48 protein-coding genes, 4 tRNA genes, 2 rRNA genes and 2 pseudogenes are annotated in these 52,605 nt (G+C 62.8%); 26 read left to right on the forward strand and 30 right to left on the reverse strand.

What is annotated here, in order from left to right; translation table 11 throughout:
- The 6 genes from C0456_RS14855 to C0456_RS14880 all read right to left on the reverse strand — a co-directional run.
- Window positions 1–1,526, reverse strand: a 23S ribosomal RNA gene (locus C0456_RS14855); the annotation flags it as partial.
- A gap of 262 nt (window positions 1,527–1,788) precedes the next feature.
- A tRNA-Ala gene (locus C0456_RS14860) sits at window positions 1,789–1,864 on the reverse strand.
- 53 nt (window positions 1,865–1,917) lie between these two features.
- Window positions 1,918–1,994, reverse strand: a tRNA-Ile gene (locus tag C0456_RS14865).
- A 222-nt stretch (window positions 1,995–2,216) separates the two neighbouring features.
- Window positions 2,217–3,671 (reverse strand): 16S ribosomal RNA (locus C0456_RS14870).
- Window positions 3,672–4,574: 903 nt separating this feature from the next.
- Window positions 4,575–5,009 (reverse strand): CBS domain-containing protein, encoded by a 435-nt coding sequence (locus tag C0456_RS14875; protein WP_291053711.1) that lies wholly within the window; start codon window positions 5,007–5,009, stop codon window positions 4,575–4,577.
- Window positions 5,010–5,123: 114 nt separating this feature from the next.
- On the reverse strand, window positions 5,124–5,837 hold the full coding sequence (locus C0456_RS14880; protein ID WP_291053713.1) for a rhomboid family intramembrane serine protease: 714 nt from the start codon (window positions 5,835–5,837) through the stop codon (window positions 5,124–5,126).
- 113 nt (window positions 5,838–5,950) lie between these two features.
- Here C0456_RS14880 and C0456_RS14885 point away from each other — a divergent pair, with 113 nt between their 5' ends.
- Complete coding sequence (locus C0456_RS14885) at window positions 5,951–6,325, forward strand: DUF4345 family protein (RefSeq protein WP_291053714.1); 375 nt, start codon at window positions 5,951–5,953, stop codon at window positions 6,323–6,325.
- A 63-nt stretch (window positions 6,326–6,388) separates the two neighbouring features.
- Here the strand turns inward: C0456_RS14885 and C0456_RS14890 are convergent, their stop codons facing one another.
- Window positions 6,389–9,007 (reverse strand): TonB-dependent receptor, encoded by a 2,619-nt coding sequence (locus C0456_RS14890; protein ID WP_291053716.1) that lies wholly within the window; start codon window positions 9,005–9,007, stop codon window positions 6,389–6,391.
- A gap of 412 nt (window positions 9,008–9,419) precedes the next feature.
- Between C0456_RS14890 and C0456_RS14895 the strand changes: the two genes are divergently transcribed.
- Window positions 9,420–9,968 (forward strand): PAS domain-containing protein, encoded by a 549-nt coding sequence (locus C0456_RS14895; RefSeq protein ID WP_291053718.1) that lies wholly within the window; start codon window positions 9,420–9,422, stop codon window positions 9,966–9,968.
- 152 nt (window positions 9,969–10,120) lie between these two features.
- On the opposite strand, the gene C0456_RS14900 is transcribed toward C0456_RS14895, so the two are convergent.
- From C0456_RS14900 to C0456_RS14910, 3 genes are read right to left on the reverse strand one after another with little or no spacing between them, the layout of a single operon-like run.
- Window positions 10,121–10,411 (reverse strand): HigA family addiction module antitoxin, encoded by a 291-nt coding sequence (locus C0456_RS14900; protein ID WP_291053720.1) that lies wholly within the window; start codon window positions 10,409–10,411, stop codon window positions 10,121–10,123.
- A 13-nt stretch (window positions 10,412–10,424) separates the two neighbouring features.
- Window positions 10,425–10,706 carry a type II toxin-antitoxin system RelE/ParE family toxin gene (locus C0456_RS14905; protein WP_291053722.1) on the reverse strand — a complete coding sequence of 94 codons (282 nt, stop codon included), beginning with the start codon at window positions 10,704–10,706 and terminating at the stop codon, window positions 10,425–10,427.
- A 49-nt stretch (window positions 10,707–10,755) separates the two neighbouring features.
- The gene (locus C0456_RS14910; protein WP_291053724.1) at window positions 10,756–12,393 is read right to left on the reverse strand and encodes a choline dehydrogenase; all 1,638 of its coding nucleotides are present in this window, start codon (window positions 12,391–12,393) and stop codon (window positions 10,756–10,758) included.
- Window positions 12,394–12,559: 166 nt separating this feature from the next.
- Between C0456_RS14910 and C0456_RS14915 the strand changes: the two genes are divergently transcribed.
- Entirely contained in the window at window positions 12,560–13,171 is a 612-nt protein-coding gene (locus tag C0456_RS14915) for a PilZ domain-containing protein (RefSeq protein WP_291053726.1), read from the forward strand.
- Window positions 13,171–13,764 (forward strand): hypothetical protein, encoded by a 594-nt coding sequence (locus tag C0456_RS14920; RefSeq protein ID WP_291053728.1) that lies wholly within the window; start codon window positions 13,171–13,173, stop codon window positions 13,762–13,764. Before C0456_RS14915 ends, C0456_RS14920 begins: the two co-directional genes overlap by 1 nt.
- Window positions 13,765–13,837: 73 nt before the next feature.
- Here the strand turns inward: C0456_RS14920 and C0456_RS14925 are convergent, their stop codons facing one another.
- Entirely contained in the window at window positions 13,838–14,368 is a 531-nt protein-coding gene (locus C0456_RS14925) for a gamma carbonic anhydrase family protein (RefSeq protein WP_291053730.1), read from the reverse strand.
- Window positions 14,369–14,631: 263 nt separating this feature from the next.
- Between C0456_RS14925 and C0456_RS14930 the strand changes: the two genes are divergently transcribed.
- Together C0456_RS14930 and C0456_RS14935 are read left to right on the forward strand one after the other, a co-directional pair.
- Window positions 14,632–15,441, forward strand: coding sequence for a PhoH family protein (locus tag C0456_RS14930; protein ID WP_291053732.1), 810 nt, complete (start codon window positions 14,632–14,634; stop codon window positions 15,439–15,441).
- A 119-nt stretch (window positions 15,442–15,560) separates the two neighbouring features.
- Window positions 15,561–16,637 carry a hypothetical protein gene (locus C0456_RS14935; RefSeq protein ID WP_291053734.1) on the forward strand — a complete coding sequence of 359 codons (1,077 nt, stop codon included), beginning with the start codon at window positions 15,561–15,563 and terminating at the stop codon, window positions 16,635–16,637.
- Window positions 16,638–16,658: 21 nt separating this feature from the next.
- Here the strand turns inward: C0456_RS14935 and apaG are convergent, their stop codons facing one another.
- Window positions 16,659–17,075 carry a Co2+/Mg2+ efflux protein ApaG gene (gene apaG / locus C0456_RS14940; RefSeq protein ID WP_291053736.1) on the reverse strand — a complete coding sequence of 139 codons (417 nt, stop codon included), beginning with the start codon at window positions 17,073–17,075 and terminating at the stop codon, window positions 16,659–16,661.
- Window positions 17,076–17,100: 25 nt separating this feature from the next.
- On the reverse strand, window positions 17,101–18,300 hold the full coding sequence (metZ, locus tag C0456_RS14945; RefSeq protein ID WP_291053738.1) for an O-succinylhomoserine sulfhydrylase: 1,200 nt from the start codon (window positions 18,298–18,300) through the stop codon (window positions 17,101–17,103).
- A gap of 61 nt (window positions 18,301–18,361) precedes the next feature.
- Here metZ and C0456_RS14950 point away from each other — a divergent pair, with 61 nt between their 5' ends.
- The 3 genes from C0456_RS14950 to C0456_RS14960 all read left to right on the forward strand — a co-directional run bounded on the left by C0456_RS14950 (window position 18,362) and on the right by C0456_RS14960 (window position 20,582).
- Window positions 18,362–19,378 (forward strand): 2'-deoxycytidine 5'-triphosphate deaminase, encoded by a 1,017-nt coding sequence (locus tag C0456_RS14950; protein WP_291053740.1) that lies wholly within the window; start codon window positions 18,362–18,364, stop codon window positions 19,376–19,378.
- A gap of 184 nt (window positions 19,379–19,562) precedes the next feature.
- Window positions 19,563–19,880 carry a hypothetical protein gene (locus C0456_RS14955; RefSeq protein WP_291053742.1) on the forward strand — a complete coding sequence of 106 codons (318 nt, stop codon included), beginning with the start codon at window positions 19,563–19,565 and terminating at the stop codon, window positions 19,878–19,880.
- A 27-nt stretch (window positions 19,881–19,907) separates the two neighbouring features.
- On the forward strand, window positions 19,908–20,582 hold the full coding sequence (locus tag C0456_RS14960; protein ID WP_291053744.1) for a C39 family peptidase: 675 nt from the start codon (window positions 19,908–19,910) through the stop codon (window positions 20,580–20,582).
- Here C0456_RS14960 and C0456_RS14965 read toward each other — a convergent pair.
- The 6 genes and pseudogenes from C0456_RS14965 to C0456_RS14990 form a co-directional block, all read right to left on the reverse strand.
- Window positions 20,579–21,322 (reverse strand): DUF481 domain-containing protein, encoded by a 744-nt coding sequence (locus C0456_RS14965; RefSeq protein ID WP_291053746.1) that lies wholly within the window; start codon window positions 21,320–21,322, stop codon window positions 20,579–20,581. The genes C0456_RS14960 and C0456_RS14965 overlap by 4 nt on opposite strands.
- A 64-nt stretch (window positions 21,323–21,386) precedes the next feature.
- Window positions 21,387–22,118 (reverse strand): peptidase, encoded by a 732-nt coding sequence (locus tag C0456_RS14970; RefSeq protein WP_367179286.1) that lies wholly within the window; start codon window positions 22,116–22,118, stop codon window positions 21,387–21,389.
- Between the two features lie 24 nt (window positions 22,119–22,142).
- A complete protein-coding gene (locus tag C0456_RS14975; RefSeq protein WP_291053750.1) occupies window positions 22,143–22,946 on the reverse strand; it encodes a transglutaminase family protein in 804 nt (267 codons plus the stop codon).
- 11 nt (window positions 22,947–22,957) lie between these two features.
- A complete protein-coding gene (locus tag C0456_RS14980) occupies window positions 22,958–23,899 on the reverse strand; it encodes an alpha-E domain-containing protein (protein WP_291053752.1) in 942 nt (313 codons plus the stop codon).
- 4 nt (window positions 23,900–23,903) lie between these two features.
- Window positions 23,904–25,331 carry a circularly permuted type 2 ATP-grasp protein gene (locus tag C0456_RS14985; protein WP_291053754.1) on the reverse strand — a complete coding sequence of 476 codons (1,428 nt, stop codon included), beginning with the start codon at window positions 25,329–25,331 and terminating at the stop codon, window positions 23,904–23,906.
- A gap of 119 nt (window positions 25,332–25,450) precedes the next feature.
- Window positions 25,451–27,286 (reverse strand): annotated as a pseudogene (locus C0456_RS14990) (SLC13 family permease); the annotation flags it as partial.
- A 461-nt stretch (window positions 27,287–27,747) separates the two neighbouring features.
- Between C0456_RS14990 and C0456_RS14995 the strand changes: the two are divergent.
- Window positions 27,748–28,191 carry a GNAT family N-acetyltransferase gene (locus tag C0456_RS14995; RefSeq protein ID WP_291053756.1) on the forward strand — a complete coding sequence of 148 codons (444 nt, stop codon included), beginning with the start codon at window positions 27,748–27,750 and terminating at the stop codon, window positions 28,189–28,191.
- 102 nt (window positions 28,192–28,293) lie between these two features.
- Here the strand turns inward: C0456_RS14995 and C0456_RS20955 are convergent.
- From C0456_RS20955 to C0456_RS15005, 3 genes and pseudogenes are all read right to left on the reverse strand, one after another.
- Window positions 28,294–28,434, reverse strand: a pseudogene (locus C0456_RS20955) (integrase); the annotation flags it as partial.
- A gap of 7 nt (window positions 28,435–28,441) precedes the next feature.
- A tRNA-Gly gene (locus tag C0456_RS15000) sits at window positions 28,442–28,515 on the reverse strand.
- Window positions 28,516–28,555: 40 nt separating this feature from the next.
- Window positions 28,556–28,640 (reverse strand) — tRNA-Tyr (locus C0456_RS15005).
- A 147-nt stretch (window positions 28,641–28,787) separates the two neighbouring features.
- Here C0456_RS15005 and C0456_RS15010 point away from each other — a divergent pair.
- Entirely contained in the window at window positions 28,788–29,558 is a 771-nt protein-coding gene (locus C0456_RS15010; RefSeq protein ID WP_291053758.1) for an RNA methyltransferase, read from the forward strand.
- Between the two features lie 42 nt (window positions 29,559–29,600).
- Window positions 29,601–30,512 carry a hypothetical protein gene (locus C0456_RS15015; RefSeq protein WP_291053760.1) on the forward strand — a complete coding sequence of 304 codons (912 nt, stop codon included), beginning with the start codon at window positions 29,601–29,603 and terminating at the stop codon, window positions 30,510–30,512.
- An 8-nt stretch (window positions 30,513–30,520) separates the two neighbouring features.
- Here C0456_RS15015 and C0456_RS15020 read toward each other — a convergent pair whose 3' ends face one another.
- Genes C0456_RS15020 through C0456_RS15035 form a run of 4 tightly spaced genes read right to left on the reverse strand, consistent with a single transcriptional unit; the run spans window position 30,521 to window position 33,907 of the window.
- On the reverse strand, window positions 30,521–31,225 hold the full coding sequence (locus C0456_RS15020; RefSeq protein WP_291053762.1) for a hypothetical protein: 705 nt from the start codon (window positions 31,223–31,225) through the stop codon (window positions 30,521–30,523).
- On the reverse strand, window positions 31,225–32,397 hold the full coding sequence (locus tag C0456_RS15025; RefSeq protein WP_291053764.1) for an acyl-CoA dehydrogenase family protein: 1,173 nt from the start codon (window positions 32,395–32,397) through the stop codon (window positions 31,225–31,227). Before C0456_RS15025 ends, C0456_RS15020 begins: the two co-directional genes overlap by 1 nt.
- Window positions 32,398–32,453: 56 nt before the next feature.
- On the reverse strand, window positions 32,454–33,620 hold the full coding sequence (locus C0456_RS15030) for an FAD-dependent oxidoreductase (RefSeq protein WP_291053766.1): 1,167 nt from the start codon (window positions 33,618–33,620) through the stop codon (window positions 32,454–32,456).
- A 23-nt stretch (window positions 33,621–33,643) separates the two neighbouring features.
- Window positions 33,644–33,907 carry a hypothetical protein gene (locus C0456_RS15035; protein WP_291053768.1) on the reverse strand — a complete coding sequence of 88 codons (264 nt, stop codon included), beginning with the start codon at window positions 33,905–33,907 and terminating at the stop codon, window positions 33,644–33,646.
- A 231-nt stretch (window positions 33,908–34,138) separates the two neighbouring features.
- On the opposite strand from C0456_RS15035, the gene C0456_RS15040 reads away from it, so the two are divergent.
- From C0456_RS15040 to C0456_RS15060, 5 genes are all read left to right on the forward strand, one after another.
- Window positions 34,139–35,218, forward strand: a complete 1,080-nt coding sequence (locus C0456_RS15040) for an extracellular solute-binding protein (protein ID WP_291053770.1) — start codon at window positions 34,139–34,141, stop codon at window positions 35,216–35,218.
- 32 nt (window positions 35,219–35,250) lie between these two features.
- Window positions 35,251–36,816 carry an iron ABC transporter permease gene (locus C0456_RS15045; RefSeq protein WP_291053772.1) on the forward strand — a complete coding sequence of 522 codons (1,566 nt, stop codon included), beginning with the start codon at window positions 35,251–35,253 and terminating at the stop codon, window positions 36,814–36,816.
- Complete coding sequence (locus tag C0456_RS15050; protein WP_291053774.1) at window positions 36,813–37,820, forward strand: ABC transporter ATP-binding protein; 1,008 nt, start codon at window positions 36,813–36,815, stop codon at window positions 37,818–37,820. Before C0456_RS15045 ends, C0456_RS15050 begins: the two co-directional genes overlap by 4 nt.
- Before the next feature lie 91 nt (window positions 37,821–37,911).
- Window positions 37,912–39,345: a M48 family metalloprotease gene (locus C0456_RS15055; protein ID WP_291053776.1), complete on the forward strand. Its 1,434-nt coding sequence runs from the start codon at window positions 37,912–37,914 to the stop codon at window positions 39,343–39,345.
- Between the two features lie 89 nt (window positions 39,346–39,434).
- Complete coding sequence (locus C0456_RS15060; RefSeq protein WP_291053778.1) at window positions 39,435–40,184, forward strand: DsbA family protein; 750 nt, start codon at window positions 39,435–39,437, stop codon at window positions 40,182–40,184.
- Here the strand turns inward: C0456_RS15060 and C0456_RS15065 are convergent, their stop codons facing one another.
- Window positions 40,185–41,147 (reverse strand): SDR family oxidoreductase, encoded by a 963-nt coding sequence (locus C0456_RS15065; RefSeq protein WP_291053779.1) that lies wholly within the window; start codon window positions 41,145–41,147, stop codon window positions 40,185–40,187.
- A gap of 77 nt (window positions 41,148–41,224) precedes the next feature.
- On the reverse strand, window positions 41,225–41,659 hold the full coding sequence (gene arfB, locus C0456_RS15070; RefSeq protein ID WP_291053781.1) for an alternative ribosome rescue aminoacyl-tRNA hydrolase ArfB: 435 nt from the start codon (window positions 41,657–41,659) through the stop codon (window positions 41,225–41,227).
- 140 nt (window positions 41,660–41,799) lie between these two features.
- Between arfB and C0456_RS15075 the strand changes: the two genes are divergently transcribed.
- Both C0456_RS15075 and C0456_RS15080 read left to right on the forward strand, forming a co-directional pair.
- Window positions 41,800–42,309, forward strand: coding sequence for an RcnB family protein (locus C0456_RS15075; protein WP_291053783.1), 510 nt, complete (start codon window positions 41,800–41,802; stop codon window positions 42,307–42,309).
- Between the two features lie 140 nt (window positions 42,310–42,449).
- A complete protein-coding gene (locus tag C0456_RS15080; protein ID WP_291053785.1) occupies window positions 42,450–42,860 on the forward strand; it encodes an NUDIX domain-containing protein in 411 nt (136 codons plus the stop codon).
- Between the two features lie 3 nt (window positions 42,861–42,863).
- Here C0456_RS15080 and C0456_RS15085 read toward each other — a convergent pair whose 3' ends face one another.
- Window positions 42,864–44,030 (reverse strand): aminotransferase, encoded by a 1,167-nt coding sequence (locus tag C0456_RS15085; protein WP_291053787.1) that lies wholly within the window; start codon window positions 44,028–44,030, stop codon window positions 42,864–42,866.
- Between the two features lie 433 nt (window positions 44,031–44,463).
- Between C0456_RS15085 and C0456_RS15090 the strand changes: the two genes are divergently transcribed.
- From C0456_RS15090 to C0456_RS15110, 5 genes are all read left to right on the forward strand, one after another.
- Window positions 44,464–46,056 (forward strand): phosphoenolpyruvate carboxykinase, encoded by a 1,593-nt coding sequence (locus tag C0456_RS15090; RefSeq protein WP_291053789.1) that lies wholly within the window; start codon window positions 44,464–44,466, stop codon window positions 46,054–46,056.
- Window positions 46,057–46,215: 159 nt separating this feature from the next.
- On the forward strand, window positions 46,216–47,424 hold the full coding sequence (locus C0456_RS15095) for an acetyl-CoA C-acyltransferase (RefSeq protein WP_291053791.1): 1,209 nt from the start codon (window positions 46,216–46,218) through the stop codon (window positions 47,422–47,424).
- 135 nt (window positions 47,425–47,559) lie between these two features.
- Window positions 47,560–48,297 carry a TlpA disulfide reductase family protein gene (locus tag C0456_RS15100; protein ID WP_291053793.1) on the forward strand — a complete coding sequence of 246 codons (738 nt, stop codon included), beginning with the start codon at window positions 47,560–47,562 and terminating at the stop codon, window positions 48,295–48,297.
- A 4-nt stretch (window positions 48,298–48,301) separates the two neighbouring features.
- Complete coding sequence (locus tag C0456_RS15105; RefSeq protein ID WP_291053795.1) at window positions 48,302–48,811, forward strand: hypothetical protein; 510 nt, start codon at window positions 48,302–48,304, stop codon at window positions 48,809–48,811.
- Window positions 48,812–48,965: 154 nt separating this feature from the next.
- Window positions 48,966–50,024 (forward strand): hypothetical protein, encoded by a 1,059-nt coding sequence (locus tag C0456_RS15110; RefSeq protein ID WP_291053797.1) that lies wholly within the window; start codon window positions 48,966–48,968, stop codon window positions 50,022–50,024.
- On the opposite strand, the gene C0456_RS15115 is transcribed toward C0456_RS15110, so the two are convergent.
- Entirely contained in the window at window positions 50,008–50,955 is a 948-nt protein-coding gene (locus tag C0456_RS15115; protein ID WP_291053799.1) for a rhodanese-related sulfurtransferase, read from the reverse strand. The two genes, C0456_RS15110 and C0456_RS15115, sit on opposite strands and share 17 nt — an antisense overlap.
- 328 nt (window positions 50,956–51,283) lie before the next feature.
- Between C0456_RS15115 and C0456_RS15120 the strand changes: the two genes are divergently transcribed.
- Both C0456_RS15120 and C0456_RS15125 read left to right on the forward strand, forming a co-directional pair.
- Window positions 51,284–51,787, forward strand: coding sequence for a flavodoxin family protein (locus tag C0456_RS15120; RefSeq protein ID WP_291053801.1), 504 nt, complete (start codon window positions 51,284–51,286; stop codon window positions 51,785–51,787).
- Window positions 51,788–52,028: 241 nt separating this feature from the next.
- Window positions 52,029–52,605, forward strand: a 577-nt coding sequence (locus tag C0456_RS15125) for a hypothetical protein (protein ID WP_291053803.1), incomplete at its 3' end; no start/stop codon positions are given.

Here is a 52,605-nt window from a genome sequence, read left to right on the forward strand (position 1 = left end):
TTTAGGGTACGGTCTAATAGGGAGGCTATTTCCAGGGACCCCCAGGCTGCACTCACAATCCAGTAAGTTTGTACAGCTTTCGGAATCCGTCACTCATCCCTCGGCCCACGAATATTAACGTGGTTCCCATCGGCTACGCCTTTCGGCCTGACCTTAGGGGCCGGCTAACCCTGCGCAGATTAGCTTTACGCAGGAACCCTTGGACTTTCGGCGAGAGGGTCTCTCACCCTCTTTGTCGCTACTCATGTCAACATTCTCACTTCCGATACCTCCAGCAAACCTCACGGTTCACCTTCATCGGCTTACGGAACGCTCCGCTACCGCTCTTACGAGCCCGCGATTTCGGCGCATAACTTTAGTCCCGATACATTTTCCGCGCAGGATCGCTTGATCAGTGAGCTGTTACGCTTTCTTTAAAGGATGGCTGCTTCTAAGCCAACCTCCTGATTGTCTCAGCAATCCCACATCGTTTCGCACTTAGCTATGACTTGGGGGCCTTAATCGGCGGTCTGGGTTGTTTCCCTTTTCACGACGGACGTTAGCACCCGCCGTGTGTCTGCCACGTATAACTTCCAGGTATTCGGAGTTTGATAAGGTTTGGTAATCCGGTAAGGACCCCTAGCCCATTCAGTGCTCTACCCCCTGGAGTCTCAACCGTGACGCTCTACCTAAATAGATTTCGCGGAGAACCAGCTATCAGCAAGTTTGATTGGCCTTTCACCCCTAGGCACAGGTCATCCGAGAATTTTTCAACATTCAACGGTTCGGCCCTCCAGTGCGTGTTACCGCACCTTCAGCCTGCCCATACCTAGATCACTTGCCTTCGGGTCTAATGCTACGTACTCAGTCGCCCTATTCAGACTCGCTTTCGCTGTGCCTACACCTAACGGCTTAAGCTTGCACGCAACACTAAGTCGTTGACCCATTATACAAAAGGTACGAGGTCACTCCGAAGAGCTCCCTCAGCTTGTAGGCATCCGGTTTCAGGATCTGTTTCACTCCCCTCATCGGGGTTCTTTTCATCATTCCCTCACGGTACTTGTTCACTATCGGTCGGTAAGGAGTACTTAGGCTTGGAGGGTGGTCCCCCCATTTTCAGACAGGATTTCACGTGTCCCGCCCTACTCTAAAAGGTCTTCATTTTACGGATACGGGGCTATCACCCACTATGGCGCACCTTCCCAGATGCTTCTCCTTGTTTCAGACCAGGCCTGGTCCGCGTTCGCTCGCCACTACTAACGGAGTCTCAATTGATGTCCTTTCCTCCGGGTACTCAGATGTTTCAATTCCCCGGGTTCGCTTTTTAAACCTATGTATTCAGTTTAAAATACCTCACTATTGAAATGTCAGACATGTCGAGCGCCGAAGCGCTCGAATTATCCAACATCTCGGAGGTGGGTTTCCCCATTCAGAAATCACCGGATCAAAGGGTGCTCTCGCCTCCCCGGTGCTTATCGCAGAGTGCCACGTCTTTCATCGCCTCTTACCGCCAAGACATCCCCCGGATGCCCTTTTGACGCTTGATCTCATAAAACCCATGTGCAGTGGAAAGCGCAGAACGCTTCACTTGCACAGAGTTTCAGTCAGACATTGTTGGTTTCTTGCAGACTGACCCTTTGAAGCACGCCTGTTGCCAAGCACGCTCTATCGGCTGAAGCAGCAACGCCAAAACCCTGTGGGGGTTTATGAGGCGCGCGGCCGGATCAGTCTTTCCCTTACGATAACAAACATCCCGGAACCCCAATGGGCTCCGGAAACCAGATAACTTCTTTCGTTCGTGAGACAGGATGGTGGAGCCAGACGGAGTCGAACCGACGGCCTCCTGAATGCAAATCAGGCGCTCTCCCAACTGAGCTATGGCCCCGTGGTTCCTGTCGCTGGCTCTCGGCCAGTCTCGCTTACCCCTTGTAACTTCGATGGTGGGCCGAGGAAGAGTTGAACTTCCGACCTCACGCTTATCAGGCGTGCGCTCTAACCACCTGAGCTACCGGCCCTTCAGCCAGGCAGACCAGGCGGCCGCCGCAGCCAAAGTCGAAGACAGGCGCTAGCGCCCGCGGGGCTCGCTTATACCCAGGCAGCCAGATGCCGCCAGGCATTACGAACGAAGGAAGAGAAACGGAGACGGCGCGACAGCCGCATATGTTTGCCTTCATAAGAAGGCTTTGAATAAGGGCAGCAGAGCTTCACGTGAGTAAAGCAATCTGTTGCATCCTTAGAAAGGAGGTGATCCAGCCGCAGGTTCCCCTACGGCTACCTTGTTACGACTTCATCCCAGTTACTGATCCTACCGTGGCCGGCTGCCTCCGAAGTTAGCTCACCGTCTTCGGGTAGAACCAATTCCCATGATGTGACGGGCGGTGTGTACAAGGCCCGGGAACGTATTCACCGTGGCATGCTGATCCACGATTACTAGCGATTCCACCTTCATGCCGTCGAGTTGCAGACGACAATCCGAACTGAGACAGCTTTTTGGGATTATCCCATTGTCACTGCCATTGTAGCACGTGTGTAGCCCTACCCGTAAGGGCCATGAGGACTTGACGTCATCCCCACCTTCCTCCGGCTTGCCACCGGCAGTTTCCTTAGAGTGCCCACCCAAACGTGATGGCAACTAAGGATGAGGGTTGCGCTCGTTGCGGGACTTAACCCAACATCTCACGACACGAGCTGACGACAGCCATGCAGCACCTGTGTTCCAGCCAGCCGAACTGAAGGAATCCATCTCTGGAAACCATACTGGACATGTCAAGGGTAGGTAAGGTTCTGCGCGTTGCTTCGAATTAAACCACATGCTCCACCGCTTGTGCGGGCCCCCGTCAATTTCTTTGAGTTTTAACCTTGCGGCCGTACTCCCCAGGCGGAGAGCTTAATGTGTTAACTGCGTCACCGACAGGCATGCCTGCCAACAACTAGCTCTCATCGTTTACGGTGTGGACTACCAGGGTATCTAATCCTGTTTGCTCCCCACACTTTCGCACCTCAGCGTCAGTATCAGTCCAGTTAGCCGCCTTCGCCACTGGTGTTCCACCGAATATCTACGAATTTCACCTCTACACTCGGTATTCCGCTAACCTCTCCTGATCTCCAGACTTCCAGTTTCAAATGCAGTTCCGAGGTTGAGCCCCGGGATTTCACACCTGACTTAAAAGTCCGCCTACGTGCGCTTTACGCCCAGTAATTCCGAACAACGCTAGCCCCCTTCGTATTACCGCGGCTGCTGGCACGAAGTTAGCCGGGGCTTCTTCTTCAGGTACGGTCATTATCATCCCTGACGAAAGAATTTTACAACCCTAAGGCCTTCATCATTCACGCGGCATGGCTGCATCAGGCTTTCGCCCATTGTGCAAGATTCCCCACTGCTGCCTCCCGTAGGAGTCTGGGCCGTGTCTCAGTCCCAGTGTGGCTGATCATCCTCTCAGACCAGCTATGGATCGTCGCCTTTGTGAGCCATTACCTCACCAACTAGCTAATCCAACGCGGGCCGATCTTTCACCGATAAATCTTTCCCCCTAAGGGCGTATACGGTATTACCACCAGTTTCCCAGAGCTATTCCGTAGTGAAAGGTACGTTCCCACGCGTTACTCACCCGTCTGCCACTATATCGTTCGACTTGCATGTGTTAGGCCTGCCGCCAGCGTTCGTTCTGAGCCAGAATCAAACTCTCAAGTTGAGTTTTGATCTGACGAACCATCCATTGGAATATGGACGGTTACTTTGCTGTATAAGCATAAGTATTGCGTTCTTTGACGAGAACCCTTTTAAACAAAAGGAAGACCGAAGCCTTCCCGATGGAAAAAAGAATTCTCAAGAAACACATCGTCGTGATCGTTTGGACATCTTGCGATGTCCGCAAGCCATCACGCCGCCTGCGTTTCTCTTCCTATCTCTTACGATGTCAAACAGCGTGAGCCGAAGCTCGAATTTGGTGCCCGTTGGAAGCCTGCGGCCCCGTCCGGAAGTGGCGGCTTATACAGCCGCCTAATTTCCCGTCAACCACCTTTTTTCGCTCTTCTGCAGTTCGTCAGAACCACCAGATTTTAGCGAACACAACTCCCTGGCCGATCAAGTCTCGGCCCGTTTGTTGGGGCGTCCGGGAAGCGGCGGCTTGTATAACCACCGCATTTCCCGTCAACCTCTTTTTTCGCTTTTCCACAGCCTGTTAGAGCCACCGGATTTTAGCGAACTGAACTTCCTGGCCGATCATCTCGGCCCATCCATTCGGGCGTTCGGGAAGCGGCGGCTTTTAGGGCCACCGTTTCTCCCGTCAACCCTTTTCTCACCCCTCTTTCAGAATTCCACACCTTGGCGTGAAGCCTGATTTTCAGAGCGAACAGAACTCCTGTGCCGATTGTCTCGGCCCATTTGCTCGGGCGTTCGGGAGAACCGCACATATAGCCGCTGTTCGGTGTAAAGGGCAACCCCTTTTCTTCCGTTCGGCGACCGCAGGGCGGTCATCGCTGGGCCGTTTGTTGCCGCCCGGCTCAGCGAAGGCCGCGATGTATCGGTGCCGCCTGAGAACCACAAGCCCTCATTCTGCGAAATTCACAGATTCACTGCTGTTTGTGGAAAAGGCTCAGAACTGGGCGGAGAGGTAAGACTTCATCGCCTGGGCCTCAGCCTCTGTCTCGGCGATCTTCCATTTCACCAGATCCCCGATGGAGACAAAGCCGGTCAGCCGGTTGTTGCGCACAACGGGAAGATGCCGGATGCGCCGGTCGGTCATCAGCTGCAGCGCCTGGTCGATGGGGGCTTCCGCCGTGATGGTGATCACGGCCCGCGTCATGGCGTTGCCAACATTCATCTCGAGGGCCGCCGCCCCCTCCCTGGCGAACTGCCGCACGATATCGCGTTCCGACAGCACACCGACGATCTCGCCGTCAGCGTCCAGCGTCACGACCGCGCCGATCCGCCGTTCATCCAGCAGCCGCGCCGCTTCGCGCAGCGTATCATCGGCCCGCAGCGTGATGACTTCACGGCCCTTGTCGTTGAGAATCTGTTCAATGATCATTCCGGTCCTCCATCGCAGCGGCGGCCTTCAGGCCGTCTCACCATGATGGAAGATACCATAACCGGGAACGCGAAGCGACTCCCATGAATTCGGCGTTAAACGCCCTGTTTCCGCTTATATATCAAGTTTGCGCAGAGCGTTCCAAATCAGCACACGGGCAAAAAGCGCCCCGGCGACATAGCCGCCGGCATGCACTTCCCAGGCGATGGATGCCCCCAGAAGCGCCGGACCGACAAAGGCAAACAGCAGGTTTGCCACCATGAAGATGCTCGTCACGGTGAGGAAATTGCGCGAGAGAACCCGCGCCCCCGCTCCTTCCCGCATGAGGAAAAACGCCCCCATCAGGCCACTGATCCCGCCCGAGGCGCCCACCGCGATGGGCCCGCTGGGATTGTTGAGCAGCAGGTAAACCAGTCCGCCCCCGGCCTGGGAAAGGAAAATCAGTACAAAGAACATGGCGACGGCGCCAACGCCATATCCGCCGCGCAAAGCCGAGAGCATTTCCAGCACCGGCTTGCCGATGGCGATCATGAAAACGGCGTTCAGGATAACGTGAAACCAGTCTCCGTGCAGCAGCGTGCTGAGCACAAAGGGTGCCATCGCGCTCAGCCATCCGGCATAGGGCGGCGCCACGCCTGGCAGCAGAACCGGGCCGCCAATCCACCCCCAGAAGCGTTCCGGAAACAGCGCTCCATGATACAGCGCCGCGATTTCCAGCTCCTGCGGAGCGAAGACGCGGGCCCCATGCAACGCAATCAGCAGCAGCGCAAAAGCGGTCAGCGGCAGCGGCGCATTGATGATCGGCGGGCGCTTTTGAGCAGATTGCATCCCAAATTCCTCACTACTCGCGGCCAGAATCGGTCTGCCACACGCTCTTTCATGTAGGCGTGAATGTTAAATTTGCCTCGCCGCGCGCTGAAACTAGTTCCTCTCTTATGTACGTGAAGCTGTTTCTCGGGCTCGTCGCGGCCCTTTTCGCCCTCTTCGGGGCCGTCTCGCTGGCCAATCCCATCGGCATGGCCGAAAACCTCGGCGTCGCCGTCGGCGGCCCCAATGGCGCTTACGAGCTGCGGGGCATCTATGGCGGGGTCAGCCTGGCCGCCGCCCTGCTCTGCGCAGCCGGGGCGCTGCAGTCCGCCTTCCGGCTGCCGGCGATCTGGTTTCTCATTGTATATATGGGGGGCTATGTGTTCGCGCGCGGCTTTGCCCTGCTCCTCGGCCCGGCGCCCACCAGCGTGTATATCGGCTTTGTCGCCTTTGAAGTGGCCGTGCTGGCCGGGGCGATATTCGCCCTGAGAGCCACCCGGCAGCGCTGATCCCAAAAGAAAAGCCCCGCCAGCGAGGCGGGGCTTCCTGAAGAATCACTGGCCAGGGCCGTCTCAGAACGTCTTGCGCAGCGTCACGCCATAGGAACGGGGCGCGACGGGATAGCCCATATAGGAGCCAGACTGCGCCACGGCCGGGAATGCGGTCGTGATATATTCGTCGTTGAACACGTTGCGCACCCACAGCGTCACGCCGAGGCCGTCATCATTGCTGAAGCCGGTCGAGGCATTGAAGGTATTGACCTTCTTCTGCTCGCCAAAGGCGGCCTGCTCGATGTCGCTGTCGAAATGGTCAACGGCGCTTTCATACTGCCAGTCGCCGCGGACATAGGCGTCCCAGCCGGCCACATCGAAGAAGTAGGTCGCCGCCGTGGAGGTAGCCACTTCCGGAATGCCATAGGGCTTCTGGCCGGAAAGGTCGCCGCTCGCCGAATTCGGGAAGCTGTCATACTTCGGATCCTGAAGCGTACCGGCCACCATCAGCTGCAGATTATTGACCGGGTTCCAGGTCACGTCGAATTCCAGACCCTTGTTGGACTGCTTGCCGGCATTGGCCAGCGCGAAGCCCGTGCCCGTGAACACGTTCGACTGGAAGCCTTCGATCGTCTGGTCGAAATAGGCGAGATTGAAAGCCACGGTCGAATAGACGCCCTTCAGGCCCACCTCGAACACGGCCGCATCCTCCGGCCCGGCATAGCGGGTGCCGGTCGTCAGGTTCGGCAGGGCGAGGCCGGCATTGCGAATCGGCGATCCTGCCGGGCTCGTCACCGGCGAACCGGGGATGAAGTCCCGCGCGAAGGGGCGCGAGTCGCGCGACAGGTTCCAGGACGTCGCCTTGAAGCCGGTGGCATACGACACATAAGTATTGAGGTTGTCGTTGAGGTCATAGGCAAGGCGCAGCGTGTAGGTCGTTGCCGAATCCTTCGTCTGGCCGCTTTCGACCGAGTTGGGGAAGTTCAGGAACGGCGGCAGGAACTGCAGCGGCTGAAGGGCCAGGAACGGGTTGACCGCCGGGTTCGTCGCATTGGCTGTCGCAAATTGCTGCATGCCGGCAAAGATCGCCGGGTTGGCCTGCGCAAAAGCGCCCACGGCAGCCGGATTGGTCGGATCAACACCTGCGTTGATCAGGGCCTGGCCGAGGATCACCTGCTGGCCAGCCGCCACGAAGTCGACCGCCGAAAGGGCGTCCGTCGCGTTCACGCGGCCATACGCATCCTTCTTGTCTTCGGTATAGTTGAGGCCGACGGTTGCCGTCAGGCGCTCAGTGACATGAAAGTCCAGTGTCCCGAAGAGAGACCAGGCGGTGTTGTCCTGGCCATAGGATTCGGCAAGCCCCTGCCCTGCCTGGGCAAAGGTGGTGCCCACCGGCAGGCCCAGCACGCTTTCGACGCCTGCCAGAATGTCGGTGATCGTGCCGGTATTGGGGTTCAGCCCCCCTGCCAGGGCGTTGGCATAGTTGCGATAGTCGTTGCCATAGAAGAGGCCGTTCTCGATATCGACCTTTTCATCGAAATAGAACGCGCCCAGCATCCAGTCGAACCGCTCGCCCGCCGTCGAGGTCAGGCGGATTTCCTGGGTGAAGGTGTCGATGTCGGTCTTGTTGGAGTTTTCTGCCAGCAGGTTCGCGCCGGTGAAATCGGAATCCTGGTTGGTGTCGAGCTTCGACATCCGGTACGCCGTGATCGAGGTCAGGCGCACGGTCTCCAGATCGAAGTCAGCCTGGAACGATGCCCCGCCATTGTCGATCTTGTTCGTGGACGGAAGGTTATACGCCACGCGGTAGCTGTGGGGATCTTCCGCAACGATCTGCCCGCCCAGAGCCTGCACGATGGCGCCCGTCGGCCCGTTGACGACGTTGGCCGCAGCGCAGCACAGCTCGTCGATCTGGTCATAGTCCGCCATCAGACGGAAAGACGTGTTCACATTCGGTTCGAACAGCAGGTCGCCGCGGATGCCCCAGCGGTTGCGTTCGTTGGTTTTCGTTCCCGTGCCGATATCTTCGACATAGCCGTCGCGCTTGTTGTAGGTCACGCCCACGGCGCCGGCGAGGTTTTCCGCCAGCGGCCCGGTGACATAGCCATTCACCCGGTAGCCATTCTCGTTGCTGATCGTGCCATCAACCACGCCGCCAAACTCATATTGCGGCTTCTTGGTAACGACCGAGATCACGCCGGCTGACGCGTTCTTGCCAAACAGGGTCGATTGCGGCCCGCGCAGCACTTCCACCCGCTCGATGTTCGGCAGGTCGGAAATCTGCGAGGCAGAGCGCGACCGGTAGACGCCATCAATGAAGACACCCACCGACGGCTCGATCCCGGCATTGTTGGCCCCGTTGCCGAAGCCGCGGATCACGAAGTTGGTGTTGGCCGAAGACTGCAGCTGGCCCACGCGCAGCGACGGAATGATCGACTGCAGGTCGTTGAGGTCAACAATCGCCGCCCGCTCGATGGTGGCATCGTCCACCACGGACACCGCGATCGGCACATCCTGCAGCGTCTGTTCGCGCTTGGTGGCCGTGATCGTCACGGTCTGCATGGTACGGGTTTCTTCGGCGGCTTCCTGTTCCTGGGCCAGCGCCGGGGCGGCAGCCGTCAGGGCGCTGAGACCAACGCCAAGGCAAAGCATGGCGCTCAGAGCCTTGCGGCCCGATGGCGTCATTTCAGATTTTGACACGTGGAGTTTCCTTCCTGGGAGATTCTGCTGATGGAGGTTGGCCATCGCCCTGCCCGGTGGGGACCGCAGGCGCCGGCAGAGTTTCTTATTAGTATGAAGAGATTGTAATCGGCAGATTCGCGGCGAGGCAAGTCTCACCCTCAGGCAACCCGGCGGCGCAATGGCCGTAACCCTGGCGCAGCTGTTCCGGGCTGAAACGCCCCCGCTTCCAGCCTGAGGCACAGCTTCGCCTTCCCGGCGTCCTGCTGCGCCAATTCTTCCCCCTGAAGCGTAGGAAACAGCGGCGGCGCGCACGTTTATTCCCTCATGGCGTGAATTCAGCCGCTGCCGGCGAACTGGAACAATTATTGCGATTGAGGAGCCGGAGAGGGCCTCCCCTTGGCCCGATGGAACATCAGGAGCAATCCAGAACATGGTCGAGCACTCGATCCACCCGAATACCCGTGTCCTGCTGGACGCCTGGCGCCGCATGCAATCGGAGCCGGACATGCACGCCGCTGCCGGCCCCAATGTGGCCGAGCATGAAGACCTGATCGACCGCATTTTCGTGCTCGAACTGATGGACGACCGCACCTGGCTGGTGCGCACCGCAGGCGACGCCGTCACCTCCCTGGTGGGCCGCCGCCTCTCGAATCACAATTTCCTCGATCTCTGGACCGGCCCGGACCGCGTGATGGTCGATGCCTGCCTTGAGGCGATCCGCCTGGATGGTGGCCCCGGCGTGATCCGCGGGCGCGGCGAAACCCTTTCGGGCGCCCGCGCGGAGCTGGAAGTCACCCTGATGCCGCTCTCGGCCGGTACGGCCGGCGCCACGCGCAACCGGATGCTGGGCCTCTACCAGACCCTCAGCAGCGAAGGCGCGCTCAACGGCCAGCCGGTCTTCCGCCACCGCGTCTCGATGATCGTGCCGCCAGATACCCGCCGCGTCGGCCCGAAGCTGCGCCTGGTGGCCTCGAACTGAAACAACAGGCTCTGCCCGCAAGGGCAGCCTGCGTGAAGCCTGGCCTCGCCGGTGATCAGGGGGCTGAGCGCGCCAGAATGGCGCGTATCACCGGGCGGAGCGCGAGATCCCCATAATCTCCGCGCCCCGCGCCAGGTTTCACGCTCTCTGTTTCAAGCGGCCGCGAGCGGCTCGATATCCGAAACATCAATATCCGCCTCGGCCTTGAGCAGATCATAGCTCATCTGCAGGTTCATCCAGAACTCGACACTCGTGCCGAAGGCCCGCGCAAGACGCTTGGCCGTGTCGATGGTCATGGATGTTTCTTCCTTGATCAGTCGCTCGATCCGCGTGCGCGGCACGCGGATGTGCCTGGCCAGCCGGATCGGGCTGAGGCCCATCGGCTCAAGAAACTCATAGCGGAGAATTTCGCCGGGATGGACTGGCACTTTAAGGGTCGTCATCACCTGTCTCCTTTCAATGATAATCCACGATCTCAACGTCTTCAGGGCCATTTTCGCCCCAGATGAAACAGATGCGCCACTGATCATTGATCCGGATCGAATGCTGCCCCGCACGGTCGCCCCTCAGGGCCTCCAGCCTGTTGGCGGGCGGCACACGAAGGTCTTCCAGCGTGTGCGCAGCCTGAAGCATCGCGACCTTCCGGACGGCAACCCTGAACAGGTTTGAGGGAAAGCCCTTGCCCGGCTTTCCCGCAATAACCTGCCCGATCAGGTCACCTTTGGTGCTCTGTATCACCTGAAGATGCGTATCATTTCATGATACATCCGTCAAGAGCGCTGCGTTTTCATGCCCCCGCCAGCGCCGGCTCCTCGCGTGCCATGGCGGGCTTGCCCAGGATCATGTCGGCGGCTTTCTCCGCCACCATGATGGTCGGCGCGTTGGTATTGCCGCCCACAAGCGTCGGCATCACCGAGGCATCAACCACGCGCAGGCCGTCCACGCCGCGCACGCGCAGCTCGCCGTCCACCGGGCTTGCCTCGGTCGGACCCATCGAAACCGTGCCAACCGGGTGATAGATCGTCTCGCCCTTCTGCCGGATGAAGGCGTCAATCTCCGCATCGGTCTTCACCGAAGCGCCCGGCAGGATTTCCCCGCCCGTATAGGCTTTCAGCGCATTCTGGCGGCACACCTCGCGCACCATCTTCACCGCTTCGCGCATCACGCGGCGATCTTCCTCCGTGGCCAGATAGTTCGGGTCAATCGCCGGATGGGCAAACGGATCATTGGATGCCAGCAGCACGCTGCCCCGGCTTTCCGGGCGCAGCTGGCAGGCGTGAACCGTATAGCCGTCCTTCTCCGGCCCGGCATTGCCATGGTCCATCATGATGGCATTGACGAGGTGCAGCTGAATGTCCGGCATGGCCAGGCCCGGCCGTGAGGAGAGGAACGCGCCCGCCTGCAGGAAATTATCCGCCCCCGGACCAGTCTGGTTATAGAGGTATTGCAGGCCCACGCCGAGCTTCTTGATGCCCTTCTGCAACGAATAGGCCGATAGCGGCACCGGCATGTCATGGATCACCGTTACATCGAGATGGTCCTGAAGATTGCGGCCCACGCCGGTGGACTTGACCTTCGTCTCGATGCCATGGCGCTTCAGAACGTCCGGATCACCCACGCCGGAGAGTTGCAGGATCTGCGGAGACTGCACCGCGCCCGCTGAGAGGATCACTTCGCGGTCAGCGCGGATCTGCCGGGCAATGCGCCCCTTGCCTTCGGCCACTTCCACGCCCACGGCCCTGCCCTTCTCGATCACCACGCGCGTTACCACGCCGGTGGAGATGATCTTGAGGTTGGGCCGCTGGTTCTCGATCGGGCGCAGATAGGCAAAGGACGCGCTCCAGCGCCCGCCCTTGAAGATCGTGCGCTGATAGCGGCCAAAGCCTTCCTGGCTGGCGCCGTTGAAATCTTCCGTAACCGGATAGCCCGCTTCCCGGCCGGCATCGATGAAGGCCTGGTAGACCGGCCCGGAAAGCGGGCTCTCGGTCACGTTCAGCGGGCCGCTGCCGCCATGAAACGCATTGGCGCCGCCCTCATAGCTTTCCGACTTGCGGAAATAGGGCAGCACATCGGCAAAGCTCCAGCCCTTCAGGCCCATCTGGCCCCAGAGGTCATAGTCGCCCGCATGGCCCCGGATATACACCATGCCATTGATCGAGGAGGAGCCGCCCCAGCCCTTGCCGCGCGGCCAGTAGAGGCGGCGGTTTTCCATATGCTGCTGCGGCTCGGTGAAGAAGCCCCAGTTGTGGTCGTTCGCCTGCTTGATCAACCCGCCGACCCCGGCAGGCATCTTAACCATAAGCGAGGTGTCCTTCTTGCCCGCCTCGATCAGGCATACCCTTACGGAAGGGTCTGCCGAGAGGCGGTTTGCCAGCACGCATCCCGCGCTGCCGGCACCGACGATAATATAGTCGAAGCTGTCCATCTTGTTTTCCTCCCGGCGGCCGGCCGCTTTGATTGTTAGCCGTAAACTATCTTGTTCACCCGTGCGCGCAAGAAATTGTCAACGATCATGAACTATCTGTCAGACGTGACATATTGCCTGCATTGCGTTGGGTTGAGCGCAATCGGCCAAGCAGGAAGTAGCCTTAATGACGCGACCGCTCGCCCAATCCCAAGACGCTGAGTCTGGACGGCTTTCCGCCCGTGACCGCCGCGGGTTCAAACGCGTTGAACTGAAACTGACCGGACGCTTCCTGATCGGCGATCATGAAGACCATGTGCTCAGCACCGCCGACATCTCCTGCGACGGCGCGTTCATCGTCTCATCCGAGCGCCCTGGCCTTGATGAGCAGGTCGTGTGCTATTTCGATGAAGTCGGCCGGGTTGTCGCCAATGTGGTGCGCGTCTCCCCCGAAGGCTTTGCCGTCCGCTTCCACACCTCCACCCACAAGCGCGACAAGCTCGCCGACCGGCTCACCTGGCTGCTCAACCGCGACAAGCTCGGCCTTGAGGAAGAGCGCGGCGAAATACGCTACAGCGCCAGCGGCGAAGCCATCGTCAATCTGGCCGATGGCCGCCAGCTCCAGTGTAGCGTGACCGACATCTCCCTCACCGGCGCCGCCTTTGAAACCGCCGGCAAGCCGCCTTTCGTGGGGGAACGCGTCACCGTCGGCAATCTCGTCGGCGAAGTTGTCCGCGTTGCCGGCAACAAGTTCGCCGTCCGCTATGTCCACGGGCAGAAACCGGCCCCCTCCAACTGATGGCAGAGGGTCTTGGCCGCCGGGTGAAACAGGTTACCGGCCAGCCGCCGGGCCCGGATTCTGCGCCGGTCGACCTTTCCCGCATAGACCCCGCCATCTGGCGTGTGCTCGCTGGCGGCGAGGCCCACGGGCCCTACACGCTCGGCCAGATCCAGCAATTCGTCATCGAGGGCCGGCTCCATGCCGCCTCGCAGATCTCTGGCGGCGATCAGCAGCCCTTCCTGCCGATCCGTGACACGCCCCGGCTGGCCGAAGCGCTCGCCCCCGCCTTTGCCGAGCGGGCCCGGCGCCGGGCCGAAGCGGCCAACTACCTGATCACCGCCCGTGCGCCTGCCCCGGCCGAAGCCGCGCTCTGGCGCGACCTGCCCGCCTGCCTCGACGCGCTCGGCAAGCATATGCAGCCCATCCCCGGCACCTTCCTGCTGCGCTCGGCCCGCTCCCTCTCGCAGGTGCGTGCCGCCCTCGCCGAGGCCCTGCCGAAGACGGCGCAGGTCTTCGTCCTGCAGACCCGCGAGGCCCGCCTCGGCTGGGTCGGCTTTGAGGAAGACATGGCAGAGGCGGTGCGTCCCGTCTGGAACGCGCCCCTTACCTGACCTGACCTGTCCGGAAATGTCCGAAAGTGTCCGGATCTGTCCGGATTTGTCCTGATAGTGTCCGCGAAAAGGCTCAGCCGATACGCTTGATGCCCCTGGAATGGCGCTGCCAGTTCTCGACATAGTGGATCGCAGACATCCGGATCACCTGAAGCTGGACCTCTGATACATCTTTGACCACTTTTCCCGGCGCGCCCATCACCAGCGAGTTGTCAGGGATCTCTTTTCCTTCCGGAATCAGGGCATTAGCCCCGATGATGCAATTCCGCCCAATCTTGACCCGGTTGAGGATCGTCGATCCCATCCCGATCAGCGTGTCGTCGCCAATCTCGCAGCCATGCAGGATCACCCGGTGCCCGACGGTGACGTTCTTCCCGATCGTCACCGGCGCGCCAATGTCAGTGTGGATCACCGTCAGATCCTGGATGTTGGAATTTTCTCCAATGATAATAGGGTCATTATCCCCCCGCAGGACGCAGCCATACCAGACCGAGGCGTTCTCCTTCAGCACCACATTGCCCATCACTTCCGCGCTCGGAGCAATCCAGAACCTGCCCTCGCCCGGCAATTGCGGCGCCACCCCGTCAATCTCGTAAATCGCCATATCAATCTCCTGCTGCCCGCCAATTCGTTACGCTCACGGAATGTCACTTAACCGTCCGATAATCCTGCTATTCTATAAGCAACGTAGATTCGGAGAGGCAATGGCTCGATTCGTGCCCATTCATACCTCACCACCGGGGGTGTTCCTCCCGGATACGGGCTCGCCGCCTTCAAGATCGGCGCCTTGCCCTTCCTACGTTCCACCGGGCCGCTGCGCATTCCTGCCAGCGGCTTTTTTCATGCCTGCAAGCAAGGAGGCCTCCCATGGGTAAACGTAATCCTGCCAAACGCCTGAAAGCCGCTTCAGAAGTGCGCTCTTCAGCCTGGTTCGACGAGCCGGCACGCGGCAGCAAGGGACCCCATCTCCACGCCATAGAAGGCGGGCGCGGCTGGCACCCGGACGATGCCCATCCGGTTACAAACGTGACGGCCCCGCAGGAGCGCACCCAGCGCTATCAGAAAACGGTGAAGCCCCGCTCCGAAAACCAGGCCCAGCTGATGGCCGCCATGGACAGCCATGCGCTCGTCTGCGCCCTCGGCCCGGCAGGCACCGGCAAGACCTATCTGGCCATCTGCAAGGCGGTTGAAGCCCTGCAGAAAGGCCGCGTCTCCAAGATCGTGCTCTCCCGCCCGGCGGTTGAGGCGGGCGAGCAGCTTGGCTTCCTGCCCGGCGGCATGGAAGACAAGCTCGCCCCCTACCTCCGCCCGCTTTACGACGCTTTGTCAGACCGCCTCTCTCCGGCGCAGCTGAAACACATGCTGACCGAAGGCGTCATCGAGATCGCCCCCATCGGCTTCATGCGCGGGCGCACGCTCAACAACGCCTTCATCGTCATCGACGAGGCCCAGAACTGCACCTACACCCAGCTGAAAATGCTGCTCACCCGGCTTGGCTGGCACTCCACCATGGTCATCACCGGTGACCCGAACCAGTCAGACCTGCTGCCGGAATTCTCCGGCCTCGCCAAAGCGGCTGACAAGCTGGAAGCCCTTTCCGGGGCCTCGGTCATCCGGCTGGAAGCAGCCGATGTAGTCCGCCACCCCCTCGTTGCGGAGATGCTTGACGTTCTCTGAATCCGGCCGCTTCCCCGCGCCCGATTAACCTTGAAGCCGGGTCTCTCGCGGGGCCCGGCTTCTTAATTGGCCTGTTTCTTGCCTGCGGACGGGAAGATACCTGTCCCCAGGAGGGAAACATGCTGAAATCAGGCTTCAAACTTGCTGCCGCGCTGTCGGTTCTGGCCGTTACGGCCTGCGCGCAGACCGGATTCGACACAAAATCGGCAACAGCCGCCCCCCCGACGCCGGCAGAGATCGCTGCGGCTGCCGAAGCGCCCGCAGGCTGGCGCCCCTTCTCCGCGGAAAGCCCCTGGAACACAAAGATCCCCGCGGACGCGATGATTGACCCGCTGTCCGAAATCCTGATCGAGGATTTTGCCAGCCACAGCCCGCTGGCCATCAACATGCCGGTCTATTCGGTGGCAACCTACTACATCGACGCCGCCAAGACGCCGAAGAAGAAGGTCTTCCCTTACTTCCAAGGCCATTACGGACGCGGCTTCGCGCCGGGCACGCGTATTCCGGCGCCCGTCTTCGCCGTGCCGCCCGGCCCGGAAGGCAGCACCGCCTATCTCGCCATGATCGACCCCTTCGCCGGCCGGGCCTGGGAGATGAAACAGGGCGCCCAGGACCCGGAAACAGGGTATTGGGGCACCTCCTTCGGCGCCGAAGTCGACCTCAAGGGAACAGGCGTTGCCGCCCCCTGGATGACGGCGCCCGACACCAACCTGTCGGCCTCTCCCCGCCCCTCGGGCGTTCCGCTGATTGCGGGCCTGATCCGCCTCGACGAGATCAAGGCGGGCCGCATCGACCATGCCCTCGCCATCGCCTATCCTGCGCCGCGCACCGGCAGCTTCGTTTCGCCTGCCAGCATGGCGCTGGAAGCCCCCGAAGGCACCGCGCCCAATCTTGTCGGCCTGCCGATGGGGGCCCGCATCCAGCTCGACCCGGCCTATGACATCGAGAACACGAACCTTTCCCCGGCCGCCAAGGTGATCGCCCGCGCGCTGCAGGAGTATGGCGCCATTGTTGTGGACCAGACCGGCTCAACCGTTCTCTTCGCCGAATCCGCCCCGGCCCAGCTTGAAGCCTGGCAGGGCCTGCTTGGTCCGTCCGATCTCAGCCAGCTGTTCACAGAGGATATGATGGGCCGCAATTTCAGGGTTCTGAAACTCGGCGAGCAGATGCCTGGCCGCCCGGAAGCCTGGCGCTAGACCAGGCTGCGCGCCCGCGCCTCAGCTGGGGCGCGAGGTGTCGTATGGGCTGTCGAGCGAGAAGGCGGGAATCCGCGCCACCATCTCTTCGCCCTCTTCGTCCACAAGGTCATAGGTGCCGGTCATCATGCCCGATGGCGTGGCCAGCGGGGCGCCGGAGGTATAGCTGAAACGCTGACCCGGCCCGACCGTTGGCATCTGTCCGATCACGCCCTCGCCATCGACCGCCTGAAGCCGGCCCGCCGAGTCCACGATTTTCCAGTGCCGGCGCACGATGGTCCAGGTCCGGTTGCTCTCATTCTCCACTTCCACCGTATACTGCCACATGAATTTCGCCCGTGCGGGCTCGGATTCATCATGCAGGAATTTCGGCCGCACACGGATGCGGACGCCATCTGTGATGGCCTCATACTGCGGAGGAGCGGGGCGTCTTGCCATGGTCCAAGCCTTCCCCGGCATAGGTTCACAAGCTGTTAAGGGCGGCAAGCAGATCGGCTTCCAGATCGTCGCCATCCTCCAGCCCGACCGACAATCTGATCCAGCTCCGGTCAAGCCCCATCGCCGCCTGCTCGGCATCGGAGAGCGCCCGGTGGGTCGTGGTCGAGGGGTGGCAGGCCAGCGATTTGGTGTCGCCCAGATTGTTGCAGATATCGACCAGCTGCAGCCCGTTGAGGAAGCGGAACGCGGCGTCCTGCCCCCCTTTGAGCGAAAGCGCGAGCAGTGTGCCGCCCATCTTCATCTGGCGCTTGTGGACCTCGTAATGCGGGTGATCCTTGCGGTGAGGATAGCGCACGGCATTGACCGCCGGATGCGCAGCCAGCGCGTCAGCAAGGCGCGCCGCCGTCCGGCTCTGCGCCTCGACGCGCAGCTGCATCGTCTCAAGGCCCTTCAGCACCACCCAGGCATTAAACGGCGACGCCGCCGGCCCCATATGGCGCAGCCACGGATCGTAGACATCGCTCATGCGCTTGGCGTCTGTCAGGATCGCGCCGAGCAGAACGCGGCCCTGCCCGTCCATATGTTTGGTGGCCGAATAGGCGACCACATCGGCGCCCATTTCCAGCGGGCGCTGAAGCACGGGCGTGGCAAACACATTGTCCACCACCAGCAGCGCGCCCGCCGCCTTGGCGAGCTTGGCGACCGCTTCAATGTCCACCCCGTCGAGCAGCGGATTGGCCGGGCTTTCGATCAGCACCAGCTGGCAGCCCTTGCCGATCTCGCGCTTCCAGGCGTCTAGGTCTGCCCCGTCCACGAACACCGCCTCGATGCCAAACTTCGGCATCTGGTTGGCGATGATCCAGCGGCAGGAGCCAAACAGCGCCGTGGCCGCCACCACCCGGTCGCCCGCTTTCAGCGGCGCCAGGATGGCAGACGAAATCGCGCCCATGCCCGAGCCGGTCACCCGGCACGCTTCAGCCCCTTCGATCAGGCAGAGGCGCTGTTGCAGCATCTCATTGGTCGGGCTGCCATAGCGGGAATAGACAAAGCCTTCCTCTTCCCCGGCCATACGGCGCATGGCCTGTTCGGCCGAGTCGTAGGCATAGCCCGACGTCAGATAAAGGGCTTCGGAGATCTCGCCATGCTGGGATCGCATCAGGCCGCCGCGCACCGCCTGGGTCGCGGGCTTCCAGCCCTTCTTTCCGCTGCCGGGTGCATCCGCCATGGCTCTGATCCTTGTGTTTCCAGCAGCGGGTCTTATGCCTGAGCCCAACAGGGTGCAAGTGATGGCTGATATTAGCGGGGTTATCCCCGACTTCGAGATTGAAGACCTGCTGAAAAGCGGGGCAATCCGGTGCGAGGAAGCCCCGGAACCGGGCCAGATTCAGCCTGCCAGCCTCGATCTGCGCCTGGCCGTGGATGCCTACCGCCTGCGCGCCAGCTTCCTGCCCGGCAAGGACCGCACCGTCGCAGAGATGCTGCAGGAGCCGGGCATCCATCTTCACCGGATCGACCTCACCCAGGAAGGCGCCGTTCTGGAAACCGGCTGCGTCTATCTCGTACCCCTGCAGGAATCCCTGCGCCTGCCCGCTGGCCTCTCGGCGCGGGCCAATCCGAAAAGCTCAACAGGGCGGATCGACGTGTTCACACGCCTCGTCACCAATCGCAGCCGGGCCTTCGATGAAGTGCCCACCGGCTATTCCGGGCCCCTTTATCTGGAGGTCAGCCCGCGCACCTTCCCGATCAAGGTCCGCCCGGGAGACCGTCTCGCCCAGCTGCGCTTCAAAAAAAAGAAGCCTGAAACCCTGCGCGAGAAGATCGTCTCGATTGACCTTGAGCCCCCCGCGGGCCAGCCCGCCGGCTACCGGGCGAAAGCCCATTCCGGCGTCGTCGATCTGCGCGGCCTTGGCGCTCATGAGATCAGCCAGTTCTGGGAACCGGTCTATCCGAAGAACGGCCGCATCGTCCTCAATCCCGAAGAATTCTACATCCTCGTCAGCCGCGAGACCGTGAAGGTCCCCGCCAATGAGGCCGCCGAGATGGCTCCCATCGCGCCGGAACTGGGCGAGTTCCGCGCCCATTATGCCGGCTTCTTCGATCCGGGCTTCGGCACCAACAAGGGCGGCAGCCGCGCCGTGCTGGAAGTGCGCTCGCGCGACGTGCCCTTCATCCTTGAGCATGGCCAGCCGGTCGCCAAGCTGATCTATGAGCCGATGACGGAAAAGCCCCGGCACCTCTATGGCGGCCAGGGCTCCAACTATCAGGGTCAGGGGCTGAAGCTCTCCAAACATTTCGCGGTTTGACCCGATCGTCTGCCCCCGAAAAATTCGAAAAAATCCAGACCGGAGGGAACAAGCGCGCGTCCCCTGCGTTAGTGGGTGACCCGGATTGTTTCGGGCTCGCACCTGCCGGTGACAAATTGCCTCCCAAGCCGGAGGCAGTCGCGTCATTGGGATGTTGCTCAATTAAAACACAAGAGGATTGCCCATGAAACTCCGCGTCCCTACCGCTATTGCCCTCAGCCTGGCCCTGTCGGTCGCCACCCCGGCCGCCGCTTTTGCCCAGGAAGCCCCGTCGCCGTTCCGTAGCGTGGAAGCCCAGACCTTCAGCGCCAACGATCTTCAGCGCTACGGCCTGTCCGACGAGCAGATCGCAACCGTCCAGTCCTACCAGCAGCAGGGCTATGAAGTTCAGGTGATGTCGCCGGAAGAAGCAGCCGACTATACGGGCGGTATGTCGACCAACAATGTTCTGGCCATTATCGGCCTTGTTGCCCTCGTAGTTGTCGTGGCATCCGTTCTGTAAATGAAAGCGCAGGCGCTGTTTGCGGCCATGTCGCTGACCCTCAGCGCCTGCGCCACCCACCCCAGTACAGATCCGGCAAGCTTTGCCAGCCGGACCTCGACCAATAGTTTCGAAATGTTCGGCGCCGCCGTTTCCCCACCCGAAACGCTTCTGCTGCCGGTTCAGCATGACCAGCAGATAGACGGCGCGGCCTGCGGGGCGCACGCCCTTGCCAGCGCAGTGAACTACTGGCGCGGCCCCGGCACGGCCGCCGGCAACGACATCTTCCTCACCCATCCGCCCGCCGACACGAAGGCGGGCTATTCGATGGCTGAGCTGCAGGCGCTCGCCCAATCCCTTGGCCTCGTCAGCAGCGCCGTGCGCCTGCCGGCCGCAGGGCTTAAGACTGAACTGGAAGCAGGCCGGCCCGTGCTGGTTCCGGTACAGGTGCCGTCCATCTATGTTCAGACATGGCAGCTGCCCGGCGCCAATGTGCCGGTGATTGGCTTTCCGGCGAGTTTCATAACCTCCCGCGCCGCCTGGCTGTCAGAGAAGACCGGCAGCAATCTCCTCAATCACTACGTTCTGGTCGCCGGTTATGACGGAGACACTTTCATCGTGATGGAGCCGGTCATGGGTCTGCGGACGATCAGCGCCGACAGGCTGGCGCGTTACCGCGAGCCCTTCGGCAATGCGGCCATCGTGCTGAGCGCCGCGGACTAGCCCCCGAAAGCGTACACGATCGAAAAGCGGGTCGCCGTATCGGTCGATTCAAAGCGGGGTTGCGGGCTGGTGTCGTGACGCACCTCAAACGAAAAGCGGGCCGACAGGCTCTTGGTGAGCAGCGCCGTCAGCGTGGTCTTGTTGCCGATCTGTGTGGATGTGTCGGCATAGATCAGGTTGGTGTTGTTCCCGAACTTCACGGCGTCATTGAATGTGTATCCGAACTTCGACGCGGCGATGAATGAGAAGGACTCTTCCCAGCCTGCCGGAACCGTCTGGGGCGGCACGCCGGTTGTGGAGGCCTTCAAACGGTCGAACTTGAGACCCGGACCGCCCTCAAGCGACCAGATGGCCGGCCCGCCCTCCAACACCTGCCAGCCCAGACCGCCGCCAACAAATGAGCGGCTATCGAAGGCGGAAAACTCGTCAATCTCGTGCGACAGGCGGGCAAAACCAAAAAGGCGATCATTCAGTGTGCGGTCCGATTGGCCTGCAAAAAACAGCCGGTTCTTGGTCTGGCTGCCATTCTTCGTGCCATAATCGGCGATGAATTCCACCCCGTTGCGCCAGGCTTGCGTCTCGTGGCTCATCTTGAGGCCGATGCCGAGATCGCTCGTCTCCGTATTGCCGGTGTTCAGCCCGGCACTGAATGAGCCTTCGCCCTTCCATGTCCCTTCCCCGGCAATTGCCGGCAGGGCGAGCCCGCTCACACTGGCGATTATGGCGAGAATGACCTTCATGCAGGCAGCTCCCTGTTCTCAACTTTGACTGAGGCGGCCGCCGGATCTGCGACCGCGCCTGTTGTCAAAACTTGAATGGGGGCAAGGAGTCGAACGCTTTTTTCAGTGCGTCGCCCCAACCGCTGGAGATTTGCGCGAAATAGGGGTCGTCCGCCTCGATCCGCTTGGAGGCTCCAAGCCGAATCGCATCCTTTTCGATGATCTGCAGGTCCAGCGGCAGGCCCACCGAGAGGTTCGCCTTCACGGTGGAATCGAACGACACCATGAGCAGCTTCACCGCCTCTTCCACACTCATCCCCGGATCATAGGCGCGCACCAGAATCGGCCGGCCATACTTGGTCTCGCCGATCTGGAAGAAGGGCGTGTCATCGCTCGCCTCGATGAAATTGCCTTCCGGATAGATCAGGAAAAGCCGCGGCTCGATGCCCTTGATCTGGCCGCCGAGGATCATGGTGGAGTTGAAGGTGGAATCTGCCTTCTGCCCCGTGGCCGCGTTCGCCTGGATCACTTCCCGCAACGTTTCGCCCACAAGCCGTGCAATCTGGAACATGGTCGGCAGTTCGAGAATGGAGGGGCGCCGCTCCGAAGGCGCCTTGGTGCGCTCCTCCAGAATGCTGACCACCGACTGGGTCGTCGCCAGGTTGCCAGCGGTCATCAGCACCAGGGCCCGCTCGCCGGGCACAGACCAGGTAAACAGCTTGCGGAACTTGGACACATTGTCGACGCCCGCATTGGTGCGGGTGTCCGACATGAAGACCAGTCCGCGATCGAGCTTCATTCCGACACAATACGTCATGGGTGAGCCGCTTTGGGCGCCTTCTTATTGTTGTTGCACCTGGATCAGGACATTCATCGATTCGGTGGCCTCACCGAAGCGCATACCTGAAACAGGAGCGGTCTCGGCATAGTCAAGACCTGTCGCCACGCGAACATAGCGGTCATCGGGCGAGATGGCATTGGAAACATCAAACCCCACCCAGCCAAGCCCCTCGACATGAACCTCTGCCCAGGCATGGCCTGCCTCCTGCTCCACCCGGTCGTTCATCATCAGATAGCCGCCCGCATAGCGCGCCGGATAGCCTAGCAGGCGCGCAGCCGAAATGAAGATGTGCGCATGATCCTGGCAGACGCCATGGCCAGCCTCGACCGCCTCTTCCGCCTTCGTGTCCGCGTCCGTGTGGCCGGTTTCATAGCGCACCGCGCCGCGCACGATCTCGGCCAGCGCATGCAGGCGCGGCACGTCGCCGCCGCTGGCATCGGGAACAGCCTTGGCGAGGCGGCGGATATGCGGCCCAGGGCGGGTCAGCGGGGTGGCGCGCCGGAACAGCCAGAGCGGCGCAAAGCCCGTATGCGGCCCAACCACCCCGGCCGTATCGCGCACATCCACTTCGCCTTCGCAGGTGATCGTCAGTTCCGAATGCCCCGACTCCATACTGACGAGATGCACATGGTTTGCATGCTGATCATCAAACTCTGCCTCCACCTTTCCGCCGTCGATGACGGTTCGCCAGCTCAGAACCTGCTGACTTGGGCGCGGCTTGGGCGTCATGCGGAGTTGCAACAGGCCGTAACCGACCGGGTTGTCGTAGACCGAACGCGTCTTGTGCAGGATCCTGAGAAGCATGTTTCCTGTCCTCAGTTATAGAAACGGAAGTCCTGCTCGACCTGATGGGCGAGCGCGTTGTTGTTCTGGATGAAGGCCAGCAGAAATTCGTGCAGGCCGCTATCCATGATGCGTTCGATGCTGCGATCTTCCAGATCATCCCGCATCGAGAGCGCCATACCCAGGCTCGGCGCGCGGGTGCTGTAGTCTGCACACAGATGACCAAGGTTTCCAGCAATCTTGCGCAGGCAATACAGCAGCGATCGCGGCATCCGCCGGTCAAGGATCAGGAAGTCGGCAATCGTGCTGGCGCGCGCCTCTCCGCCATAAAGCCATCGGAACGCCCGCTCCGCCGAGGCCGACCGCAGGATGGATTCCCATTGCACATTGTCCAGCGTGGAGCCCACCAGCGTCACCGATGGCAACAGCACATAGTATTTCACGTCCAGAATACGGGCGATGTTGTCCGCCCGCTCCACAAAGGTGCCAATGCGCGCAAAGTTGTAGATGTCATTGCGCAGCATGGTGCCGACCGTTGCGCCGCGCACCAGTGAGCTCTGCTTGCGGATGATCCCCAGAACCTCCGGCAACTCCGTTTCCTTGATCGGGCGCGCCAGGACATCCTTGAGCACGATCCAGGATTCGTTGACGGCCTCCCACACTTCTCGTGTCAGCGCCGTGCGCACCAGGCGGGCATTGTTGCGCGCCGCCTCGGTCACGGAAATGACCGAGGACGGATTGCCCGCATCGCGCAGCAGGAAATTGACCACGCTCGGGCCATCGAATTTGCCGCCCGAAGCGAGGAAATCATGGCGGGCAGAGGCGGTATCAATGATGGAGGCCCATTCATCCTCGGCATGGTCGGACCGGGTGAGCGCCATGCGGAACCCCGCATCGACGAGGCGCGCCGTATTCTCGCTCCGCTCCAGATAACGGAACATCCAGAAGAGGCCGCCTGCGGTTTTGCCCAGCATCGCCCTATTCCTCCAGAACCCAGGTGTCTTTCGTCCCGCCGCCCTGGCTGGAGTTCACCACCAGAGACCCTTTCTTCAACGCCACGCGCGTCAGGCCGCCGGGAGTTATATTTATGCCGTCAGGCGACACCAGCACGAAGGGGCGAAGGTCCACATGGCGCGGCGCAAGGCCCGCGCGGGTGAGGATCGGCACGGTGGAGAGCGCCAGCGTCGGCTGGGCAATATAGGCGGCCGGGCGCGCCTGAAGCTTGGCGCGGAAAGCTTCAATCTCTTTCTTGGAAGCAGCCGGCCCCACCAGCATTCCGTACCCGCCCGATCCGTGGACTTCCTTCACCACCAGTTCGTGCAGATGCTCGAGCACATAGGCAAGCGATGAGGGCTCAGAGCAGCGCCAGGTGGGCACATTCTTCAGGATGGGTTTTTCGCCGGTATAGAACTGAACAATGTCGGGCATATAGGAATAGATTGCCTTGTCATCGGCAATCCCGGTGCCCGGCGCATTGGCGATGGTGATGCCTCCGGCGCGGTAGATATCCAGAATGCCGGGCACGCCCAGCATCGAGTCCGGGCGGAAGTTCAGCGGGTCGAGATATTCGTCATCCACCCGGCGATAGAGCACATCGATGGGTGTATAGCCGAGCGTCGTGCGCATCGCGATCCGCCCGTTCACCACGCGCAGGTCATGCCCCTCCACCAGTTCGGCGCCCATCTGGTCGGCCAGGAAGGCGTGTTCATAATAGGCAGAGTTGTGGATGCCGGGCGTAAGCACCGCCACCACAGGGCGGCCGGTACACGCCGCCGGCGCGCAGGCCGCCAGAGAGCGGCGCAGGGATTTGGGATAATCGCTGACCGGCCGTACACGGATTTTCGTGAACAGTTCCGGAAACATGTGGAGCATCGTTTCCCGGTTCTCCAGCATGTAGGAGACCCCGGACGGCGTGCGGGCATTGTCCTCCAGAACGAAGAACTCGTTCTCGCTGGTGCGCACCAGATCAACGCCGACGATATGGGTGTAAACCTTTGCCGGGGGCACCACGCCGATCATCTTCGGCAGGAAGGCGTCATTGTTCTGGATCAGCTCGACCGGGATACGCCCCGCCCGCAGGATTTCCTGGCGATGATAGATGTCGTGCAGGAACGCGTTGATCGCGCGCACCCGCTGCTCGATGCCTTTGGTGAGCTTGGCCCATTCCTTGCCGGAGATGATCCGGGGCACGATGTCGAACGGGATCAGCCGCTCATCGGCATCAGCGGCGCCATAGACGTTGAAGGTAATGCCCGTCCGGCGGAAGAAAGTCTCCGCTTCACGGGCCTTCCGGCGCAGCCGCTCGGGCGGCTCGTCGGCAAACCAATCGCAATAACGGGAATAAGGGGCGCGGGGTTTTTCACCGCTGCCGTCCATCTCGTTGAAAAACCGTGGAGTTTCAGCCATCGGCGTATCCTTACGCCGTATTTTGCAGCACTCAACGCCCTTCTCTTAGGCGCCCCCTTGCGGCCAAACCCGCCTGCAAATCATGCAAACAGGTGCTTTTACTGCACAAATGGCCAGCATCACCCCTGCGGGGCGAGCGGCACAAGCGGCCAGAAAATCGGGATCACGATCGCGGCAACCACCACAAAGATCATGTTCAGCGGCAGGCCAAACCTTACAAAGTCCATGAAGGCATAGCCGCCCGCGCGGTAAACCAGCGTGTTGGTCTGGTATCCGATGGGCGTGGCAAAGCTGGCGCTCGCGGCAAACATCACCGCCACGATGAAGGGTCGCGGGTCAACGCCCATCCCGTTGGCAAGGCCAATCGCCAGCGGCGTGATCAGGATCGCCGCCGCATTGTTGCTCATGACCTCCGTGATGAAGGACGTGAAGGCATAGACGATGATCAACAGGATAAGCGGCCCGGCCCCTCCCGCGATCTGCGAGAGCAGGCCGACCACCACTGCCGCCGCGCCCGTCTTATCCATCGCCGTGCCGAGCGCCAGCATGCCGAAGATCAGCATCAGAATATCCCACTGGATCGAGCGGTAGGCCTCCTGATGATCGAGGCAGCCGAAGGCGACCACAGCCGTGGCCGCGATCAGGGCAAGGCCGGCAATCGGCATCAGCTCGATGGCCGCAAGCCCCATTACCATCAGCACGGCGGCAATCGCCACCGGCGCCTTGTCCCGCCGGATCGCGCGATCAGAGCTTTCGGTGAGGTTGTTCAGAAGGCCCTCGTCAAACATCTCGCGCATGCCGCGCGGCGGGCCTTCCAGCAGAACGGTATCACCCACTTCAAAGCGCAGCTCGTTGATCTGGGAGGCCATGTTCTCGCCGCGCCGGTGGATGGCGAGCACGTAGACGCCGTAAAGGCGCGCCAGGCCAAGACCGGCGAGGCGCCGCCCGATGAGCCGCGAATGCGGGCCGATGACGCCTTCCATGATCACGGTCTCGGTGGTCTGCACCGGCTCGAAGGAGGCCTGTTTCCCGCCCTGCGTTCCGATGGCAATGCTGCCGGCCTCCTTGAGGGTGAGCATTTCCGAAACCGGCGAGCGCAGCACGATCCGGTCGCCTGCCTGCAGCACGATCTTCTTCAGGTCTGCCCGCAGTGACACGCCCTCCCGGAACACGTCGATGACGGTGAACCCCTTCTCCGCCGTGAACCCCGTCTCGGCGATCGTCTTGCCGATCAGATCGGAGTTCAGCGGGATCAGGATCTGCGCAATGAAGCGGCGCTCCTTCTGATCCGGCAGCATCGCCGCCAGCGTCTCCCGTTTGGGCAGCAGGAAGGGGCCAAGCACAGAGGTATAAGTGACCCCCACGGCCGCAAAGATCATCCCCGCCAGCGTAATCTCGAACATCCCGAACGGCGCCATGCCCTGGCTCTGAGAGACGCCATCGACGAGAATATTGGTCGAAGTGCCGATCAGGGTGGTGGTGCCGCCGAAGATGGCCGCAAAGGACAGCGGCATCAGCAGCTTGGACGGGGCAATCTTGATCGCCTTGGCAAGGCGTATGGCAACGGGGATCAGAATGATCACGACCGGCGTGTTGTTGATGAAGGCGGAGAGAAAGATGACAGCCGCCATCATCACCATGATGGCGATCGCCGGTGATCCTCCGTTCGCCAGCCTGACGACCACCCGGCCCACATAGTCGATCACCCCGGTTCGCTCGAGCGCCGCCGACAGGATGAACATCGCCGCCACGGTGATCGGCGCCGAGTTGGAGAACACCGCGATCGTCTCGTTGACCGACAGGATGCCCGTCAGCATCAGCGCGCCCATCGCGATCAGGGCAACCACATCGGCCGGTATTTTCTCCCGGATGAAACCAAAAAATACAAAGACAACAAGGATCAGAACGAAACTGATCTGGAAGACCGAACTCTCGAGGAGCGGAGCGAGCATGCGGTGCGCCGTATTTGTTGCCGATAGCCCCTAGAAAGCCGGAACAGACCGAAAGCGCAACGCAAAACCCGGCTGGTAAACCGAACGGGGAGTAAATGCTGGAAACAGATTGGCTTAATTCGCCCTGCAGCCGTCACAATGCATATCGCCGGAGAGGGGCTGGAGGGTAGCGGGCGTATCGAGCTTCGCTACGCATCCGGTAACGAAAATGACTGCAGCGTAGGTTACGCAACCCCTGGCTCGCGGCAGAGCATCACTTATCGGGTCACAGAGAAGGGTTGCACCGTATTCAACCACTTCATCAGCTAAACACCCACAAGTGTTCGTCTCGGACGGATCGGCGCGCACCCTCGGCCGGTCAGGCAGCTAGCGCAGCGATTTGTCCAGAACCGGAAATTCTTTTACCGACCCCGTTGCGGTCATTCTCTGATATCGCGTATGAGCGCAAGCCTGAGGAGCTTACAGTGCAAATACGTCAGGGAACCATTGCCGATATCGACGATCTCGTGCCCTTGTTCGACGGTTACCGGACTTTCTACGGAAAACAGCCCGATGAAGACTTGGCCCGGTCTTTCCTCCTGGACCGGCTCCAGCACCTCCAGTCCATCATCTTCATTGCCTTCTTCGAAGGTCAAGCCATCGGGTTTACGCAGCTTTTTCCAAGTTTTTCATCCGGCAGAGCTGCTCGGACCCTTATCTTGAACGATTTGTACGTGGCTCCAGAAGCGCGCGGAAAAGGCGCTGGAAAGGCATTGTTGGCTGCGGCAGCCGACTACGGCAAGGCTGTCGGGGCGGTTCGGCTCACACTTTCCACTGCCCAAGACAACGGCGCGGCGCAATCGCTTTATGAGGGGACGGGTTGGATCCGTGAGACCACTTTCATATCCTACAATCTGCCATTGGCTTAGGTCCGCACCCCCCCAGTTTCGGTCACTTGTTGCGGACCATGATCCACCTTTGAGTTGGTCAAGATAGTCTGACCAATGCTGCATCATTCGCGCCCGCTCTTACCAATACTGCCCACGCGTAGAGGCCCTCCGCACGGCGTTGGCTCCTATGTGGGCAAGTTGCCGCTCGATGGCGTCACTGTTCCAGGTTCCCATCTCATTGAGTAATGTGGCTTCCATGGCGCGGAAGCCGTGGGCGGTCATTCGCCCTTGGAGCGGGTAGACGGAATCGAACCGACATACACAGCTTGGAAGGCTGGTGCATTACCATTATGCTATACCCGCCTGTTGCCAGGCTTTCGCCGCCACGGGCGTGCTGCAGGGGTGGTGGAGGGAGCTGGATTCGAACCAGCGTACGCTAGGCGGTCAGATTTACAGTCTGATGGATTTAACCACTCTCCCATCCCTCCACGGGCCCCCGCGAACACACGCCGTTTGACGCCGCCGCGCAGTCGTTTCACAAGGGCGGTTTCCCGCTCCGGCTCCACGCTGGAAGCGGCCTTATAAGGACGAACATCATGCGGCGCAACCACCCAAAGCGGCGTCAGAACACAGATGTGGCAACTCGCCCCGACCGCCCCGAAACTCAGCGGTTTTCACGCCGTGAGGAAGAAGGCGGCCCCGTCTGGCTGTGGGGCACCCATGCCGTCATGGCAGCCCTCGCCAACCCCGCACGGCGTTTCCACACCCTTCTGGCCACCGAAAACGCCGCGCAGAAACTCCCCGGCGGGCAAATCTCTCCGCAGATCGTCACCGCCAAGGAAATTGACCAGCGCCTGCCCCCCGGCGCCGTCCATCAGGGCATCGCCCTGCGGGCAGACCCGCTGGAAGAGGCCGTGCTGGAAGATGTGATCGCTGGCGGGGCCACACGCATCGCCGTGCTCGATCAGGTCTCAGACCCTCACAATCTGGGCGCCATCTTTCGCTCAGCCGCCGCTTTCGGCTTTACTGGGATTGTCCTGCAGACGCGCAATGCCCCGCCGATCACCGGCATCGTGGCCAAAAGCGCCGCCGGAGCCATCGAAACCGTCACCGAGATCCGCGCTGTCAACATTGCCCGCGCGCTGGAACAGCTCGCCGAGGCGGATTTCCACACCGTGGGACTGGCCGGCGAAAGCACCCGGCCGCTCGATCAGGCCGTCAAAGGCGCTGCCCGGATTGCCATTGTCCTGGGCGCGGAGGGCTCCGGCCTGCGCCCTGCCGTTGCCAAGGCCTGCGCCGAACTTGCCCGCATTCCGATTGCCGCGGAAATGGAAAGCCTCAACGTGTCCAATGCTGCCGCAATTGCCTTCTATGAGGCTAGCCGGGGCGCTTTCACCGCCGCCTGACTCTGTTAAACTGCTCCGCAACGCGATCGGGGAGACGCTGGCATGATGCGCTTGATTTCCATTCTTCTGGTGATTGCCGGTCTGGCCGCAGCCGGCCTCGGGGGCGCCGCCCTCATGGAGCGCTACTTCCCGAAGGACGAACCTTTGGCGACAGTGGCGCCGCCGCCACCGCCTCCCCCGGCACCCGCCCAGAGCGACATACCCATGGATCCGCCCCCGCCGGAACCGGAAGCGGAAGCGGAATCAGAAGCCAGCGTCGAATCGGCGCCGGTCATGGATGACGAGTTCAATTTCCAGCCGATGGTCGAGGAAGCCCCGGCAGACGCTGCCCCCATGGCGCGCGCGATGCGGGCTGAGCCCTCCGCGGGCGAAGAAGCCGCCGCCCCCGCGCCGCCCGAAGCCGTGGACATCGATGATCCCAACGTCACCGCCGCCGTCTCCGACTCCTTCATCGACACGCTGAAGACCGTGCCCGTCGCGCATGAGACGCCCGCTTCGGCCGAATACAAGCGCGCCTTCGATGTCACCTTCGCCATCGACGCGACCGGCGGCGAAAGCGCCGCTGACGCCCTGCCCGGCCGCGGCGTGATCGAGGAAGGCACCGCCCGCGTGTCAGACCGTGTGGAAGTGCGCCTCTCGGGCGCGGCCTTCACCATCGTGCCGGCCTCCCCGCCGGTTCAGTCGCTGTCTCCGCTGACAGAGAATACCTGGCGCTGGTCTGTCACCGCGCTCAGCGCCGGCGACCATGACCTCACCTTCGAGATCTTCGCCGTGGACGCAAACGAAGTTGTGCCCCTGCGCACCTATCGCGACACGGTGACGGTGAAAGTCTCCGGCCTCAACCGCGCCATCGCCTTCGCCGACCAGGCCAACCCGCTCTTCGTCCTTCTGGGCGGCCTAGGCTCCATCCTCGCCGGCGTGATCGGCGTCGCCCGGTTCGTGCTGAAGAAATAAGGCTCAGCCTATTTCAGCTCGATCCAGAGCTGCTCGGTCTGCGCCAGCAGGTCGCCATCGGCGGTGAAGAGTGCGCTCGCCGCGCCGTGCTTGCGGCCGTCATCGTAAAGGTGCCAGGCCGCCACGATCAGCGGCGCGCCTGCTTCCGGGCGCCGGGCCACCTGTCCCTTGATCCGCCCAAGGACCATCGGGCGTTCCCGGAAGCCCACCGCAAATGCGCCGGGGCAATCAAGCGCGGCCCACAACACTTCCTCGCGCACGAGGCCTGCATCGTCCGCATAGTCTCCGCCCGGCGTCCACACATCTGTCACGCCGTCAAATCCATGCGGCTTGCCGGTAAAGATGCAGAGCCCGTCCTGTGTCCGCGCTGGTCCGCACACGAAGCATCCGGGGAATGCGTGATCCTCCACCGGCGGGAAATGCGCCCGCCCCTGCGCGGCCACCTCCAGGGACGGCGCCGCCGGCACCGGCCCCAGCGGACCGGCCGCCCGCGCCGTCACCACCACCGCCTCGCCATGCCGGCACTCACAGCCCTCGCCGGCCACCACCAACTCCAGCGCGGTCTCCAGCGGCGGCGGCGCGCGCAGCGACACTTCCACCGCCCCGCTCACGCCCGCCTGCCGCATATGCGCTGCGATCAGCCCGGCCACATAGCCGCCATTGCCGGTGCCTGGAGGCCCGTTGAAACGGGCCGGAATATAGATCTGCGCCATCAGTAGGATTTCGGCAGGCCCAGCACGCGCTCGGAGATGAAGTTCAGGATCATCTCGCGGCTCACCGGCGCAATCCGCGCCAGCATCGCCTCGCGCATCATCCGCTCGACGTGATATTCCTTGGCGTATCCCATGCCGCCATGGGTCAGCACGGCGGTCTCGCACGCGGTGAAGCCAGCCTCCGTACCCAGATATTTCGCCGCGTTCGCTTCGGCGCCGCAGTCCTGCCCGGCATCATAAAGCGCTGCTGCCTTGTAGGCCAGCAGCTCGGCCGCCGAAAGCTCCGCCCACGACTTGGCGAGGGGATGGGCAATGCCCTGGTTCTGGCCAATCGGCCGGCCGAACACGACCCGCTCATTGGCATAGCGCGTCGCCCGTTCCAGCGCCGCAAAGCCAAGCCCGATAGACTCCACCGCAAACAGCACGCGCTCGGGGTTCAGCCCCTGCAACAGGTATTTGAACCCGTCGCCTTCATTGCCGATCAGATGTTCCTTGGGCACTTCCAGCCCGTCGATGAACAGCGTGTTGCACTCCACCGCCTTGCGGCCCATCTTGGGGATCACATTGGCTTCGATCTTGCCCCGGTCGAGATCGGTATAGAACAGCGACAGCCCCATATAAGGCTTGGCGCACTGATCCTTCGGCGTCGTGCGCGCGATGATCAGGATTTTGTCCGCCCGCTGAGCACCTGTCGTCCAGATCTTCCGCCCATGGATCAGATAGCCGGTGTTCGTGCGCTCCGCCTTGGTCTCGAGGCTGGACGTGTCGAGGCCGGAATTCGGCTCGGTCACGGCAAAGCACATCTTCTCCTCGCCGGAGATGATCTTCGGCAGGCTCTCGCGCTTCAGCTCCGGATTGCCGAATTTCTCCAGAGGCTTCGGCCCAAAAATGTTGAGGTGGATCGCCGAGGCGCCCGAATAGCCCGCCCCGGTGCGCGTCACGGTCTGCATCATCAGCGCCGCTTCGGTCAGTCCCAGGCCCGCGCCGCCATATTCCTCGGGAAACGCAATGCCGAGCCAGCCGCCCTTGGCCATCGCGTCACAGAACGCTTCCGGCCATTCGCCCGTCTCGTCGGTCTTGGCCCAATAGGCGTCGTCAAACGGTTCCAGCGTCTTGGCCACCGCGTCCCGGATGGCGGCCTGATCTTCGGTCATCGGCTGGATCACATGCATGGCGTAAGCTCCCTTTGGCGCCGAGACTTAAGGCGCGCGGGCAGGCACGTCCAGCGTCAGGCCGTCGCGGAACAGGCCCGCCGCGGGGTGAACGCTGCGGCAAGCGCGCCCGCCGCCTGCCCGAGGATCTGATCGGCAATGATCTGCGCGGTCACCGGCGCCAGCAGGATGCCATTGCGGTAATGCCCTGCCGCCACATAGAGGCCGGGCGCTGCCGTCTCCCCGATGAAGGGCGCATGGTCGGGCGTTCCGGGGCGCACCCCCGCCCAGCGCTCGGTCACCGGCGCCCCCGCCAGCGCCGGGCAGAGCTTCACGCCCTCAGCCCGCAGCGCCTCGATCACCTCGGCTTCCGGCGTATCGATCACCCGGCCGGTCTCCATCGTCGCCCCGATCACCACCTGCCCGTCCCGCGGCACCAGATACACATGCCCGGCGCGCAGCACCCTCTGCGGCGCGCCCTCCCCGGCCGCCACAGACAGCATCTGCCCGGCATGGCAGTCGATCGCGTCGAGGGCCGTATCCCAGGTCACCAGGCTGTGGAACCCGCCCTGTTCCTCCACCTTGATGACAGTGGTCTCCCACCCCGCCGCCGCCACCACCACGTCCTGGCCTTCCAGAACCACCCGCCCGCCGCGCGCCTTCAGCGGTGCAGGCCCGCTCACAAAACTCACGCGCGGATTGGCCGCCAATGCCGCCAGCAGCGCGGTCACCGTCCGGCGATTGTCAACGCGGGTATCGGTTTCCAGCTCCAGCCCGCCCAGAACTTCACCGGAAAGCGCCGGCTCCAGCCCGGCCACTTCCCTGGCGCCCAGCGCCCTGTGAGCCACGCCGCGCGCCGTCAGCACCTTGCTGATCGCCGCCAGATGCGCCGCCTCGGCCGCGTCCATCGCCACCGCCAGGGCAGGCGCCGGCTCAAAGCCGGACGGCAGCCCCGAGACCCGCTCGATATCCGCCGAAAAGGCCGGCCACAGCCGCGCGCTCTCAAGGCAGAGATCAAAGAGGCGCGGATGCACGCCGGTTTCGGCCGCCGCTTCGAAGGCCGGGGCAATCATGCCGGCAGCGGCCCAGCTTGCCCCCCGCCCGCAGCGCCGCGTGTCATAAAGGGTAACCCATGTGCCACGGCGGAACGCCAGCTCGAACGCAAGGCTCAGGCCGATGATGCCCGCGCCAATGATCGCAACACGCGGCTGGGAGGAGGAATGGGGCAAACCGGCCTGGAACATGGGCGCCTTGTAGGCGCGCCGTGTCAGTACGAAAAGTGGGCGACCTGAAGCCCGGTCTCGGTCATCCAGAAATTACAGAAGGCTTCGGCCATCTCGCGGCTCTGGAACACCAGCTGTTTCAGGCGCTCGCCCGCCGGGCCAAAACCCGTGCGCACCATCAGGTCCAGCGACGCGGTGTCCCACTGGCCCATCGCATCCTGCTTCTCCACGAAAGCGTCGATCAGCGCCGCCAGGCGCAGATCCTCATCCGAAGACGCGACATCGAAATCGACGATGACATCTGTCATTCCACCACCCGTCTATTCGTTACCAATCTATTAACAGATTGTACCTGAAGCCTGAAGTGTTTTCGCAACTGCAAAAACTCTGCCAATGACCTGTTGGTTCCCTGTAACTTCGGGAAACAGCAGGGATCAGGGCTGCCTGTGCAAGATTTGGGCAAAACGTCGCGACATCACAGAGTTGCGATTCATTCTCAAACATGGTTTGGTCCCGCCAGCTCTTAAGGAACCAGACACATGAAACGTATTCTCGCCGTTGCCGGCCTGGCGCTTGCTCTTGCAGCCTGCGGCAATCCCGATGCGCCGGGCGCGCCGGAAACGCCGCCTCCCGCTGCCGAAGAGGCCGCTGCGCCGGCTGCCGGCGTCAATGGCACGATCAATGTCTATTCCGCGCGCCACTATGATTCTGACAAAGCCATGTATGCCGCGTTCGAGGCGGAGACCGGCATTCGCGTGAATGTCCGCGAATCGGGCGCGCCCGAACTTCTGGAAACGATGCGGGCCGAAGGGGCGCGCTCCCCCGCAGACGTCATCATCGCGTCAGACGCCGGCGCCCTCTACCGCTTCCAGGAAGCCGGCTTCACGCAGGGCGTTTCCTCCGAAAAGATCTCCGCCGTCATTCCCGCCCAGCTGCGCGAAAAGGACGGTCACTGGTTCGGCCTCACCAAGCGCTATCGCATCATCGTCTATGATCCCCAGGTCGTCTCGGCCGATGAGGTCGATACCTATGAAGACCTCGCCGATCCGCGCCTCAAGGGTGAGATCTGCGTGCGCTCCTCCACCAACATCTACAACCTCTCCCTGATGGGCGAATTCATCGGCCGCAACGGGCCGGAAGCGGCAGAGGAATGGGCCAAGGGCGTCGTGGCGAACTTCGCCCGCAAACCGCAAGGCGGCGACACGGCCCAGATCGAAGCCGTCGCTGCCGGCGAATGCGCCGTAGCGCTCGTAAATCATTACTACTGGGTGCGCCTGGCCACCGGCACGCCTGAAGAAAGGATGAAGACGGCCAAGACCCAGCTCTCCTTCCCGGATCAGGACGGCAATGGCACGCATGTGAACGTCGTCGCTGCCGCCGTGGCCGCCAATGCCCCGTCGCCTGATCTGGCCATCCGGTTCATCGAATACCTCGCCACGCCCAAGGGCCAGGAAATGCTGACCACCGAGAACAAGGACTTTCCGATCGTTGCCGGGTCTACCCTTCCGGCCGGCCTCGAACATATCAACGGCTTCAAGGAAAGCGACTTCCCGCTGAGCGAGCTGGGTGCCCATCAGGCGGAGGCGCAGGCGATCTTTGATCGCGCGGGCTGGAACTGACACAGGCCACCGCCATTCCCATCACCAGACAGATGCCGGCGCTCCTCGCCGGCATCGTCATTGCTGTGCCTGTGATCATGGTGCTGCTGGCCGGCCTGTTTGACGGCGGCGGCCCCACTTGGACGCATATCCGCGAGACCCTGCTGCTGCGCTATCTCGGCGGCACGATCAGCGTGCTTGCCCTCACCGGCGCGCTCTGCCTGCTGTTTGCCGTGCCCGCCGCCTGGCTGGTCACCATGTTCCGCTTTCCCGGCCGGGCCGTATTTGAGTGGCTTTTGATCCTGCCGCTGGCCGCGCCCGGCTATGTGCTCGCCTATGCCTGGGCAGACCTGGCCGGGGTGGGGGGGCCGCTCCAGTCTGCCCTGCGCGAGGCCACCGGCTGGTCGGCGCGCGATTACTGGTTTCCAGACATCAACTCCCTTCCCGGCCTCGCCTTCGTGCTCGCCTGCACGCTCTATCCCTACGTTTACCTCACCGCGCGCTCGGCCTTCGTGTCCCAGTCGGTCTGCGCGCTTGAGGCGGCCCGCAGCCTTGGCGCCAGCCCCGGCCGCAGCTTCTGGGCTGTGGCCCTGCCCGCTGCCCGCCCCGCCATCGCCGCAGGCCTCGCCCTCGCCCTGATGGAGGCGGCGGCCGACTATGGCGCCGCCGAGTTCCTGGGCGTCCCCACCCTCACCTTCGGCATCGTGCGCGCCTGGAAAAGCTTTGGCGAGCCTGCCGCCGCCGCCCGCCTCGCCTTTGTGCTGATCGGCGTCATCGCCGTCCTGATCCTCACCGAGCGCTGGGGCCGGGGCCGCGCGGGCAGCCAGCATTCCTCCATCCGCTGGCGGCACGTCTCGCGCACGCAATTGACCGGCCTGCCCGCCCTGGGTGCCAGCCTGTCCTGTTTTGTCCTGTTTCTGACCGCGTTTGGCCTGCCGGTGGGGCGGCTTGTCTGGAGAAGTATCGAGACGGGCACCCGCGCCGCACCCATCTGGGACGCCCTTGTAAACTCTGTGATTCTGGCCGCCGCCGGCGCCGTTTTCGCCTTCATTCTGGCCCTGATGATCGTGCTGGCCGCCCGCGCCAAAGGCCCCGCCGCCCTTTTTGCCCGCGCAAGTGCCGTCTCCGGCTACTCCATCCCCGGCGCGGTCCTCGCCCTCGGGGCCCTTGCTATCATTGGCCTTTTCCCGGTCACCCTCTCCGGCGGCGTAGCCCTTCTGGCCCTCACCTGGGTCTACGCGTCCCGCTTCACCGCCGCCGGCACGGAGCCGATGGCCGCCGCCCTTGCCCGCGCGCCCGCCTCCCTCTCCAACGCCGCCCGCAGCCTCGGCGCGAGCCCCTCCCGCCAGGCCTTCGAGGTAGACCTCCCCATCGCCCTCTCCGGCGCAGCGGTCGCCGCCCTGATCCTCTTCGTTGAGGCCTTGAAAGAACTGCCCGCCACCCTGATGTTGCGGCCCTTCAACTGGGATACCCTGTCTGTGCGCGCCTATGCCTATGCCAGCGATGAACGCCTTGCCGCGGCTGCGCTTCCTGCTTTGCTGATTACAGCCGCAGGCCTTGTGCCGGTGATCCTCCTGTCCTGGCAGCTTTCCCGCTCCCGCCCCGGTGAGGATCAATGAGCGCACCCCTCTCCGCTCATGAGGTGACCCGCCGCTATGGCGACCGCGCGGTTGTTGACCGCGTCAGCCTCAGCCTGCCGCCCGGCCAGATCACCGCGCTGCTCGGCGGTTCCGGCGCGGGCAAGTCGACCCTGCTGCGCCTGCTCTCAGGGCTTGAGGGCGTGGATGAAGGCGAAATCCGCCTCGGCGAGGAGATCCTCTCCGCGCCGGGCCGCACAGTGCCTGCCGAAAAGCGCCGTATCGGCCTGATTTTTCAGGACTTTGCGCTCTTTCCGCATCTCACGGCGGCCCGCAATGTCGCCTTCGGCCTGAAGCATCTGCCCAAGGCTGAAGCCACCGCCCGCGCCCAGGCCTGGCTCGCCCGTCTCGGGCTTGAGCCCCGCGCCAATGCCTATCCGCATGAGCTTTCCGGCGGCGAACAGCAGCGCGTCGCCATCGCCCGCGCCCTGGCGCCCGAACCTGCTGCCATCCTGATGGACGAGCCCTTCTCGGGCCTTGATCCCAGCCTGCGCGACAGCGTGCGCGACGCCGCCCTCGACGCCATCCGCGCCGCCGGCATCCCCGCGCTGCTGGTCACGCATGATCCTGCCGAAGCCCTCGAACATGCCGACCGCATCGCGATCATGAGCCAGGGCAAGCTGCTGCAGGAAGGCACCGCCAGCGAGATCTACACCCGCCCGGTCAGCGCCGCTGTGGCGGGCGCCCTTGGCCCGGTGAACCGCTTTCCCGCCAGTGCGGCGCCAGCCGGCCTCCTCAACGGGCAGGATGCGGGCGCGCTGATCCTGGTGCGGCCGGAAGGCGTCTGCATCGACCCGGCCTCGCCCGTTCGGGCCACTATCCTCGCTGCCCGCATGACCGGGCCGCTGACGCGTCTGACGCTGGACTTGCAGGGCCTGAAACTGACCGCGCTTGTCCCGCCAATGTCCGGAATTGTCCAGGGAACGGACATCGGTGTCCGGCTCGATCCGGCCCTGACGTTCACTTTCGCGTCAGGCAAAGTCTGACAAATCAGTTAGACCGCAAGGGGCACCTCGCCATACGCGCGGCAAAGTCCTAGTCTAGCATGGTCATCTCAATGACCACAGGAGCCGCTTCGTGGCACACAAAGTCATCCGGATCGTAACTGCCGTCGCCGCAACGGCGCTCATGGCCTTCAGCGCATCGGCCCAGAGCCTGATCCGCGATGCCGAGATCGAGGAAACCATCCGCGAATGGACAGACCCGATCCTGGAAGTCTCTGGCCTCGTTCCGGGCGATGTGGGCATCTACATCATCAATGACGCCTCCCTGAACGCCTTCGTCGCCAACGGCCAGCGCATTCACATCCATACCGGCCTGATGATCGCGGCGGAATCACCCGGCCAGATCAAGGGCGTCATTGCCCACGAGACCTGCCACATCGCCTGCGGCCATACCGTCTCGCGCGGGCGCGCCGCCAGCGTCGCCATGCGTCCGGCACTCCTGTCCATCGGCCTTGGCCTGCTGGCGATTGCCGCCGGTGAAGGCGGCGCCGGCGCGGCCCTGATCGGCAGCTCGCAGCAATTCGCCGCCATCAACTTCTTCACCCACACGCGCCCCGAAGAAGCCTCCGCTGACGCCCACGCCGTCAAATACCTTGCCGCGCTGGGGCAATCGCCGGCCGGCATCGTCGAGTTCTTCGAGAATTTCCGCTATCAGGAAGTGATGTCGGAAGCGCGCCGCTACCCCTATTTCCGCGCCCACCCGCTGGCGTCCGACCGTATCCGCACCACCCGCGCCCTGGCCGAGGCCACCGGCCTCATGAACGTTCCGCCCACGGACCGCGAGCTGAAACAGTATCAGATGCTCCGGGCAAAGCTGGTCGGCTTCCTCGATTCCCCGGTGAAGGTGCGGCGTGACTATCCGGCCAGCGATACCAGCCAGCCAGCCCGCTATGCCAGGGCGATCTCGGCCTATCGCGCCGCCGACATCCAGTCCGCGCTGCGGGACATCAACTCCCTCCTCGAGGAGGAGCCTGACAACCCCTACTTCCACGAACTCAAGGGCCAGATCCTGTTCGAGAGCGGACGGGTTGCCGACTCGGTTGAGCCGCACAAACGCTCCCTGGAACTGTTGCCCGGCCAGCCGCTCCTGCTGATCAACTATGCCCGCTCCCTCAACGCCCGGAATGATGAGGGCGATGTGCAACTGGCTGAAGCGGCGCTGCGCGACGCGCTGATCGCAGAGCCGGACAATGCCTTTGCCTGGGCGCAGCTGGCGATCACGATGGAGAAGCAGGGCCGCCGCCCCGAGGCGCAGCTGGCCACCGCCGAATCCGCCTATTGGGTGGGCGACATCGTGCGGGCCAACAGCTTTGCCCACCGCGCGGTCGACCAGTTGGAGCGCGGCACCCCGAATTACCGCCGGGCCGACGATATTCTGCTCATCACTGATCCGAACAATCCGGAGAACCGCGAGTTCTATCAGCGCCAGAACCGGGGCCAGCGCCTGTCCATCGAGACCAGCAGCCGCGAGATGCCGTTTGGCGATTTCTCCCGCCAGCGCCCCTGAAGCCGCCACTGATAAACCCTCTGTGAGGATGGGTGGACGCGCCCATCGGCATGCCTATAGTCCGGCCAGCTAAATCAGGGATTCCCGATATGAACCGTACGCTTCGTCATTCTCCGCTCATCGCTCTCGGCTTTGTGGGCCTGGCGCTCCTGCCGGCCTGCGCGCAGGGCGGCGGCACGACTGACAAGGCGGAAGTGGAAAAGATCGTGGAAGAGTACATCCTCGCCAATCCCGAAATCATCGAGAAGGCGCTGATCGCCCTGACCGAAAAGGACCGCCAGGCCCAGGCCAGCGCGGCCAAGGCAGCCATCTCCGATAACGCCGGCGCCCTTTACAACAACAGCACCGACTATTTCGTCGGCGACGCAGATGCGCCTGTCACCGTGGTTGAGTTCTTCGACTACCGGTGCGGTTACTGCAAACGCTCAGCCGAATGGACCGCCAACCTGCCGAAGACTTATGATGGCAATGTCCGCGTGGTGTTCAAGGAATACCCGATCTTCGGCGGCATCAGCGAAACTGCTGCCCTGGCCGCGCTGGCCTCCGGCCGGCAGGGAAAATACATCGACATGCACCTCGCCCTGATGGCGCTCAAATCGAATGACGATCTGACGGAAAAGAAGATCGATGAACTGGCCATGCAGCTCGGGATCGATGTTCAGCGCATGCGGTCGGACATGAAATCGGACGGCGTGAAGAAACAGCTCGCCGACATGCAGGCGCTCGGCCGTAAGCTGAATGTCGGCGGCACGCCGGGATACTTCGTCGGCGATCAGGCCATCGAAGGCGCAAACCTTCCCAAAATTGATGAAGCCATCCGCGCCGAAATTGCGGGCTGATCAGACCTTCATGTTCCGGTCTGCCAGCAGCGCGTCGAAATAGGCGATGGTCTTTGACAGGCCATCGCGCAATTCGACCGAAGGCTCCCATTTCAGAATGTCGCGGGCCTTGGTGATATCGGGCTGGCGCTGTTTCGGGTCGTCCTGCGGCAGAGGGCGGAAAACGAGTTTCGACTTCGAGCCCGTCAGGTCGATCACATTTTCCGCCAGCTGACGGATCGTGAATTCGCCCGGATTGCCGATATTGATCGGCCCCGTCACGCTGTCGGGCGTCTCCATCAGGCTGATGAGGCCGCGCACAAGATCATCCACATAGCAGAAGCTGCGCGTCTGCGACCCATCGCCATAGAGGGTGATCTCTTCCCCCTTCAGCGCCTGGACGATGAAGTTGGAGACAACCCGTCCGTCATTGGGATGCATCCGCGGGCCATAGGTGTTGAAGATGCGGGCCACCTTGATCCGCAGCGCGTGCTGGCGGTAATAATCGAAGAACAGCGTCTCGGCGCAGCGCTTGCCCTCATCATAACAGGAGCGCGGGCCGATCGGGTTCACATTGCCCCAGTATTCTTCCGGCTGCGGATGAATGACCGGGTCGCCATACACTTCCGACGTTGAGGCCTGAAGGATCTTGGCCTTCACCCGCTTGGCGAGGCCCAGCATGTTGATCGCGCCATGAACGCTGGTCTTGGTGGTCTGCACCGGATCAAACTGGTAATGCACCGGGCTTGCCGGGCAGGCCATGTTGTAGATCTCGTCCACCTCGACATAGAGCGGGAAACACACGTCATGGCGCATCAGCTCGAAACGCGGATGGCCGATCAGGTGGGAGACGTTCATCCGGGTGCCGGTGAAGAAGTTGTCCACGCAGAGCACGGTGGCGCCCGCCTCCAGAAGCCGCTCGCAGAGGAATGAGCCGATAAAGCCGGCCCCGCCCGTAATCAGAACGCGCTTCTCAAGATGCATGGTCTTCAAATCCCGAACTCGAACAAAAATGCTGCTGAGCAGGGTCTACCGGATATCGCCCCTCACAGGAAAGGGCCCTATTCCTCTCCCGGCACATTGCCGCGCAGGGATTTCACCTCGCTGCGGCGCTTCTTGGCGGCAATCCGGCGGCGCACGCTGCCGGCGGTCGGCTTGGTGGCCACCCGGCGCTTGGGCGGGATGGAGGCTTTCAGGATCATCTCGGCAAGGCGCTGGCGCGCGGCCGTGCGATTGAGCACCTGGCTGCGATGCTCGCTGGCTTCGAGGATCAGGCGGCCATCGGCGGTGATGCGGCTGGCATACAGCTTTTCAAACCGCGCCTTCAGGGCCGCCGGCAGTGAAGACGCCTGCACATGCCAGGTCAGCTGCACCGCGCTCGACACCTTGTTCACATTCTGCCCGCCCGGCCCTGAGGCGCGCACGAAGGATTCGCTGAGTTCCCAGGCCGGGACCGTGATGGCCTCAGAAACCCGCAGATCGCCGAATTCCGCCATGACATGATTCCTGAAGCAAATGTTCAGCGGGAGTTCAGGCAATCGCCCGCACAAATCAACCTGCAATGCTGGATGTCCCAGCTTCCCTGATCGCCCGGCAAAGGGTCTGGCGGCCGGAAACCGTAAGATGGAGCAGCGCCATGCGCCTGAGCAAATCCTTTACGCGCCTCATTGCGGCAACCACCGCAGCCAGCCTTCTGGTTGCCCCTCTGGCCTATGCCGACCGCGACCATCGCGGCAAGGGCAAGCGCGGATATGAGCGTGGTTATGACCGGGGCTATGATCGCGGTTACGACCGTGGGCGCAAGCATGACCACAAGTACCATTACAGCCACAGCTACAGGCCGCACTACCATTACAGCCCGCCGGTGCGCTATGTGCCGCCGCCGCGCTCTTCGGTGACGGTGACCTATGGCTACACCTACGGTCCCCACTACTATCGCGGCTATGCTCCGCGCTACAATGTGGGCGGCTATTACGGCTATGCCCCGCGCACGGTCTATATCACCGAGTATAACCGGTATGGCCTCTACGCTCCGCCGAGTGGCTATCACTGGGTGCGAGACAATGACCGGGGCGACGCCATTCTCGCCTCTGTCGCCACCGGCGCCATCATCGGCCTCGTGGTGGGCGCGCTCGCCACCAACTGACCCCTTCGCCTCGTACCCCTGAAATGAGGCTCAGGCACCCGGACCGGGACAAACCCCGGCTCCGGGTGTCTTTTTTGTTGCCGCAGAGGCGCCAATCCGTGACAGATCGCGGACACTTCCGGACAAATCGGGACACGCAGATGACAAAACCCGTCGAGGCCGGTTGCGGCGCGGCCATACTGGACGCCGGGGGCCGGCTGCTGCTGATCCAGCGCCTGCGCCAGCCCGAAGCCGGCGCCTGGGGACTGCCCGGCGGCAAGATCGACTTTGGCGAACGCGCCGAGGACACCGCCCGCCGGGAGATCCTTGAGGAGCTGGGCGTCGAGATCGAGATCACCGGGCTTGCCTGCATCGCCGAGACGATTGACGCGGGCGATGGCCGCCATTGGGTGGCGCCGGTCTATTCCGCCCGGATCGTGTCTGGAGCGCCGGAAGTCATGGAGCCAGAGAAGCATGGCGGCTGGGGCTGGTTTGCCCTGGACGCCCTCCCCGCCCCGCTGACCAGCCCGGTCCGGGACTGGCTGAAGGCAACCGGCCGCACCGGGGCCTGATACCTAGCGCGGTAGCCGCTCTGCCAGGCGGGCGATGGCGGCGTCGAGCACCTCATCCTTCTTGCAGAAGCAGAAGCGGATCATGTTCTGCGGCGGGTTTTCCCCGGCATAGAAGGCGCTGCAGGGCACGGTGGCAACGCCGATCTCAACGGTCAGCCAGCGGGCATAGTCCACATCCGTGGCAAAGGACGGGCCGCTACCGTCTGTCAGTGCCGTGAGGAAGTAGGTGCCCTGCGCGGGCAGCACGGTGAAACCCACCCCGGCCAGGCCCGCCGCCAGCCGGTCGCGCTTTGCCTGCAGCGAGGCGGCGAGACCCGCATAGTACGCATCCGGCTTTGCCAGGGCGTAGGCCACGGCCGCCTGCAGGGCGGGCGGGGTGGTGAAGGTGAGGAACTGGTGGACCTTGGCGACGGTGGCGATCAGGTCTCGCGGGCCGCTCACATAGCCGACCTTCCAGCCGGTCAGGGAGAAGGTCTTGCCCGCCGAGCCGATGCGCAGCGTGCGCGCGCGCATCTCCGGCAACGCGGCGATGGGGTGATGGGCAGCGCCGTCAAACACAAGATGTTCGTACACCTCATCGCAGAGGACATAGGCGTCGTGCGCGAGGGCGAGGCGCGCGATGGCGGCCAGTTCCTCGCCGGCGAACAGCTTGCCGGTGGGGTTCATGGGCGTGTTCAGCAGCACGAGCTTTGTCGCGGGGCTGAAGGCGGCGGCGAGGGCGTCCTGCGGGACGCTCCAGCCCGGCGCCTCCAGCCGCACGATGCGCGGGACGGCGCCGCACTGGCGGACGATCGGCAGGTAGCTGTCATAGAGAGGTTCGAACAGGACAACCTCATCGCCCGGCGCCAGCAGCGCCATCAGGCAGGCGGCGAGGGCCTCGGTGGCGCCGGAGGTGACGAGGATCTCATCGCGCGCATCATAGGCAAGGCCATAGAAGCGCAGGTCATGATCGGCCACCGCCTGGCGCAGCGCCGGAAGGCCCGTCATCGGCGGATACTGGTTTGGCCCTTCGATCAGCGACCGCGCCGCGATCTCCCTTATGTCGGCCGGGCCATCCTCATCCGGGAAGCCTTGCCCCAGATTGATGGCGCCATGCTCTGCGGCGAGGGCAGACATGGTGGTGAAGATCGTGGTGCCAAGGCTGGCGAAGTCTGGATTGAGCGGTTTCATGACGCTCCGGTCTACAGCAAGGCGCCGCCAGTGGGCAATCGAGGGGGCGAGCCCGCCTGCTCGCCCGGCTTCATCTGTCTACGGAATTAACACTCCCTATGGGGTGTCTTTTCGGTTTGGGCGCCCCCTGCTTCCCCTGCGCCAATCTTGCCTGCCTTACCCGGGGCAGCGAAGGAAATGATGTGCCAATCTGGCGAGCCCTTGCTGGCTGAATTGAAAGCAAGATTTTAGACCCCCAAAAATGACACCGGTGCCAAAACTTGACAACGGAGGACATCCAAAGCTCAGCGCCCTTAACCGCCAGAAATGCTGCACTGCAGCCAAATTGGCATGGGCACGGATGTTGCAAAAGCTTCTCACGAAGCGCTAATGGGCCCCTATGGTGGCAGGGCCGGGGCGCCCTAAGAGTTCGCTAAAATTCGAGGACAGCGTAATGAGCGATACCGTAGCAATCCTGGCCGAGCTGGGCGTGCAGACAAAATCCATCCGGAAAAACTGGAATGAGGCACGCCTGTACGAAACAGCCGTCGCTGCCGGTGAGGCCCGCGTGGCCAAGGGCGGCGCCCTGGTGGTGGAAACCGGCCAGCACACCGGCCGCTCTGCCAAGGACAAGTTCACCGTGCGCGATGCCCTGACCGAAAATACGGTCTGGTGGGACAACAACGCCTCGATGACGCCGGAGCATTTCGAAGCTCTGTGGGCGGACTTCAAGGCCCACCTTGCCAAGCAGGACATGTATTCGCAGGATCTCTTCGGCGGCGCTGACCTCGACTACCGCCTGCCCGTGACGGTGGTGACCGAGTTTGCCTGGCACTCCCTCTTCATCCGCCACCTGCTGCGCCTTCCGACAACGGATGAGCTGGCAAACTTCAAGACCGAATTCACCATCATCAACTGCCCGAGCTTCCGCGCCGATCCGGCCAAGCATGGCACGCGCTCTGAAACCGTGATCGCCGTCAACTTCGCCAAGCGACTCGTGCTGATCGGTGGCACGTCCTATGCCGGCGAGACGAAGAAGTCGGTCTTCACCATCCTAAACTATCTGCTGCCCAATCAGGGCGTGATGCCGATGCACTGTTCGGTCAACACCTCTGACAAGGATGACGCGGCGATCTTCTTCGGCCTGTCGGGCACCGGCAAGACGACGCTTTCGGCAGACGCTTCGCGCACGCTGATTGGCGATGATGAGCATGGCTGGTCGGAAAACGGCCTCTTCAACTTTGAAGGCGGCTGCTATGCCAAGATGATCAAGCTGTCGGCCGAGGCCGAGCCGGAAATCTACGCCACCACGCGTCAGTGGGGCACCGTGCTCGAGAATGTCGTGATGGACCCCACCACGCGCGAACTCGACCTCGACTCTGCGGCGCTGGCTGAAAACTCGCGCGGCGCCTATCCGATCGAAGCGATCCCGAACGCCTCGCTGACCGGCCGCTGCGGCCAGCCGAAAAACCTCATCATGCTGACGGCAGACGCCTATGGCATCATGCCGCCGATTGCCAAGCTGACCCCGGCGCAGGCGATGTATCACTTCCTCTCCGGCTATACCGCGCGCGTGGCCGGCACCGAGAAGGGCGTGACCGAGCCTTCGGCCACCTTCTCCACCTGCTTTGGCGGCCCGTTCATGCCGCGCCATCCGTCGGAATATGGCAACCTGCTGCGCGAGCTGATCGCCCGCTATAACGTTGACTGCTGGCTGGTCTCCACCGGCTGGACCGGCGGCCCGTATGGCCAGGGCAACCGGATGCCGATCAAGGCAACGCGCGCCCTGCTGAATGCCGCGCTCGATGGCTCGCTCAACACGGTGGAGTTCCGCAAGGACGAGACCTTCGGCTTCCTCGTGCCGGTCTCCGTGCCGGGCGTCGACGCCAAGATCCTCGACCCGCGCAGCACCTGGGCTGACCCGGCCGCTTACGACAAGCAGGCCGCAAAACTGGCCGAAGAGTTCGTGGCCAACTTCAAGAAGTTCGAAGCCTATGTGGACGACGCCGTGAAGGCCGCCGCCCCCAAGCCGAAGGTCACCGCGTAAGCGATCCTGCCCCGGCAACAGTCAAAGCCCGCTGGTGATCGCCAGCGGGCTTTTTGCTGCGACCAATGAACGTTGACGTAAAGGGAAGGCTTCCGTTCGGGCAATTCCCTCACTAGGGTGCGCCGCACAAAGACGTGAGCATCGAACAAGGAGGAAGCCATGCGTGAAGCCGTAATCGTTTCAACAGCCCGTACTGCCCTGACCAAAGCTGGTCGCGGCGCCCTGAATGACACCCACGGGATCACCATGGCCGGCCATGTGATCAAGGGCGCGCTGGAGCGTGCCGGCGTGGAAGCGGCCGCTGTGGAAGACGTGTTCCTTGGCTGCGCCGCCCCGGAAGGCGCCACCGGCCATAACGTGGCCCGCAACGCCGCGCTCGCCGCCGGCTGCCCGTCGACCACGTCGGGCGCCACCATCAACCGCTTCTGCTCCTCCGGCCTGCAGGCCATCGCCAACGCAGCGCACACCGTGATCAACGAAGGCGCAGCCGTCACCGTTGGCGGCGGCGTGGAAAGCATCAGCCTCGTCCAGGGCTCGGGCCAGTCCAACCGCTACAAATACTTCGAGCCGGAACTGGCCAAGACCTGGCCGGCCATCTGGATGACGATGATCGAAACCGCCGAGATCGTGGCCGAGCGCTATGGCGTCAGCCGCGAATATCAGGACCAGTATTCGGTCGAGAGCCAGCGCCGCACGGCCGAGTTCCAGCAGAAGGGTTACATGGCGCAGGAAATCGTGCCGCTGAAAACCCGCATGAAGCTGGTCAACAAGGAAACCAAGGAAGAAACCTTCGAGGACGTGATCGCCGACCGGGACGACTGCAACCGTCCGGGCACGACCTATGAGATGGTTGCCGGCCTGAAGCCGGTCTTCTCCGGCGGCCTGGTGGTCAAGGAAGGCAAATACGTCACCGCCGGTAACGCCTCGCAGCTGTCGGATGGCGCCGCCGCCGTGGTTGTCATGGAAGCCAAGGAAGCCGCCCGCCGCGGCCTGAAGCCGCTCGGCCGGTTTGCCGGTTTCAACGTGGCCGGTTGCGATCCCGACGAGATGGGCATCGGCCCGGTCTTCGCCGTGCCGCGCCTGCTGGAGCGCCATGGCCTGAAGGTTGACGACATCGACCTCTGGGAACTGAACGAGGCCTTCGCCTCGCAGTGCCTCTACTCGCGCGACCGCCTCGGCATCGACCCGGCGAAATACAACGTCAATGGCGGCGCCATCTCGATCGGCCACCCCTTCGGCATGACCGGCGCGCGCTGCACCGGCTCGATCCTGCTGGAAGGCCAGCGCCGCAAGGCCAAATGGGGCGTTGTCACCATGTGCATCGGCGGTGGCATGGGCGCAGCCGGCCTGTTCGAAATCTACAGCTGAGCCTGAGATTTCAGCGATGAAGTGCGAAGGGCGGCCCGCAAGGCCGCCCTTTTGCTTATGGGACCGTTGAGGATAGCTGCCTTCATCCGGCCACCGGTTGATGGCACGCTCCGGCGATCAACCGGAGTCATGCCGATGAAAGCTTCCCTGTTTGCGCTCGCGGCGGCCGTGATGCTCAGCGCCTGCGGCCCGGCGCCTCAGGCAGGGCCGGCCAGCGCGCCGGAAGCGGCGGCCCCTGAGGCAGACGGCCCCAGGGCGCAGGGCTTCATCACCCAGAATGCCACCCCGCCGGAAGGCGCGGCCGATACAAAGGGCGACGGGGTATTCCGCGACGCCGATGGCCGGCCTTTCCAGTATGCCCTGCTCGGCCAGAAACTGCCGGACTTTACCGCGCCGACGTCTGATGGCGGCACGTTCAGCTCGGCTGACATCAACCGCTGGACGGTGATCGATGTGTGGGGCGCCTGGTGCAGCGACTGTGTGGCCGATGGACCCTATGTCGACGCCCTCGCCCGCGCCATCGCGCAGGACCCCGGCCTTGATTTCGTGTCGATCCATGTGCCGGCCAATGCCAACCGCGCCACGCCGGAAGAGCTTTACGGCAAGTATGGCTCGCTGGAGGCGTATTTTGCGTCGGCGGGGTATTCGGTGCCGTCCGTGGTGCTGGATAATGATGCGAGCCTGCGGCAGCGGCTGCAGATCAGCTGGACGCCGAGCTATCTGATCGTGTCGCCCGACGGCGTCGTGCGCGGCTTCCGCACCGACCTGCGGGTGATCGAGGACCAGCCGGTGAAGACCTTCATTCAGGATATTGCCGAAGTGAGAAAAGAGGTGCGGGCGCTTCTCGCCGCTGCCCCTTCTGACATAGAATGAGGGGATGACCCGCCCCACCCTGCTTGCCCTTTGCCTGATCCTTGCCGCCTGCGCAGTGCCCGATGGCACGCCGGACACTGGAGCGGCGGGCTATACGATCAGCGCGGACGGGGCGGGCGGCCTGAGGGCGCAGACGCCGTTCACCGTGCCCGCCATGGAGCGCGCCTTTCCGGGGCTGGAGGTAATCACCGTTGCGGAAGGCGATATGCCCGCCTTTCACATCCGCGAACCGGGCAGCACCGCGCCGCTCTATATCGTGACGCCGGACTGGACGCGGGGCTATGCCGGCGCGGTGGCAACGCGCTCGGCCAGCGTCACCGGACCAGACGGTATCCGCGCGGGCGTGACCCGCTATAGCGAGCTGGCGGAAAGCTGGCGCAGCGACTGCCGAGCTGAGCCTGATCTGCGAGACGGACCGATAACCTGCGAGCGGCCTGGCATCAGGCTCAGCTTCCCGGCGAGTCGCGACGACCCGGTTCTGGCGGAGATAGTCTTTCTGCCCCCGCTGCCCTGATATTGCTCGCCTGTGACGCGAAAGATGGTTGATGAAAATGTAATGGCACCCGCCCCGCCCTCTGGCGTGGATGCAAGGTTTGAATCTTCTGCGCTGACCGGCTAGTCCTATGCGCGGTGATGAACAAAAACGGATGAGAAGGCGGGAAAAAAGAATGCTGCATCCTTCGACCAAGAAGCTGATCGACAAGCTGGGCGAGATGACGCGCAAGCAGCGCGTCTCCTGGATCGAGGGAGAGAACGGCACGATCGTCCATGATACCGAAGGCTACCGCGTCGTGCTGACGCCCGAGCCCCATGGCGTGATCCTGACCGATGCCGTGGGCCGCGAGATCGAGACCTGCAGCCCGGAGGAAATCGCCGACGAGAAGGATGCCGCCGGACGCCCCTATGCGCTGTTCATCGGGGAGCTGTTCCGCGAGGCCCACCGCCATGCGCGCGGGGCCGAGAAGGCGATCCGCACGCTGCTGGCAGGGCTGGAAGCGGCCGAATCCGAGCCCGAAACGGCAGCTGCCGCTGCGCCGGAGCCGGCGCCGGAACCCGAAACGATGACCGACGAGACGATCTCTCTGGACGGGGAAACGGCGATCACGGCCGCTGTGGCGACGCTGGCCGACCAGATCAACAACACCGCGCCGATGGCCGGGCCGGAAGTGGTGGTGACGGCGCCGCCGGAAGCTGAGCCCCTGCCCGAGCCGGAGCCTCTGCCGGAGCCCGATCTGGTGGCCGCTGCGCCAGAACCGGAGCCTGAGCCGGAAGCTGAGCCGGCCCCGTTGCTGCACGCGCTGCCGGCGGCCTATGCGGAGACTGAGGAAGCGTCGGGAGAGACTCCTGAAGAGACCATGGAAGAGGCCGCTGCGCTGGCCACGCCGGAAGCGGAGCCGGAGGTGGAACCTGTTGCCGCCGCTGCAGTGCCGGAGCCTGCCCCTGCGCCAGAGCCTGCGCCCAGCCCCGGCCCGATGCAGCAGCGTTTCTCGCTGTCGGGCATTCCCTATGGCGTCGGCTTTGCGGGCACGCAGGCCGTGCCAGTGGCCGAAGAAAAGCCTGCCGAAACAAAGCCTTCAGAGCCGCGCACGCTGATCATCGACGGCACGGAAGACCTGCCGGAAATCATGCCGCCGCTGGAGGATGAGCCGCTGCCGCCACGCCGGGGCGAGGACGAGGACAATGGCGCCCCGCCGGCCATTCCGCGCCGGTTTAATCCCTGGAATTAAAAGAGATTTCCGCGCGCGGGCCGACATGGGCCTGCCCGCGTTTCTTCGCCAGCTCGATCTGTTTCTGCCGCTCGGCAAAGCGGGCGCGCTGCGCGTCCGTCATCTTTTCAATACAGTGCGGGCAGGACACGCCCTCAACATAGGCGGGGTCTTCGCGCTGCGCTTCGGACACAGGATGGCCACAGGCATGGCACAGAACGTGACTGCCAGGGGACAAATCCGGACAAACCGAGACACGTTCGTCAAACACGAAACACTCCCCGCGCCAGAGGCTGCCTTCGGGGGGCACTTCTTCAAGATATTTCAGAATGCCGCCTTCCAGATGGAACACGTCGTCGATGCCCTCGGCCTTGACGAAGCTGGTCGCCTTTTCGCAGCGGATGCCGCCGGTGCAGAACATGGCGATCTTGGGCTTGCGGCCCTCGGCCTCCAGCTTTGCCCGGAACTGGCGGAACCAGGCGGGGAATTCGCGGAAGGTTTCCGTCTGCGGGTCGATGGCGCCTTCAAAGGTGCCGATGGCGACTTCGTAGTCATTCCGCGTGTCGATCAGCACGGTGCCCGGATCCGAGATCAGGGCGTTCCAGTCCTGCGGCTTCACATAGGTGCCAACGAGGCTGTTCGGGTCCGTGCCGGGCACGCCGAGGGTGACGATCTCGCGCTTCAGGCGCACTTTCAGGCGCAGGAAGGGCATTGCGTCTGCCTGCGAGAACTTCGCCTCCAGCGTCTCGGCGCCCGGCAGCGCACGCAGGGTGGCGAGGGCCTCGGCGATGGCTTCGGGGGTGCCGGCGATGGTGCCGTTGATCCCTTCCTCGGCCAGCAGGAGCGAGCCCTTGATGCCGAGGCCGCAGAGCTTCGCGGCGAGGGCCTGGCGGCGCTCGGCATAGTCCGGGAAGCGGAAGAATTTGTAGAGGGCAGCAATCTGGATCGTCATGGACCGCCTTATGACAGAAGGCAGGCCGGGGGAAAACGGGGGAATCCCTTATGCCTTCAAAGCCCCTTCTCCCTTGAGGGAGAAGGGGTTGGGGATGAGGGGGCTTGTCCCTCAAACCCAATAACTTTCGTCACCCTCGACCGGCGCCAGCCGGTCTGAGGGCCCATCTCCTGAGATTTCCACAAGCCAAACCGCGCCGTTTGCCTGTCAGGCCCGCGCAGGAGATGGGCCCTCAGATGCGCTTTCGCGCATCGAGGGTGACGAGACTGAGAGGCCCCGCATTGCCGCGCAGGATGACACCGCGCGCGGCGCCCCCTATCCTGCCCCCATGAAACAGCTTCTGATCATCTGGCATTCCCGCACGGGGGCGGCCGAAGCGATGGCGCGGGCGGCGTTTGAGGGCGCCCAGAAAATGGCAGAGGGGGACGAGGCGTGCGGGGCGCGGCTCGTGCGGGCGCGGGAGGCGCAGGCCGAAGATCTGCTCTCCGCCGATGGCTATCTCTTCGCCGCGCCGGAAAACCTGGCGAGCCTTTCGGGCGAGATGAAGGAGTTCTTCGACCTCTGCTATTATCCCGTCCTCGGACGGATCGAGGGGCGCCCCTACGCCCTGATGATCGCGGCCGGCAGCGACGGAGACGGCGCCGCCCGCCAGGCCGCCCGCATCTGCAAAGGCTGGCGCCTGCGCGACGTGCAACCACCGCTGATCGTCAACACCCGCGCTCAGACGGCGGAGGAAATCCTGGCGCCGAAGGTGCTGGGCGTGGCGGAGTTGGAGAAGTGCCGGGAGCTTGGCGCGGGGATGGCGGCGGGGATTGGGAGTGGGATTTGGTGAGGGTCTAGCGCCGGACATATCTCAATGTCATCCCGGAAATCGCGTGAGCGATTATCCGGGACCCAGTTCTTTACCCCGCGCAAGTCTGGGTCCCGGTCTTCGCCTCCGGCGAAACCGGGATGACGCCCCTATAGGTAGCGCAGGCAGTTCGCTGCGCGCCCGCGTCGACGATCCGCCTCGGCTATTGGCCTTAATACACCCAATGCGTTACAGCCCACCTAAGACTACTGTGAGATAAAAAATGAATCGGCCGCTTATTTATTTCGATCAGAACCTGCTTTGTGATCCGATTGAGGCTATCATCAATTCGGACAAATATGAGATCTGGAGAGACACAGTAAGTATTGCGTACTCTGATGAAACCATATTGGAGATTATCCGATCCGTAGGACTTGAGGATCGTATCCTTGGAAATCTCGAAAAATTCCATACGGTTCGAGTTTGCCGTGAGTTGATCAATTTTAAACAGACTGATCGATTTCTATGGGGGCCACAAAATCCTAGGCAGCGGTTTGAAGAGCTGCGAAGTGATCCATTCTTCATGTCACCGGGTTTAAATGGCCTCGCGAGCCTACATAAGTCGTTCGGAGGTCAACAAGACAAGAGCTATCAAAACATATTGGACGATCAGATGATCGCCCTATCGCACGCCTTGAGCAGCGCACTGAATGACACTGGCCTAACTCAAAGTGAGATCGATGCACTTGTCAGCTTGTTGCCAAACTCGGCCGGAGTTCTTGACGAAGACGTTTTGGAGCAAGCGATGGGATCGGGCGCAAGCTCTTCGCCAGCCTTGCAGTTCCAAAAAGCACTTGGAC

It is taken from the genome of Hyphomonas sp., from assembly GCF_013823385.1.
GTDB lineage: Bacteria > Pseudomonadota > Alphaproteobacteria > Caulobacterales > Hyphomonadaceae > Hyphomonas.

Bases quoted from the DNA above. Each gene is read 5' to 3' on its own strand.
- C0456_RS15105 (WP_291053795.1), top strand. From the start codon at position 48,302: ATGACCCGCCCCACCCTGCTTGCCCTTTGCCTGATCCTTGCCGCCTGC.
- C0456_RS14980 (WP_291053752.1), bottom strand. From the start codon at position 23,899: ATGCTGGGCAAAACCGCAGGCGGCCTCTTCTGGATGTTCCGTTATCTG.
- C0456_RS15020 (WP_291053762.1), bottom strand. From the start codon at position 31,225: ATGGCGCAGATCTATATTCCGGCCCGTTTCAACGGGCCTCCAGGCACC.
- C0456_RS14920 (WP_291053728.1), top strand. From the start codon at position 13,171: ATGGCAGAGGGTCTTGGCCGCCGGGTGAAACAGGTTACCGGCCAGCCG.
- C0456_RS15095 (WP_291053791.1), top strand. From the start codon at position 46,216: ATGCGTGAAGCCGTAATCGTTTCAACAGCCCGTACTGCCCTGACCAAA.
- C0456_RS14915 (WP_291053726.1), top strand. From the start codon at position 12,560: ATGACGCGACCGCTCGCCCAATCCCAAGACGCTGAGTCTGGACGGCTT.
- C0456_RS15050 (WP_291053774.1), top strand. From the start codon at position 36,813: ATGAGCGCACCCCTCTCCGCTCATGAGGTGACCCGCCGCTATGGCGAC.
- C0456_RS15065 (WP_291053779.1), bottom strand. From the start codon at position 41,147: ATGCATCTTGAGAAGCGCGTTCTGATTACGGGCGGGGCCGGCTTTATC.
- C0456_RS15090 (WP_291053789.1), top strand. From the start codon at position 44,464: ATGAGCGATACCGTAGCAATCCTGGCCGAGCTGGGCGTGCAGACAAAA.
- C0456_RS15100 (WP_291053793.1), top strand. From the start codon at position 47,560: ATGAAAGCTTCCCTGTTTGCGCTCGCGGCGGCCGTGATGCTCAGCGCC.
- C0456_RS15025 (WP_291053764.1), bottom strand. From the start codon at position 32,397: ATGCATGTGATCCAGCCGATGACCGAAGATCAGGCCGCCATCCGGGAC.
- C0456_RS14975 (WP_291053750.1), bottom strand. From the start codon at position 22,946: ATGCTTCTCAGGATCCTGCACAAGACGCGTTCGGTCTACGACAACCCG.
- apaG (WP_291053736.1), bottom strand. From the start codon at position 17,075: ATGGCAAGACGCCCCGCTCCTCCGCAGTATGAGGCCATCACAGATGGC.
- C0456_RS15060 (WP_291053778.1), top strand. From the start codon at position 39,435: ATGAACCGTACGCTTCGTCATTCTCCGCTCATCGCTCTCGGCTTTGTG.
- C0456_RS15045 (WP_291053772.1), top strand. From the start codon at position 35,251: ATGCCGGCGCTCCTCGCCGGCATCGTCATTGCTGTGCCTGTGATCATG.
- C0456_RS15040 (WP_291053770.1), top strand. From the start codon at position 34,139: ATGAAACGTATTCTCGCCGTTGCCGGCCTGGCGCTTGCTCTTGCAGCC.
- C0456_RS15085 (WP_291053787.1), bottom strand. From the start codon at position 44,030: ATGAAACCGCTCAATCCAGACTTCGCCAGCCTTGGCACCACGATCTTC.
- C0456_RS14935 (WP_291053734.1), top strand. From the start codon at position 15,561: ATGCTGAAATCAGGCTTCAAACTTGCTGCCGCGCTGTCGGTTCTGGCC.
- C0456_RS14960 (WP_291053744.1), top strand. From the start codon at position 19,908: ATGTCGCTGACCCTCAGCGCCTGCGCCACCCACCCCAGTACAGATCCG.
- arfB (WP_291053781.1), bottom strand. From the start codon at position 41,659: ATGGCGGAATTCGGCGATCTGCGGGTTTCTGAGGCCATCACGGTCCCG.
- C0456_RS15030 (WP_291053766.1), bottom strand. From the start codon at position 33,620: ATGTTCCAGGCCGGTTTGCCCCATTCCTCCTCCCAGCCGCGTGTTGCG.
- C0456_RS14955 (WP_291053742.1), top strand. From the start codon at position 19,563: ATGAAACTCCGCGTCCCTACCGCTATTGCCCTCAGCCTGGCCCTGTCG.
- C0456_RS15075 (WP_291053783.1), top strand. From the start codon at position 41,800: ATGCGCCTGAGCAAATCCTTTACGCGCCTCATTGCGGCAACCACCGCA.
- C0456_RS15080 (WP_291053785.1), top strand. From the start codon at position 42,450: ATGACAAAACCCGTCGAGGCCGGTTGCGGCGCGGCCATACTGGACGCC.
- C0456_RS14970 (WP_367179286.1), bottom strand. From the start codon at position 22,118: ATGACGTATTGTGTCGGAATGAAGCTCGATCGCGGACTGGTCTTCATG.
- metZ (WP_291053738.1), bottom strand. From the start codon at position 18,300: ATGGCGGATGCACCCGGCAGCGGAAAGAAGGGCTGGAAGCCCGCGACC.
- C0456_RS15115 (WP_291053799.1), bottom strand. From the start codon at position 50,955: ATGACGATCCAGATTGCTGCCCTCTACAAATTCTTCCGCTTCCCGGAC.
- C0456_RS14910 (WP_291053724.1), bottom strand. From the start codon at position 12,393: ATGGACAGCTTCGACTATATTATCGTCGGTGCCGGCAGCGCGGGATGC.
- C0456_RS15110 (WP_291053797.1), top strand. From the start codon at position 48,966: ATGCTGCATCCTTCGACCAAGAAGCTGATCGACAAGCTGGGCGAGATG.
- C0456_RS14965 (WP_291053746.1), bottom strand. From the start codon at position 21,322: ATGAAGGTCATTCTCGCCATAATCGCCAGTGTGAGCGGGCTCGCCCTG.
- C0456_RS14895 (WP_291053718.1), top strand. From the start codon at position 9,420: ATGGTCGAGCACTCGATCCACCCGAATACCCGTGTCCTGCTGGACGCC.
- C0456_RS14875 (WP_291053711.1), bottom strand. From the start codon at position 5,009: ATGATCATTGAACAGATTCTCAACGACAAGGGCCGTGAAGTCATCACG.
- C0456_RS14900 (WP_291053720.1), bottom strand. From the start codon at position 10,411: ATGACGACCCTTAAAGTGCCAGTCCATCCCGGCGAAATTCTCCGCTAT.
- C0456_RS15035 (WP_291053768.1), bottom strand. From the start codon at position 33,907: ATGACAGATGTCATCGTCGATTTCGATGTCGCGTCTTCGGATGAGGAT.
- C0456_RS15015 (WP_291053760.1), top strand. From the start codon at position 29,601: ATGATGCGCTTGATTTCCATTCTTCTGGTGATTGCCGGTCTGGCCGCA.
- C0456_RS14925 (WP_291053730.1), bottom strand. From the start codon at position 14,368: ATGGCGATTTACGAGATTGACGGGGTGGCGCCGCAATTGCCGGGCGAG.
- C0456_RS15120 (WP_291053801.1), top strand. From the start codon at position 51,284: ATGAAACAGCTTCTGATCATCTGGCATTCCCGCACGGGGGCGGCCGAA.
- C0456_RS14950 (WP_291053740.1), top strand. From the start codon at position 18,362: ATGGCTGATATTAGCGGGGTTATCCCCGACTTCGAGATTGAAGACCTG.
- C0456_RS14985 (WP_291053754.1), bottom strand. From the start codon at position 25,331: ATGGCTGAAACTCCACGGTTTTTCAACGAGATGGACGGCAGCGGTGAA.
- C0456_RS14930 (WP_291053732.1), top strand. From the start codon at position 14,632: ATGGGTAAACGTAATCCTGCCAAACGCCTGAAAGCCGCTTCAGAAGTG.
- C0456_RS14880 (WP_291053713.1), bottom strand. From the start codon at position 5,837: ATGCAATCTGCTCAAAAGCGCCCGCCGATCATCAATGCGCCGCTGCCG.